The sequence below is a fragment of the Bradyrhizobium genomosp. III genome (assembly GCF_000261705.1).
GTDB lineage: Bacteria > Pseudomonadota > Alphaproteobacteria > Rhizobiales > Xanthobacteraceae > Bradyrhizobium > Bradyrhizobium ottawaense.
Window position 1 is genome coordinate 1 of record NZ_AJQF01000302.1, and the last position, 56,532, is coordinate 56,532.

A 56,532-nucleotide genomic window follows, 5' to 3' on the forward strand; every position below is an offset into this window, starting at 1 on the left:
GCGCCAGATTGAGCGCGGCCGACAAGGCGATGATGCTGACGCAGGGGACGATCTCGACGTTGAATTCCAACCCCTGCGCCACGATGAAGATCGCCGCGAGCTGGCCCAGCACCGCCAGCCAACGCAGCCGCAGGATCGTGTCCAGGCGGATATGCCGCTGCGCGTGGCGAAAGTCGGAAGCAGCAATTTCAGTCATATCGGCCAATGGGGGTGCCTTCCAGATCACAAACGCTGGGCTCGCGGAACCACCGGATTACAAGCCTTGCGCTATTCGCTGCAATAGCAGAAGAACGACCAGCATGACCGAGAATGACAAGGCTTCAAGTCGGCCGACTGTCGCGGAGCGCAGCTCGTCCGCGGCGATCGCGGTCGAGCACCTCGTCAAAATCTATAAGCAGACCCGAGCGGTCGACGACATCTCCTTTTCGTTGCCGCGTGGCAGCATCACCGGACTTCTGGGCGGCAACGGCGCCGGCAAGACCACGACCATCGCGATGATCATGGGCCTTGTGCTGCCGACCTCCGGCCGCGTGCAGGTGCTCGGACATCGGATGCCCGAGGAGAGTGCTTCCGTGCTGGGGCGGATGAATTTCGAGAGCCCCTATGTCGACATGCCGATGCGGCTCACGGTGCGGCAGAATCTCACCGTGTTCGGCAAGCTCTATGCGGTGAAGAACCTCGCCGGCCGCATCGCCGAGCTCGCGGACGATCTCGATCTCACCGAATTCATCGACCGCGCCAACGGCAAGCTGTCGGCCGGGCAGAAGACCCGCGTCGCGCTCGCCAAAGCGCTGGTCAACCGGCCCGAGCTGCTGCTGCTGGACGAGCCGACCGCCTCGCTCGATCCGGATACCGCCGACTGGGTGCGGGCGCACCTGGAGCGTTATCGCAAGGACAACAACGCCACCATCCTTTTGGCTTCGCACAACATGCTCGAGGTCGAGCGGCTCTGCGACCGCGTCATCATCATGAAGCGCGGTCGCATCGAGGACGACGATACGCCTGAGGCGATCATGGCGCGCTACAATCGCACCACGCTGGAGGAGGTGTTTCTGGACGTCGCGCGCGGCCGGGTGAACGGTGCGAAGGAGGCGGCGAGGTGAGCGGTCGTACCCGTATTCGTAGCCCGGATGGAGGTCTGTCATTCCGGGGCGCGCGGAGCGCGAGCCCGGAATCCATAATCACAGGCGGCGGTTGCGAGGCGAGACGGGTCACTCCGAGTCTTCGCCAAATTGAGTTTCGTGGTTATGGATCCCGGGCTCGCGACGATGTCGCGCCCCGGGATGACAGATCCCATCCGGGCCAGGTTATCGCGCGATGACCGACATCCCCCTCCACCGCGGCATCTCCGTCCATCGCATCGGCGCGATGATCCTGCGCTACTGGTACCTCCTGCTGTCGTCCTGGCCGCGGCTGCTCGAATTGCTGTACTGGCCGGCGCTGCAGGTCATCACCTGGGGTTTCATCCAGTATTACATCGCCGAGAATTCCAATTTCTTCGCGCGCGCCGGCGGCACGCTGATCGGCGCCGTCATCCTCTGGGATATCCTGTTCCGCGGGCAGCTCGGCTTCTCCATCTCGTTCCTGGAGGAGATGTGGGCGCGCAACATCGGCAACCTCATGATGAGCCCCTTGAGGCCGATCGAGTTTCTGCTGTCGCTGATGGTCATGAGCCTGATCCGGCTTGCGATCGGGATCATTCCGATGACCTTGCTCGCCCTGTTCATGTTTCACTTCAACGTCTATGCCCTGGGCCTGCCCTTGATCGCATTCTTCTGCAATCTGATCTTCACGAGCTGGTCGGTCGGCATCTTCGTGTCGGGTCTCGTGCTGCGAAACGGCCTCGGCGCCGAGAGTATCGTCTGGACCCTGATGTTCGCGATCCTGCCGCTCGCCTGCGTCTACTACCCCGTCAGCGTGTTGCCGGTCTGGCTGCAATACGTCGCTTGGGCGTTGCCGCCGACCTATGGCTTCGAGGGAATGCGCGCGCTGCTGATCGAAAACACCTTCCGCGCCGATCTGATGCTGGAGGCGCTGGCCATCAACGCCGTCTTTCTGGTTGCATCTTTTGCATCATTCCTTGCCCTTTTGCGCAGCGCCAAACGGCACGGCTCGCTGCTGTCGGGCGGTGAATAACGTCACTTTCCCGTGGATTCAGGCTGGTTTAGCCGCTTCGGCTCCGTAGATGTACGGAACCATGCATTGACGCAATATTGCGCATTCGGCAGTATGCTGCGATGCGAAGAGGGATATAGCGATGCCTATTGGTGAGTTTGGCGGCGCACCGCCCCTGGCTGCAGAAGGCAGTCCGGTCCTGACGACGCCGATGTACTGGATGTACGAGATGGCGCACGCCTCTCTCAATCCGGCACGTGCGGTCACTGACGCGACCAAGCTGCTGTTCCAGAATCCTCTCAATCCCTGGGCGCGCACCGAGGTCGGCAAGTCGGTCGCCGCGGCCTGCGAATTGTTCGAGCGCACCACGCGCCGCTACGGCAAGCCGGAATGGGGCCTCAACGACACCGAGGTCAACGGCATCCGCGTCCCCGTCGAGATCCGCTCGGTCTGGGAAAAGCCGTTCTGCCGGCTGCTCTACTTCGATCGCAAGTTCGCTCGTCCCCTGCGCAGCCCGCAGCCGCGCGTGCTGATCGTGGCGCCGATGTCCGGCCATTACGCGACGCTGCTGCGCGGCACGGTCGAGGCCTTCCTGCCCGCGCATGAGGTCTACATCACCGATTGGGCCGATGCCCGAATGGTGCCGCTCAGCGATGGCCGCTTCGATCTCGACGACTACATCGACTACGTCATCGAGATGCTGCACGTCCTCGGCGGCAACACCCATGTCATGGCGGTGTGCCAGCCCTCCGTGCCCGTGGTCGCCGCCGTCTCGATCATGGAAGCGCGGCGCGATCCCTTCGTGCCGACCTCTATGACGCTGATGGGCGGCCCGATCGACACCCGTCGCAACCCGACGGCGGTGAACAATCTCGCCCAGGAGCGCGGCATCGACTGGTTCCGCAACCACGTCATCACCAAGGTGCCGTTCCCGCATCCCGGCATGATGCGCGACGTCTATCCGGGATTTTTGCAGCTCAACGGCTTCATCAGCATGAATCTCGACCGCCACATGGACGCCCATAAGCAGCTCTTTGCCCATCTGGTGAAGGGCGACGGCGACCTCGTCGACAAGCATCGCGAGTTCTATGACGAATATCTCGCGGTGATGGACCTCTCCGCCGAGTATTACCTGCAGACGGTCGACACCGTGTTCGTGAAACACTCGCTGCCGAAGGGCGAGATGACCCATCGCGGAACACGCGTGGATCCCTCCAAGGTCACGCGCGTGGCGTTGATGACGGTCGAAGGCGAGAACGACGACATCTCGGGTCTCGGTCAGACCGAAGCGACGCACACATTGTGCAGCTCGATCCCCGATCATCGCCGCGTTCATTACGTCCAGAAGGGCGTTGGACATTACGGCGTGTTCAACGGCTCGCGCTTCAAATCGGAAATCGTTCCGCGAATCCATGACTTCATGGTCTCAGCTGCGAATCCGAGCTCATTGCAGGCTCTCGCGGCCGAATAACCTTCGTTTTCGGCTTTCCCGTCGAAAATCCAGGCCCCGCCGGAGGCTCCGGCCGGGCCTGGTTCTCTCCAGATTCGCGGTATTTAGGTAGCTTTATAGGAGTGAGTCCTCCCTCACCTCTTGGGGATGCCGCATGCGTCCAGCGGGGGCGAAAAAAGACGGTTCCAACCCCAGTCTGTAGGGTCTCCCGGACGTCAGACCGCTGTATATTGGGCAAATGATTTGTTTTTGCGCCGAGCGCTTTCCCTGGCGGCGGTTATGGCAAAATCCGGGCGCCCTCCTGCCCCCCGGACTGACAGACATGGCCACTCGCGCTCTCCTCTATCGGCGGCCCCACGAACCCAAGACCGTCCTGATCACCCATGGATCGCAATATTTTGCCATCCGATTGCGCCGGCACCGCCGCGCGCGCCGTTACACCCTGAGAATTCATCCGAGCGATCGCGAAGCCATCCTCACCATGCCGCCGCGCGGCACGCTGGCCGAGGCAAAAGACTTTGCGCAGCGCCACGGTGCGTGGATCGCGGCGCGCCTCGGTCGCTTGCCGAAGGCCGCGCCGTTCCAGCCGGGCACGGTGATACCGCTCCGCGGCACGTCGCATCGCATCGTTCATCGCGCTGGCACGCGCGGCACGGTGTGGACTGAGACGCGCGATAGCGGCGAACGCATTCTCTGCGTCGCCGGCGGGCTCGAGCATGTCGATCGCCGCGTCAGCGACTTCCTCAAGCGCGAGGCGCGCCGCGACCTCCAGCGTTCGGCGGAGGCTTACGCCGCCGAGCTCGGCGTCAGGGTCAAGCGCCTGTCGATCCGCGATCAGTCCAGCCGCTGGGGTTCCTGCACCTCGGCCGGCTCGCTGTCGTTCTCCTGGCGCCTGATCCTCGCGCCGCCCTTCGTGCTCGACTACCTCGCCGCGCACGAAGTCGCCCATCTCGTCGAGATGAACCACTCGGCGCGGTTCTGGCGCGTGTGCGGAAAAGTCTGCCCGTCGATGGAGCGCGCCAAGAAGTGGCTCGACACCTACGGCAATGATCTGCACCGGTATGGGGTCGAGGATTAGGGGCGCTGTCGCCTAACCGTCGCTGTCGTCGCCCGGCTCGACCGGGCGACCCAGTAAGCCGCGGCAGTCGTTATGAATCTCGATGTCTCTGGAATGCTGGACTCCCCGCCTTCGCGGGGAATGACAGTTGAGAATGAGCCGGCTTCAGACTCCGCTCACGCACTGAAATCCGCACTCGTCCCCGCTTGCGCGCCTGACGCCAGATAGGACGATTGCCGCTGCGCGCTGGCCTTCTGGCCCTCGGCCAGCATCGCCTGGAACGCAGCGTCGAGTTGCTCGCGGCTGTAGGTCGTGGAACTGCTTTCACGCGGTGTCCATTGCGATTGCGTGATCGCGGTGGGCGCCTTTTCGACGGTGCCGCCAAGCAGCCTGGCGTAATTGTCGGCGCGCCACTGCGCCAGGTCTGGTCCGCTCAAGCCGGGAGGATCTTCCAGCTTGCCGATCCTCGCGCCCGCCAGGTTGGTCATGGCCGAGGATCCGCCGTTGTACAGCGTGGCCACCACCTTGCCGTCCACTTTCACCTGCGCGTAGGTATTCTCCGGCGCATTGTCCGCGACGACCGACTGAGGTGCATTCGTCTCGTGCGCGATCAGCCAATGCGTTGCCATGAGGTCATGCAGGACGGGATCATCCGCGGCCGATATGACCTTGGCGCCTGACAGCGGCTTGACCTGCGAGAGGTCGATCCGGAAGCCGCTGGTTGCCGCGTCGGTCGCATCCGGTGCCACCGCCTGAAGACCAGACCTCGCATTTGAAGTGGATGCTGAAGCGGGCCGCAGATGCGGCAGCGCCGCGCTGGATAGATTTGAAATCATGGAACGCTCCCAGACACTCGTTCAACTTATGAGAGCAAATCCCGGGCCGCTGACGGGAGCTTGAAGGGATTGGAGTTTTTGCTTTAGGCGAGTTCCGGGGCGCGGCGAATTTTGCCGCGCTGGGCAGGACTTGCCGAAGCGATGCCGCTGATTTCCAGGCACGTGCTTCAGGCGTCTGGGCTGCCTCTGCAAGCCGTTGATTTCGTTATCTTCGGCTACTGTGCATGGGGTTGTTTTCGCAGTTTTTGTTTTGAGGTCATGGAGACCTCAGCCCGAGCCTATCGGTTTCCGCCGAACAGCCGGTCCATCAGCCAGCCGTCGAGCCCCGCCGCCGCTTCCGGCCGCGCATTGGCGCGCGTCGGCGGTGGACGATAGCCGCCATTGCTTGCGGGTGCCGGCCCGGGCGCTGCCGCTGTCGGCGGCGACACCTGCGAGGCCGCCTGCGCGAGGTTCGACAGGCCCCAGCCACCTTGTGTGCTTGGCAATGCCGCGACCGGCACGCCTTCGTGCGCCGCCTTCATGAAGCGCGACCACACTTCCACCGGCAGGCCGCCGCCGGTCGCCTTCTTGGTCGGCGAGTTGTCGTCATTGCCGAGCCAGACACCCGTGACGAGGCTCGCGGTGTAGCCGATGAACCAGGCGTCGCGGTAATCCTGGCTGGTGCCGGTCTTGCCGGCCGCGGGCCAGCCGGGGATCTCGGCCTTCTTGGCGGTGCCTGATATCAGCGTCTCGCGCATCATCGCGTTCATCATCCCGACATAGCGGGGGTCGATGACCTGATTGCGCTCCTCAGGCTGGCGCATGTAGAGCAGCTTGCCGCCCAGCGTCTTGATCCGCGTGACGACATGCGGTGCCACCGCGAGACCGCCATTGGCGAAGGGCGCATAGGCGCCGACCAGCTCGACCACCGAGACTTCGGAGGTGCCGAGCGCGATCGAGGCGTTGGGCTCGAGCTTGGAGGAGATGCCGAGCCGGTGCGCGGTGCGCACCACGTTCTTCGGTCCGACCTCGAGGCCGAGACGGATGGCGACGGTATTGAGCGACATCGCCAGCGCCTGCGTCAGCGTCACCGCGCCGAAATATTCATGGGTGTAGTTCTCGGGTCGCCAGCCCTTGACCTCGATCGGCGCGTCCTGTCGCATCGTATCAGGCGTCAGGCCCTGCTCGAGCGCGGTCAGGTACACGAACGGCTTGAACGAGGAGCCCGGCTGGCGTCTGGCGGTCACAGCGCGGTTGTACTGGCTCTCGGAATAGTTCCGCCCGCCCACCATGGCGCGCACCGCGCCATCAGGTGTCATCGCCACCAGCGCGCCCTGGCTGACATTGAACTTCACGCTCTTGGCCGCGAGCTCGTCGATGATGGCGGCTTCCGCCACGCTCTGCAGCTTCGGATCGATCGTGGTCTCGACTTTGATGCTCTCGTCGATCTGGCCAACCAGATCGTCCAGCACCTCGCCGATCCAGTCGGCAACGTAATTGACCGTGCCGGCGCCGACCGGCTTCACATTGTAGGAGGGATGACCGATCGAGGCCTGCGCCTGCGCGTCGGTGATGAACTTTGCGTCCGCCATCGCCGCGAGCACGATCTGCGCGCGGGCTTCGGCGCCTTCGGGGTTGCGGTTCGGCGCAAGGCGCGAGGGCGATTTGACGAGCCCGGCCAGCATTGCGGCCTCGGCGACCGTGACGTTCTTCGCCGACTTGCCGAAATATTTTTGCGCGGCAGCTTCGACGCCGTAGGCGCCGGAGCCGAAATAGACGCGGTTGAGATAGAGCTCCAGGATCTCGTTCTTGGAGTGCTTGCGCTCGAGCCAGATCGCGAGCTCCACCTCCTGCAGCTTGCGCTGCATGGTGCGCTCCTGGGTCAGGAACAGGTTCTTGGCGAGCTGCTGCGTCAGCGTCGAGCCGCCCTGCGAGACGCCGCGATGCATGACGTTGGTGACGAGGGCGCGCAGGATGCCGATCGGGTCGATGCCGAAATGCGAGTAGAAGCGGCGGTCCTCGATGGCGATGAAAGCCTTCGGCAAATACGGCGGCAAATCCTTCAGCGAGACATTGGCGCCGGCCATCTCGCCGCGTTGCGCCAGCATGCTGCCGTCGATGCCGACGATCTGGATCGTTGGCGGCCGCTTGGGAATCTCCAGCGACTGGATCGGCGGCAGATGGGCGCCGACATAGATCACGACGCCGATCAGAGCGATCGCGCCCCACAGGCCGAGCACCGCGCCCCAATAGACCAGGCGGCCGATGCTGGCGCCAATACGTGAGTTGGTGCGCCGCTTGGCGCCGCTGCGGCTGGCTGGCGCTTTCCGCTCGCGCGGCGGCTCGTCGCCGGAATCCTCGCCCTTGCGCTTGGCGGATGATTTCGTCGATTTCTTCGGCTTGTCGTCGCCGCCGGGAATGCGATCCGCCGCGGTCAGGCGCAGATCGGCGAGCGCCGCGGGCAAGCCGAACAGCGGCTCCTTCCGCCCACCCTTTTTCTTTCCCCACGCCATACGCAAAAACGCCCGGTCAGCCCGCCCCGCCGCACGCTAGCGGTCGCTGTTTAAGGCCCGGTTACCCAGACCTTAACGCCCGATTAGGAGGTGCGGCATTCCCCCGCCGCAGTTCCGCTGATTGGATGACGGAGCTAGGATCGCCGGCATAAAACACGAGGAAACACGCAGAGGAAACCCAAATGGGCCATATCGATCCGACCAAGGAGATCTTCGCGCAATTCCGGGACAATGACCGCCCGGGTCCGATCCACATGCTCAACCTGGTGCGCCTGCGCAAGGAGGCGGCCTACCCGGACGGCCGCAAGGCGAGCGGCGCCGAAGCCTACGCGGCCTATGGCCGCGAGAGCGGCCCGGTGTTCGAACGCCTCGGCGGCCGCATCATCTGGCAGGGCAAGTTCGAGCTGATGCTGATCGGTCCGCAGGAGGAGCGCTGGGACCATTGCTTCATCGCCGAATATCCTGATGTCGGAGCCTTCGTCGAGATGATCCGCGATCCCGTCTACCGCGAGGCTGTGAAGCACCGTCAGGCCGCCGTCGAGGACTCACGGCTGATCCGGCACGCCGTGCTGCGGATCGGGAAGAATTTTGGAGAGATACCGGAGTAGGCCGCCAAATCGGTGATCTCCGTCCGTCATCCTGAGGTGCGAGTGGCGCGATGCAAAGCATCGCGCCGGGAGCCTCGAAGGATGTGCGGCCACCAGCGGGCCGTCGCCCATCGAGGGCCGCTGAAGAAGCGGCCACCTCCTAAGGGGTGACGGGGATCGCTCCAAAAGATCGGCGGCCCGCAGGCCGCCGATTGCATTTCAGAACTCTTCGCCTAACCCGCCGGGCCCGCGTCCTCCAGGATCGGGCCGAACAGCTCCCAGCGCTCGCCGTTGAACTTCATCATCTGAAGCTGCTTGTTGACGCGGTAGTCGGTAGGCGACGTGTTGGCCTTGATGCCGGGCAGCGCAGTGTCGCTGGCGACGTCCTTCAGTGACGCCGCCTGCTTCATGACGTTCTCGCGCGTCAGGTTGTCGCCGCACTGCTGCAGCACGTGCACCAGCAGCTGCGCGGTGCTGTAGCCGTAGGTGTTGAAGTTCGAATCCTTGTCGCCATCCGGATAGTACTTCGCCATGAAGTCGAAATACTTCTTCATGCCGGGGTCATCCTTCCAGGTCGGATCGAGCGGTTCCTTACCGTAGTTGACGCTGATCAGGCCCTTGGCGGCGTCAAGGCCTGCGGGTTTCAGCACCGCGCCGACCGAGGTGGCGTTGATGTCGACGATCTGGACCGGATGCCAGCCCATTTCGGCGATCTTCTTGATGGCCTGCGCGGCCTGCTTCGGCGTCGTCGCACTGAAGAACAGGTCGGCGCCGGCATCCTTGATCTTGAGGACCTGCGAATCGACGGTGGGATCGGACACCTCGTAGGAGGCTTCCGTCACGATCATCTTGGCGGCCTTGTCACCGAGGCCGGCCTTGATGCCGTTCAGATAGTCCTTGCCGAGGTCGTCGTTCTGATAGAGCACGCCCACCTTGGCGTTCGGATGCTCCTTCAGAATGTACTGGCCGTAGATGCGGCCCTCGACGAAGTAATTGGGATTGAAGCCCATGGTCCACGGAAAGTTCTTGGGATCAGTGAACCTCGAGGCCCCGGTCGCCGCGAACAGCTGCGGCACCTTCTTGGCGTTGAGATATTTCTGCACGGCCGCGTTCACGGGCGTGCCGATGATCTGGAAGGTCAGCAACACCTCGTCGCTCTCGACCAGCTTGCGGATCTGCTCCACGGCTTTCGGTGGCGAATAGGCGTCGTCATACTGGATCAAATTGATCTTGCGGCCGTTCACGCCGCCCTGGTCGTTGATCATCTTGAAATAGGCGGCCTGCGTCTTGCCGATCGACGAATAGGCCGACGCCGGCCCCGAGAACGGCATGGTCTGTCCGACCTTGATCTCGGTGTCGCTGGCGCCCGGATCATATTTCTTCTGGGCATTGGCCGCTGAAATCGACAGCGCCAGAGCAAGCGCCGTGGCCAGATGCAGCTTTCCATTCCTCATTCGCAATTCCCTCAGTTTGTTTTTGCCGATGATCTGCCGGCCGCACTACGCGTCCGATGCCATCGCTGAGGGCAAGTGTGGAGGAACGATTGTTGCGACGCAAGGTGGGCGTTCGTAGGGTGGGATAGCCTTGCGGACTGCGCGAAGCGCAGTCCGCTGGGCGTAACCCACCTTACGAGATCGGGACTAGCCCGACGGTCCCGTGTCCTCGATGATCGGTCCGAACAGCTCCCAGCGTTCGCCGTTGAACTTCATCATCTGCATCTGCTTGTTGACGCGGAAGTCGTTCGGCCCGGTGTTGATCTTGATGCCGGGCAGCGCGAAGCTCGGCGTGAAGTCCTTGATGTTGGCGACCTGCTTCATGATGTTCTCACGCGTCAGATCGTCGCCGCATTGCTTCAGGACCTGCACCAGCAGCTCCGCCACCGAATAGGCGTAGGTGTTGACGGTGTTGAGCTTGTCGCCTTCCGGGAAATACTTGTCCATGAAGGCGAAGAAGGCCTTCACGCCGGGATCGTCCTTCCACCGCGGATCGCTGGGCTCCTTGCCGTACTGGGTCGAGATGATGCCCTTGGAGATGTCGAGGCCAGCCGGCTTCAGCGTCGCCGAGATCGGGCTCGCATTGATGTCGAGGATGTGCACCGGCGTCCAGCCGAGGTCGGCGAGCTTCTTGATCGCCTGTGCCGCGAATTTCGGCGTCGAGGCATCGAAGAACACGTCGACGCCCATCGACTTCAGCTTGACCACCTGGGAATCGACGGTCGGGTCGGTGACCTCGTAGGAGACCTCGCCGACGATCATGCTGGCGGCCTTGTCGCCGAGGCCGCTCTTGAGGCCCGCAAGATAGTCGCGGCCCATGTCGTCGTTCTGGTAGAGCACGCCGATCTTGGCGTTCGGATGCTCCTTGAGAATGTATTTGGCGTAGATGCGTCCCTCGGACACGTAGTTGGGATTGTAGGCGATGGTCCAGGGATAGTTCTGGGGATCGTTGAAGCGGGCCGCGCCGGTCGAGGCCAGCAACTGCGGCACCTTCTTGCCGTTGAGATATTTTTGCACGGCGGCGTTGGCCGCGGTGCCGATGAGCTGGAAGGTGAACAGCACCTCGTCGCCCTCGACGAGCTTGCGCACCTGCTCCACCGTCTTCGGCGGCGAATAGGCGTCGTCATACTGGATCAGATTGATCTTGCGGCCGTTGATGCCGCCCTGATCGTTGATCATCTTGAAGTAGGCGGCCTGGGTCTTGCCGATATTGGCGTAGACCGAGTAGGCGCCGGAGAACGGCACGGTCTGGCCGATCTTGATCTCGGTGTCGGTCGCCCCCGTGTCGTATTTCTTCTGGGCGAAGGCTTGGCTTACGAAGGCCTGGTTCGCGGAGAACGCGAAGGCGAGCGCTGTCGTGGCAGCTAAGAAAGCTCTGCGATTGGTCATATTGGTTGTTCCTCCTGACGGAATTTTCGGCCGATGGTCTTTTCCCGTTGATTGCAACGGTCGCCATCGCTGCCGAAGATTGTGGAGGAAGCTTCGCCGCCGCGCAAGGATCGCAGCGCTGCGCCGTAGCGTCTCAGGCCAGGGAGTCCCGGGTCAGGCGTCTCAGGCCAGGAACAACGCAACCAGCGCGACCGCCGCCGGAAGGGCCTGCACCATCAGGATGCGGGTGCTGACGGTCGCAGCGCCATAGGCGCCGGCCACGATCACGCAAAGCAGGAAGAACGCCTTGATCTGGAATGCGAAGGCCGGGTTGCCGTGGACGAGACCCCAGATCAGGCCGGCGGCGAGGAAGCCGTTATAGAGGCCCTGATTGGCGGCCAGCACCTTCGTGATCTCGGCCTTCTCCGGCGTGTTGCGAAACACCTTCAAGCCCTGCGGCTTGTCCCAGAGGAACATCTCCAGGATCAGGAAGAAGACGTGCAGTGTGGCGACCAGCGCCACCAGGACATTGGCGATCAGGATCAAGTTGAGCTCCCCCAGCGTCAGCTTTCGGGTGGACGATAGCACGGCCGGCGTGTCAAACGCGATGCATGTTTCGATGCAATGGTGCCACCATGCCCGGGCGATCAACCAAACCGTCTGCAAGCTTCGGCCTCGATCGCCTGACGACGCCGATCGGGATTGCCTTGCTCGTCATCGATGCCGAGGGTGCGCTACGTGCACTGGACTGGGAAGACTATGAGCATCGCATGCGCGAGCTCTTACGCTTGCACTACGGTGCAGTCGGTCTCAGTGATCGGCCTGCGCCTGCATCCATGCGGACGGCGCTGTCCGGTTACTTCGAAGGCGATCTCAGTCAGCTCTCGGCCATCGCATGGCGTATCGCCGGCACGCCGTTCCAGCAGAAGGTCTGGAACGCACTGGCTCACATCCCCGCCGGCACCACGATGAGCTACGGCGCACTCGCCGCAAAGATTGATTCGCCAAAAGCCATTCGTGCCGTCGGTCATGCCAACGGCTCCAATCCGATCAGCGTGGTGCTGCCCTGCCACCGCTTGATCGGCGCGGATGGTTCGCTGGTGAAATATGGCGGCGGGCTCGAGCGCAAGCGCTGGCTGCTGCGGCATGAGGGGGTGGAGGTTTAGTCACCTGTCATTCCGGGGCGCGCGAAGCGCGAGCCCGGAATCCATTTCTCCGCGTCACCGGTGGCTCGATGGATTCCGGGCTCGCCGCTGCGCGGCGCCCCGGAATGACAAGAGAACGGAGGTGCGCGAACGCTCTTCACGCCGCCGGCTGGACGGCCTTGTCGCCGGCCATCACATGGGTCAGCGCGCTCTTGATCGCGGCCTGCCGGGTCGGCGCGCTGATCTGCGCGCCCAGGAGGTCGGTGACGTAGAACACGTCGCGGGCGCGCTCGCCGAAGGTCGCGACATGGGCTGAGGCGATGTTGAGGTTGAGCTTCGAGATCGCGGTGGTCAGCTCGTAGAGCAGGCCGGGCCGGTCGAGGCCGGACACCTCGATCACGGTGTAGCGGTCGGACCATTGGTTGTTGATGGTGACTTCCGGCTCGATCACGAAGGGGCGCGCCTTGCTGCGCACCGTGCGCCGCGCCACCACTTCGGGCAGCCGCAGCTTGCCTTCCAGCACGTCCTCGATCATCTCGCCGATGCGGGTGGCGCGCCGTCCCTCGTCCTCGTCGCGGTCGTATTCGCGCGAGATCGAGATGGTGTCGAGTGCGCGCCCGTCGGTCGTAGTATAGATCTGGGCATCGACGATGTTGGCGCCGGCCGACGCGCAGGCGCCGGCGATGATCGACAGCAGCCAGGGATGGTCGGCCGCGAAGATCGTCAGCTCGGTGACGCCGCGCACCTCGTCGAAACCGACATTGATCGCGAGCTTGTGGCCGGCCTGTTCGCTGGAACGAACGAAGCGGGCGTGCCGAATTTTTCGCGGCAGTTCGACCTTGAGCCAGTAGGCCGGATAGTGCCGGCCGATATAGGCATCGAGTTCCTCCGCCGGCCATTCGGCGAAGGCATTTCGGAATTCGGCGTAGGCGGCGGTGAGGCGCTTGCCTCGGTCGACTTCCGAGAAGCCGCCGGTCAGCACCGGCTCGGTCTCGTAATACAGTGAACGCAAGAGCTGCGCCTTCCAGCCGTTCCACACGCCGGGACCGACGCCGCGGATGTCGGCGGTGGTCAGGATCGTCAGCAGCTTCATCTGCTCGACCGACTGCACCACGGCGGCGAAATTCTCGATGGTCTTGCGGTCGGAGAGGTCGCGCGACTGCGCGACCGTGGACATCGTCAGATGCTCCTCGATCAGCCAGGCGATGAGCTCGGTGTCGGCCGGGCTGAACCCTAGCCGCGGACACAGCCGCCGCGCTACCTTGGCGCCGGCGATCGAGTGGTCCTCCGGCCGGCCCTTGGCGACGTCGTGCAGCAGTGTTGCGATGTAGATCACCGACCGGTGCTCGGGCCGGGATTTGCGCATCAGGTCGCTGGCGAGGGTGAACTCCTCGATGCCACCGCGCTCGATGTCCTGGAGGAAGCCGATGCAGCGGATCAGGTGCTCGTCGACGGTGTAGTGATGATACATGTTGAACTGCATCATCGAGACGATCTTGCCGAAGGCACGGATGAACTGGCCGAGCACGCCGGTCTCGTTCATCCGCCGCAGCACGATCTCGGCGTTGTCGGAGGTCAGGATCTCCATGAACAGCCGGTTGGCCTCGGGATTCTCGCGCATCTGCGCGTTGATCAGGCCGAGCGACCGCGTCACGTCGCGCATCGCATCCGGATGGAAGGCGAGGTTGTTCTTCTGCGCGAGACGGAAGATCCGGATCAGATTGACCGGATCGTGCTTGAACACGTCGGGCGCGGCGACGTTGATACGGTTGTTGTCGACGATGAAGTCGTCGCTGTCGGGGACGCGCCGCTTCGCCGCGGTCGGCCGCAGCCGCGCCATCATCCGGCTCAAGACCGGCGCGGGCTTGGCCTGCTGGTCCTCGAGCTTGGCGCAGAGGATGGCGGTGAGGTTGCCGACTTCCTTGGCGACCAGGAAGTAGTGCTTCATGAAGCGCTCGACGTCCTGCATGCCGGGATGCGAGGTGTAGCCGAGCCGCACCGCGATCTCGCGCTGGAGGTCGAAGGAGAGACGCTCTTCGGCGCGGCCGGAGTAGAAGTGCAGATTGCAACGCACCGACCAGAGGAAATCGGCGCAGCGGCGGAAGCTGCGGTATTCCTGCGCATCGAACACGCCGCGCTCGACCAGCTCGCCGGTGTCGCGGACGCGGTAGACGTATTTGGCGATCCAGAACAGCGTGTGCAGGTCGCGAAGTGCGCCCTTGCCGTCCTTGACGTTGGGCTCGACCAGGTAGCGCGACTGACCGCCGCGGCGATGGCGCTCCTCGCGCTCGGCGAGCTTGGCGGTGACGAATTCGGACGCGGTGCCCTGCACGACTTCCTTGTCGAAGCGCTCGACCAGCTCCTCATAGAGCGGCTTGTCGCCGGTGAGGAAGCGCGTTTCCAGGATCGCGGTGCGGATGGTCATGTCGCCGCGCGCCTGCCGGATCGACTCGTCCACCGATCGCGTGGCGTGGCCGACCTTCAGCCCCATGTCCCAGAGGCAATAGAGAATGGCTTCGGCGACCTGCTCGCCCCAGGCGGTCTGCTTGTAGGGCAGGATGAACAACAGATCGATGTCGGATTCGGGCGCCATCAGGCCCCGGCCGTAGCCGCCGGTCGCGACCACCGCCATGCGCTCGGCGCCGCTCGGGATCGGCGAGCGGTAGAGATGGCGGGTCGCCGCCGAATACAGGATGCGGATGATCTCGTCCTGCACGTGACACAGCCGCTCGGCGCAGCGCCTCCCGTGGCGGTCCTTCAGGAGGATTTCCTGTGCCGCGGCGCGTGCCGCGATCAGCTCGGCCTTGAGCAATTGCGCCATGGCCGTGCGGAATGCGTCCTCGCGCCCCTGGTGCTTTTCGGCAAGCGCATCGACCGCGGCGGTGATCCGCGCAGTGTCGAAACGATCGTCCACCTCGGCCTTGTGCTCAGTCGCAACGCTGTCCATGTCTCACCGGATATAAGAGGTGACAGGCGCTGTCACCCGCCATTCTCTGGCAATAGTCGTTCCATGCTGGAAAGCTCCGGCTTTGGGCAAATCTGTTCTCGGCCGGCGCGCTTTCAAGGGGCGGATTTTCTCGTTGACCTCTAGATATAACTCATTGAAAAACAATGAAGTTTTGGAGGAGGCTGGGCATGACCGGAATTACACGACGCATTCTGTTGGCGGGAGCGGTTGCGCTCGCAATGACCCCCGCGGCCAAGGCGGCCGATCCGCTCAAGGAAATCCGCATCGACTGGGCGACTTACAATCCGGTGTCGATGGTTCTGAAGCAGAAGGGGCTCCTGGAGAAGGAGTTCGCCAAGGACGGCATCACCGTCACCTGGGTGCAGTCCGCCGGCTCCAACAAGGCGCTCGAATTCCTCAATGCCGGCTCGATCGATTTCGGCTCGACCGCGGGTTCGGCGGCGCTGGTCGCCCGCATCAACGGCAACCCGATCAAGTCGATCTATGTCTATTCGCGCCCTGAGTGGACGGCGCTGGTGACATCAAAGGATTCCAAGATTGCCGGCGTCGCAGACCTCAAGGGCAAGCGCGTCGCGGTGACGCGCGGCACCGATCCGCACATCTTCCTGGTGCGCGCGCTGTTAGGGGCGGGCCTCACCGAAAAGGACATCACCCCGGTGCTGCTCCAGCATGCCGACGGCAAGACCGCACTGATCCGCGGCGACGTCGATGCCTGGGCCGGCCTCGATCCGATGATGGCGCAGGCCGAGGTCGAGGAGGGCGCAAAGCTGTTCTACCGCAAGGCCGACGCCAACACTTGGGGCATCCTCAATGTGCGCGAGCAGTTTTTGAAGGACCATCCTGACGCTGCCCGCCGCGTCCTCGCGGTGTATGAGGAGGCGCGCAAATATTCGCTGGCCAATTACGACGAGCTGAAGAAGACCTTCATCGCGGTCACAAAACTCCCCGAGGCCGTCGTCGACAAGCAGCTCAAGGAGCGCACCGAGCTCACCCACAGCCGCATCGGCGCAGCCCAGCGCGAGTCGATCCTCGCCGCCGGCCTCGCTTTGCAGCAGGCGGGCGTCGTCGATGCAAAGGTCGACGTGAAGGCGACGCTCGACGCCCTGATCGACGACCAGGTCCCGCTGCCGACGAACTGATCGGCAGGGAAGAGGCAAGCGCGCACCACACCCCGCCGTCGTCCCGGGGCGCGAAGCGAGCCCGGGACCCATAACCACGGGGAGTGGCTGCCGCGCGCAGGCGGCCACTCCGAGTCCCCGTAACCATGCCTTCCTGTGGTTATGGACCCCGGATCTGCGCTTCGCTTGTCCGGGGCGACAATCGAGATTGCCGCGCGCCCTTGCAATCCCACACAAGACGCGCTTCCTACCGGCCATGATCTCAGACGCGCCAGCCTTGCAACAGACTTCGGAACCGGCCGAGAGCGCTGCTGCGCCCTCGCGCGCCGCGCGTTATGCACGGCCGGTGCTGGGGCTGCTGCTGCCGGTCGCGCTTGCGCTCGGCTGGGAGCTCGTGGTGTGGCTCGGCTGGTCGAACGGACGGCTGGTGCCGCCGCCTTCGCGCGTTTTTGCCACCCTCGCCGAGCTCGCCCGCTCCGGCGAGCTGGTCCGCCACATCACCGCAACGCTGTGGCGCGTCGGGCTCGGCTTCGCCTTCGGTGTGATCGCAGGCACGTTGCTGGGGGCCGTCTCCGGCTACTGGTCGCTGGCGCGCCGGCTGCTCGATCCGACCGTGCAGGCGCTGCGCGCGATTCCGTCGCTCGCCTGGGTGCCGCTGTTCATCCTCTGGCTCGGTATCTTCGAGACCTCGAAGGTCGCGCTGATCGCGGTCGGGGTGTTCTTTCCAGTCTATCTCGGCGTGATGGGCGCGATCCTCTCGGTGGATCGCAAGATCGTGGAGGTCGGCCGGACCTTTCGCCTCTCGGGCTTCGCCATGATCCGCCGCATCCTGCTGCCGGCGGTGCTGCCGGCCTATGTGGTTTCCCTGCGCGTCGGTCTCGGCCTCGGCTGGATGTTCGTGGTCGCGGCCGAGCTGATCGGTGCCTCCGAAGGGCTCGGCTATCTCCTGCTCGACGGCCAGCAGCTCGGCAAGCCCGCGCAGATCCTCGCCGCCATCGTGATCTTCGCCATCCTGGGAAAGCTCACCGATTGGCTGATCGAGGTTGCGGCCGCACCTTTCCTGCGCTGGCAGGATGCCTTCGGGCGCGCGAAGGGAGCTTGAGGCAATGCTGGCGCTCGACCGGGTCAGCAAGACCTATCCCAACGGCGTACAGGCGCTTTCGCGCTTCTCCGCCGACATCAGGCTGGGCGAGATCATCGCCATCATCGGCGGCTCCGGATGTGGCAAGTCCACGCTGCTGCGCGCCATCGCCGGCCTCGATCGCGCCAGCGCTGGCACGGTGACGCTCGACAATGAGGCGATCGTCTCGCCGCATGCCAAGATCGGCATCATCTTCCAGGAGCCGCGGCTGCTGCCCTGGCTCAGCGTCGCCGACAATATCGGCTTCGGCCTTGCCGATTTGTCCGCGGCGCAGCGGCGCGAGAAGGTCGCGCGTGCGCTCGAACGCGTCGGGCTGGCGGAAAAGGCGCAGGCCTGGCCGCGCGAGCTCTCCGGCGGACAGGCGCAGCGGGTTGCGATCGCACGGGCGCTGGTGCCGCAGCCGGAGGTGCTGTTGCTGGACGAGCCGTTCTCCGCGCTCGATGCCTTCACCCGCAGGGATCTCCAGGATCATCTGCTCGACCTCTGGGCGGACACGCGGCCGACGCTCATCCTCGTCACACACGACGTCGACGAGGCCGTGGTGCTGGCCGACCGCGTGCTGGTGATGCGGCCGCGGCCGGGCCGGTTGTTCGACCAGATCGAGATCAATCTCGGCCGCCCACGCGACCGCAATTCGCCGCTGTTCGAGAATTTCAAGCGAAGTGTGCTGACGTCACTCGACCGTTCGCTCGACCGCAATGTGCCCGACCGTGACGCAACCCAGGGTCCCGGTCAGGCCATGTGGTGGTGACAATTTCGCTCTGAACCGGTACATCGAGGGGCAATTTTCCGGGAGAGAACGAAAATGGACGCTGCAGAGCTGCGCCAGATGCAGGCTCCGATCAAGGAGCGCTACAAGACCGATCCCAAGACCGCGCTGATCACGCTGAAGGCCAAGGGCTCCACCGACAGCGAAGGCATCGCCTGCAAGGTCGAGACCGGCCGCGCCATCGCGCTTGCGGGCCTGCATCCGGCGACCGGCGGTTCCGGCCTCGAGCTCTGCTCCGGGGACATGTTGCTTGAGGCGCTCGTCGCCTGTGCCGGGGTCACGTTGAAGTCGGTCGCGACTGCGATCGAGGTGCCGCTCAAGACCGGCAACGTCTATGCCGAGGGCGATCTCGATTTCCGCGGCACGCTCGGCGTCGACAAGGAGACCCCGGTCGGCTTCGCCGAGATCCGTCTGCGCTTCGAGGTCGACACATCGGCGCCGCAGGACAAGCTAGATCTCCTGCTCAAGCTGACCGAGCGCTATTGCGTGGTCTACCAGACCATCAAGAACGGCCCGAAGGTTTCGGTGTCGATGCAGCGGATGTGAGGGGCGAAAGCCGCTACTCCACGGATGGTGTCGTTCCCGCGGAGGCGGGAACCCATAACCCCAGGCCGTCGTGATTTCGCACGGTCGTTGCTCCAGCTCTCAAACCAGTACGGCCTGTGGCTATGGATTCCGGGCTCGCGCTTCGCGCGCCCCGGAATGACAGACAGAATGTCCCCCGATCTCCACTTCCTCCTCTTTCTTCTCCTGCGCATGGCGATCGCGGCGGCGTTCGTCGTGACGGCCTCGATCATCACCGAGCGCGCGGGTCCGGTGATCGGTGCGCTGGTCGCGACCCTGCCGATCTCGGCCGGTCCCTCCTACGTCTTCCTCGCGCTCGACCACGATGCCGCCTTCATCGCGCAGGGCTCGCTGGCGAGCCTTCCGATCAATGCTGCGACGATCTTCATGTGCCTCATTTATGTCGTGCTGGCGCAGCGGCATGGTCTTGCGGCGAGTTGTGGAAGTGCGGTTGCCGTCTGGATCGTGCTTGCCTCGATCATCCGCCAGTTCGACTGGTCGCTCACCGCCGGGCTCGCCGCCAATCTGATCGCCTTCGGCATCTGCATTCCGCTGCTGGCGGGCTATCGCCATGTGAAGATGCCGCTGGTCACGCGGCGCTGGTACGACGTGCCGATGCGGGCTGCACTGGTCGCGACCCTGGTCGCCATCGTGGTCTCGACCTCGGGCTGGGTGGGCCCCCGCATCAGCGGCATCATCGCGCTGTATCCCGTGGTGTTCTCCAGCATCATGGTGATCCTGCATCCGCGCATCGGCGGCGCGCCAACCGCCGCCGTGCTCGCCAACTCCGCCTGGGGCCTGCTCGGATTCGGCACCGCAATCGCCGTCCTGCACGTTGCAGTGGTGTCGTTCGGCTCGGCCGTCGGTCTGTGTCTCGCGCTTGGCACCTGCGTCGCCTGGAATCTGACGCTGTGGGGAATCGGCCGACGCGCGATGCGCAACGCGCGGCAAGGGCCGTGAGACTACGGACACGCGCGACATCGCGTCGCGAAAGAACGTGTCGGAGACTGCGTCTCATGCCGATTGGCAGCGCAGCATCTTCCCAAGCCATTGAATGAGAAACGTCATTTCAAGTCGCAGGGCCGCGGATGGCTTCTCTCGACGCCCGCCGGATCGTTCCCGGTCCTGCTGGTTTCCGACACTTCTATTAGAACTTTGTTCGAGCTTTTACCGTAGGAATGATCCTGCATACCCGCTCCGCTGTCATCGGCGCGAACTCGTCCGAGCTGCATCCGAGTGCAGGGACTCGCGGGAATTGTTATTTGAGTACGGCTGTTTCGCCGCGACGGTCACTTCCCCTACGAGCTGTCTACGTAATTTCGAGATGGAGATTCTTTGATGTTCGGTCGCAAGTCCCAGATTGACGCACAAGCACGGCTCGATGCGATCGGCCGCTCCCAGGCCATGATCGAATTCAATCTGGATGGCACGATTCTCACGGCCAACAAGAACTTTCTCGACGCCCTCGGCTATCGGCTTGACGAGATCCAGGGCAAGCATCATTCCATGTTCTTGCCGGCCGACCAGCGCGACAGCGCCGAGTACAAGGCGTTCTGGGCTGCGTTGAACCGTGGCGAGTGTCAGGCCCGCGAGTTCAAGCGGATCGCGAAGGGCGGCCGCGAAGTCTGGATCGAAGCAGCCTACAATCCGGTGCTCGACGGCAATGGTAAGGCGGTGATGGTCGCCAAGATCGCGACCGACATCACCGCGAAGAAGATGCGGAGCATGACGGATGCGTCGAAGATCGCCGCCATCAGCCGTGCCCAGGCCGTCATCGAATTTAAGCTCGACGGCACCATCGTCACCGCCAACGAGAATTTCTGCAAGACGCTCGGCTATTCGTTGGCCGAGATCGAGGGCAAGCATCATAGCCTGTTCGTGGCCGAGGCCGACCGCAACGGCACGGCCTATCGCGAGTTCTGGGCCGCACTCAACCGCGGCGACTACCAGGCCGGGGAGTTCAAGCGTATCGGCAAGGGTGGCCGCGAGGTCTGGATTCTCGCTTCCTACAATCCGCTGCTCGACGAGACCGGCAAGCCGTACGGTGTCGTCAAGTTCGCGACCGACATCACCGCGGACAAGCTGAAGAACGCCGATCTTGCCGGTCAGATATCGGCGATCGACAAGGCCCAGGCCGTGATCGAATTCAACATGGACGGCACGATCATCGCCGCCAACGCCAACTTCCTCAGCGCGCTCGGCTACTCGATGGCCGAGATCAAGGGCAAGCACCACAGCATGTTCGTCGAGCCCACGGAGCGCGACGGCGCCGCCTATCGCGAGTTCTGGGCCGCGCTCAACCGCGGTCAGTACCAGGCGGCCGAATACAAGCGCATCGGCAAGGGCGGCAAGGCGGTTTACATCCAGGCCTCCTACAACCCGATCCTCGACCTCAACGGCAAGCCGTTCAAGGTCGTGAAATATGCCACCGACACCACGCGGCAGGTGCTGGTCCGCATGGGCAACGAGCGCGTCCGCGGCATGATGGAATCGGTCGCCGCCGGTTCGGAGGAACTGAACGCGTCGGTGCGGGAGATCTCCGAGGCGATGACCAAGTCCCGCGAGACCGCGATGAGCGCGGTGGAGCAGGTCGCCTCAGCCGACGCGCAGGCCCAGCGCCTCACCGAGGCGGCGCAGTCGATGAGCGGCATCGTCGAGATGATCAACAGCATCACCGGCCAGATCAACCTCTTGGCGCTGAACGCCACGATCGAATCGGCCCGGGCCGGCGAAGCCGGCCGCGGCTTTGCGGTGGTCGCCTCCGAAGTGAAGAGCCTCGCCAATCAGGCCAAGCAGGCCACCGACAAGATCGGCCAGGAGATCGGCAGCCTCAACGGCATCTCCGGCGACGTGGTCAGCGCGCTCGGCTCGATCAAGCAGGCGATCAACAATGTCAGCGAATACGTGACATCGACCGCCGCTGCCGTCGAGGAGCAGAGCACGGTGACGAACGAGATGTCGACCAGCATGCAGCGCGCGGCCGCGGAAGCCGCGGCGATCGCGGCGCGGGCGTAGCGCTCAGCGCACGGAAGCGTAGGGTGGGTTAGCGCAGCGTAACCCACCTCTTTAGTTTCTGCGGTGACGGACGTGATGGGTTACGCCTTCGGCTAACCCACCCTACTGCACCTTCACTGCTTCGGCAGCTTGGCCTTCAAGGCATACAGCGCATCCAGCGCCTCGCGTGGCGACATCTCGTCCGGATGCAGCGCCTTCACGGCTTCCATCAAGAGGTCCGCCTCGCTCGGCGGAGCGGCTTCGGCGGCCGCGCGCGAGGGCACGGCGAATAGCGGCAGGTCGTCCACCAGCGCGCGCGCGGTCTGGCCGCGGTCCTGCGCCTCCAGCTTGGAGAGCACCGACTTCGCGCGCGTGATCACGGCCGGCGGCAGGCCGGCGAGCTTGGCCACCTGAATGCCGTAGGAGCGGTCGGCCGAGCCCGGCAGCACCTCGTGCAGGAATACGACATTGCCCTGCCACTCCTTCACCCGCACCGTGGCGTTGAACATCCGCGGCAGCTTGGCCGAGAGCGCGGTCAGTTCGTGATAATGCGTGGCGAATAGCGTGCGGCAGCGATTGCTTTCGTGCAGATGCTCGATCGCGGCCCAGGCGATCGAGAGACCGTCGAAGGTCGCGGTGCCGCGGCCGATCTCGTCGAGGATCACGAGCGAGCGCTCGCCGGCCTGGTTCAGAATCGCCGCGGTCTCGACCATCTCCACCATGAAGGTGGAGCGGCCGCGGGCGAGATCGTCGGCGGCGCCGACGCGCGAGAACAGGCGGTCGATGATGCCGATCCGCGCCCGCGTGGCCGGCACGAAGCTGCCGATCTGGGCAAGAAGGGCGATCAGCGCGTTCTGGCGCAGGAAGGTCGATTTACCGGCCATGTTGGGGCCGGTGAGCAGCCAGAGCTGGCCGGACTTTTGCGCCGGGCTTGGTGAGAGGTCGCAGGCATTGGCGATGAACGGCTCGCCATTGCGCTTCAGGGCCTGCTCCACCACGGGATGGCGGCCGGCCTCGATCGCAAAGCCGAGCGAGTCGTCCACATCCGGTCGCACATAATTGTCGTCGACCGCGAGTTTTGCCAGCGAGGTCGCGACGTCGAGCAAGGCGAAGGCGTGGGCGGCGGCGCGTAGATCGTCGCTGATCGCCATGGCCTTGGCTGACAGCCGCTCGAAAATCTCGAGCTCGAGCCCGAGGGCGCGGTCGCCGGCATTGGCGATCTTGGCTTCGATCTCGCCGAGTTCCGAGGTGGTGAAGCGCACTTGGCCCGCCAGCGTCTGGCGATGGATGAAGGTGGCGTTCAGCGGCGCCGACATCAATTTGTCGCCGTGCTGCGCGGTGACCTCGACGAAATAGCCGAGCACGTTGTTGTGCCGGATCTTCAGGCCTTTCACGGATGTCGTGTCGGCGTAGCGCGCCTGCATCGAGGCCACCACGAGACGCGAGGCATCGCGCAGGTTTCGGGCTTCGTCGAGCGCGGGCTCATAGCCCTGTCGAACGAAGCCGCCGTCGCGCTTGATCAGCGGCAGCTGCTCGTCGAGCGCGCTGGCGAATTCGGATGCGAGCTCGCGCGACGGTCGCTGCAAGGCCGCCATCACCGCCGCGATCTCCTGCGGCGGCTGATCGAGTTCGCCAAGCCGCGCCAGCACCTGGTCGGCGGCGACGATGCCGTCGCGGATGCCTGCGAGGTCGCGTGGGCCGCCGCGTCCGACCGACAGACGCGCCAGTGCGCGCGACATGTCGGGCGCACCGCGCAGGATGCTGCGGATGTCTTCGCGCGCGGCTGAATCGGCGACAAAGGTGCTCACCGCATCGAGCCGGCGCGCGATCGCGGGAGCGTCCGTCAGCGGCGCGGCCAGGCGTTGGGCAAGCAGGCGCGAGCCCGCCGAGGTTACCGTGCAGTCGATCGCATCGAGCAGCGAGCCGCGGCGTTCGCCAGCGAGCGTTCGCGTCAGTTCCAGATTGGCGCGCGTGGCCGGGTCGATCGCCATCGTTGCGCCGGAAGCTTCGCGCGCGGGCGGCGACAGCGGCGGATGCTTGCCGACCTGGGTGCGGTCGACATAGGTGACGGCTGCTGCTGCTGCGGTAGCCTCCAGCCGCGTCAGCTGCGCCAGCCCGTCCATGGTCGCGACGGCAAAGTAGTCGCAGAGGCGCTTCTCGGCGGTGGCGCCGTCGAAGACGTCGCGCGTCAGGGGTGTCACGGCCGGCAGCTCACGCAAGGTCTGTCCGAGCTCGTTGTCGTTATAGAGCGCGTCGGTGACGATGGCCTCGTTCGGGTTGATGCGCGCCAGCGTTGCGGCGAGCTCGCCGCCCGAGCATTCCATCACTGTGAACTCGGCGGTCGAGATGTCGATCCAGGCGAGGCCGAAGCGGTCGCCGCCGGCAGAGGAGCGGGCGCGCGCGATCGCGAGCAGATAATTGTTGGCGCGGGCATCGAGCAGCGTGTCTTCGGTCAGCGTGCCCGGCGTGACCAGCCGCACCACGCCGCGGCGGACCACACTCTTGTTGCCACGCGCCTTCGCGGCAGCGGGATCCTCGGTCTGCTCGCAGACCGCGACGCGGTGCCCGGCCGAGATCAGGCGGTGCAGATAGTCCTCGGAGCGCTCGACCGGCACGCCGCACATCGGGATGTCGGCGCCCTGATGCTTGCCGCGCTTCGTCAGCACGATGCCGAGCGTCCTGGAGGCGATCTCGGCGTCCTCGAAGAACAGCTCGTAGAAGTCACCCATCCTGTAGAACAGCAGTAGGCCCTGATGCGCCGCCTTGATCTCCAGGTACTGTTCCATCATCGGCGTCACGCGCGCGATGGCTTCCGCTGGCGAGGTGGGCGCTTCGTCGGGGGGCGGCACAGGTATCGGCTGTTGTACTGTCATGGGCGGCGCAACCTACAAAATTTCGCCTGAGCGTCCTATTGGTTTGGCTTGGAAGGGCGGGTTTTCCACGCTGTCCGCATGGCGGGATATGGGCGCCACATTCCGGTCGTCATTCCGGGATGCGCCGTCAGGTGCAGGCCCGGAATCCATAACCCCGGCTCGTGGTTATGGATTCTCCGGTGCGCAATTGCGCACCATAGCTCGCGACTTCGTCGCGCCCCGGAATGACGACTGAGTTTCATGGTCATCGGTCGAATGCGCCACCCGCGAAACCGTCAATTGACCTGCTGCGGGCGCCCTCCTAAAACTCCGGCGTCATTGAAGAATTCTGGCCGAACCGCGGCATTCAGGGAGAACAACGATGCGTGACGTCTTTATCTGCGATGCCGTGCGGACCCCGATCGGCCGCTTCGGCGGCTCGCTCGCCAAGGTGCGTGCCGACGATCTTGCCGCTGCCCCGATCAAGGCGCTGATGGCCAAGCACCCCAATCTCGACTGGGCGCAGGTGGACGAAGTCTTCTTCGGCTGTGCCAACCAGGCCGGCGAGGACAACCGAAACGTCGCCCGCATGGCGCTCCTGCTCGCAGGCCTGCCGGATTCGGTTCCCGGCCAGACGCTCAACCGGCTCTGTGCCTCCGGCCTGGATGCGGTCGGTGCGGCCGGCCGCGCCATCCGCTCCGGCGAGATCGAGCTCGCCATTGCCGGCGGCGTCGAATCCATGACGCGTGCGCCGTTCGTGATGGGCAAGGCGCAGGAGGCCTTCTCGCGTTCGGCCGAAATCTTCGACACCACGATCGGCTGGCGTTTCATCAATCCGTTGCTCAAGGCTCAGTATGGCGTCGACGCCATGCCGGAGACCGGCGAGAACGTCGCCGAGGAATTCCAGGTCTCGCGCGCCGACCAGGACGCCTTCGCCATCCGCTCGCAGCAGCGCGCAGGCAAGGCGATCGCGGCGGGCTATTTCGCCGAGGAAATCGTCCCGATCACGATTCCCGGCGGCAAGGCGGGTCCCATCACCGTCGACAAGGATGAGCATCCGCGTCCGGAGACCACGCTCGAAGGTCTGGCAAAACTGAAGCCGATCGTGCGCAATCCGGGCACGGTGACCGCCGGCAATGCTTCCGGCGTCAATGACGGCGCGGCCGCGATGATCCTGGCCTCGGAAGCTGCGGTGAAGAAGCATGGCCTGACGCCGCGCGCGCGCATCCTCGGCCTTGCCTCGGCCGGCGTGCCGCCGCGCATCATGGGCATCGGTCCCGTGCCCGCGACCCGCAAGCTGATGGAGCGGCTCGGCAAGAAGATCAGCGATTTCGACCTGATCGAGCTCAACGAGGCCTTCGCCTCGCAGGGCATTGCCTGCATGCGCCAGCTCGGCGTCGCTGACGATGCGGATTTCGTCAATCCGCATGGCGGCGCCATCGCGCTCGGCCATCCCCTCGGCATGAGCGGCGCGCGCCTCGCGCTCACCGCCGTCCACGGCATGGAGAAGCGCGGCGGCAAGCTCGCGCTCGCCACCATGTGCGTGGGCGTCGGCCAGGGCGTCGCGATCGCGATCGAGAAGCTGAACTGACGGTCCACGCAGTGGACCGTCATCCCGGGGCAGCCCGAAAGGGCTGAACCCGGGATCTCGAGATTCCGGGCCTGGTCCTTCGGACCATCCCGGAATGACAGTGTTGGCGTTACGCGGGTCGCTTCAAGGACCGTCCCATGATCATCGAGCGCGAGCAGGACGTCACGGCCGCGGCACTGGCGGTGATGGAGCGGACTTGCGATCCGCGCATGCGCCAGATCATGATCTCCCTGGTCAAGCATTTGCACGGCTTCGTGCGCGACGTCCGCCTGACCGAGAAGGAGTTTCGCGATGCCACCGCTGTCATCGCCGAGCTCGGCAAGCTGACCACCGACACGCACAACGAAGTGGTCCTGATGGCGGGCTCGCTCGGCGTCTCCCCGCTGGTGTGCCTGCTCAACAATGGCGACCAGGGCAATACCGAAACCGATCAGTCGCTGCTCGGGCCGTTCTGGCGGCTGAACTCGCCGCGGGTCGAGAATGGCGGATCGATCGTCCGCTCCGAGACCCCGGGTGCGCCGCTATTCGTGAACGGCCGCGTCGTGGACAAGGACGGTCGTCCGGTCGTCGGCGCCGAGGTCGATGTCTGGCACGCCTCTCCGGTCGGCCTCTACGAGAACCAGGATCCCGACCAGGCCGACATGAACCTGCGTGGCAAGTTCACGACCGACCAGGATGGGCGCTTCTCCTTCCGTTCGGTGATGATGGTCGGCTATCCCATTCCGACGGGCGGCGTGGTCGGCCGCCTGCTGGAGGCGCAGAGCCGCCATCCTTATCGCCCCGCGCATCTGCATGCCCTGATCTTCAAGCCGGGCTTCAAGGTTCTGATCTCGCAGGTCTACGATCCCAACGATCCCCATATCGACAGCGACGTGCAGTTCGGCGTGACGCAGGCGCTGATCGGCAAGTTCCTGCGCCATGACGCGCCACATCCGACCGAACGCGAGGTTGCGACGCCCTGGTATTCGCTCGACCATGTCTACCGGCTCGAAGTCGGGGAAGCCGTACTGCCGCGTCCGCCGATCAAATAGGGCTCAAACCCGCTTCCCCCAATTAGTTATATCCTATAATGATTGGCGGAAGCGTTGTCCGGCCGGACCACATGGCCGGGGAGGAGTCTGCCCATGACATTCATCTATCCCACTGACAGCAACAAGGCGCATCCGCTGTCGCTGTCGCCCGATTACAAGAGCTCGATCAAGCGTGCGCCGAACAAGCCCTTGATCCCGATGCGCCATACGTTGTCGGAGCTGACAGGCCCGGTCTACGGCCACGAGACCGTCCGCGAAGGCGACAACGACCTCACCACCCAGCACAAGGGCGAGCCGATCGGCGAGCGCATCATCGTGCACGGCCATGTGCGCGACGAGGACGGTCGCGGCGTGCCGAACTCGCTGGTCGAGATCTGGCAGGCTAATTCGTGCGGCCGTTACGTCCATGTCCGCGACCAGCATCCGGCGCCGCTCGATCCGAATTTCACGGGGGCCGGCCGCACCGTGAGCGATGCTGCCGGCTACTACCGCTTCGTCAGCATCAAGCCGGGCGCCTATCCCTGGGGCAATCACCACAATGCCTGGCGTCCCGCGCATATCCATCTGTCGGTGTTCGGCCATTCCTTCGTCACGCGCCTCGTGACGCAGATGTATTTTCCGAACGATCCGCTGTTCCCGTTCGATCCGATCTTCAACTCGGTGCCGGACGAGAAGGCGCGGGCGCGGATGGTCTCCTCGTTCGATCTCGAGAACACCCAGCCCGAATGGGCGCTGTGCTACCGCTTTGACGTCGTGCTGCGCGGCAAGAACGCCACCCCCATGGAGAATCACTAAGTGCAGGATTCTGTGACGCCAGACGGGATCACCCCATCGCAGACGGTCGGCCCGTTCTTCAAATACGGCCTGACGCCGAACGGCGAATACGCCTGGAACGACGCGTTCACCAACTCGACGCTCACGCCAGACGTCACCGGCGAGCGCATCCGCATCGAGGGGCGTGTGTTCGACGGTGACGGAGTTGCCGTGCCAGATTGCATGCTGGAGATCTGGCAGGCGGACGCGCAGGGTCGCTTTGCCGACCCGCAGGACAAGCGTGCGCTGCCGAATGCGAGCTTCCGCGGCTTTGCCCGTTGCGGCACCGACAAGGACGGCAATTACGCGTTCGAGACCATCAAGCCGGGCACGGTGCCGGATCCCGATGGCAAGCCACAGGCGCCGCACATCCTCCTTGCGGTGTTCGGCCGCGGCATGCTGCGGCATCTCTACACCCGGATCTATTTCAGCGACGAGGCCGGCAACGCCGCCGACCCCGTGCTGGCGCTGGTGCCCACCGGGCGCCGCGCCACGCTGACTGCGGTGCGCGAAGCCGGCAAGCCGGTCTACCGGCTGGACCTGCGGCTCCAGGGCGACAACGAGACGGTGTTCTTCGACGTGTGAGGCAATGCGTGCCGGGGAGGCTTGATCCTCGGCACGCATGTCTCATCTGGCGCATCGAAGCCGAGGTTGCCTCCGGCCGAAACGATTCGCACGTGTGTGCGTCAGCCTCGCTGACTCAAATACCGATGGCTTGACGGCAAATTCCCGTAGTTATGCGGAGTTCGCGCGATACAATTTCGGCGCGAAGCAATCCCGTATTTACCGTATTCGTCTAGGGTGGCTGCAGTTTCGACGCCGCCCCGGATTGTTTCATGAAATTTCGTCTGTCCTTGTCCTCTGCGATCATTGCGTTCGGCATCGTTCTCGCCATCGGTTTTGCCGCCGTGGTTTCGACCAGCCTCTATGCCTTGAAAGAGCTCAAGGTCGGCGGTCCGCTCTACTCCGACATCAAGCTCGGCAACGACCTCATCGCGGACATTCTGCCGCCGCCGGAATATGTCATCGAGGCCTATCTCGAGGCGACGCTGGCCATGCGCGAGCCGGACCAGCTGGCGGCCCACGGCGAACGTCTGGTCCAGCTCCGCAAGGACTACGACGAGCGCAAGGCGTTCTGGGTCACCTCCAGCCTCTCGGCCGACCTGAAAACGGCGCTGGTGTCCAAGTCCGACGCCGAGGTGCAGAAGTTCTGGAAGGCGTCCGACCAGCTCCTGCCGGCGCTCAAGGCCAAGGACGCCGCTGCGTCCGAGCGCATCTATGCGCAGCTGAAGGACGCCTACACCGCGCATCGCGCCGTGATCGACAGCATCGTCGAGAACGCCAACAAGCAGAATGCCGCCATGGAAAAGCTGGCGGCGGACCGCGACAGCTCGATGCTTTATATCCTCCTCGGCGTCTCCGCCGCTGTCCTGGCTTTCGTTGCTGCGGGCCTGCTCGGCGTCGCCCTCGGCGTGGTGCGCCCGATCGTGCGCATGACTGATACGATGCAGAAGCTTGCGACCGGCGATCTCGCCGCCGACATTCCTTTCGCTGACCGAAAGGACGAGGTCGGCTCGATGGCGGGGGCGCTTGTGGTGTTCAAGCAGGCGGCGGTCGAGAATTCCCGCCTGCGCGAGGAGCAGTTGCGGCAGGAGCAGGAGGCGGCGCTCGCCAAGCGCTCCGCCCTGCACCAGATGGCCGAGACCGTCGAGCGCGAGACCGGCCGATCGGTCGACACCGCCGGCGCAGCGACGCAAGGCGTCGAGCGGGCGGCGTCCAGCCTGTCGGAGATCGCGAAGTCGCTCTCCGCACAGTCGCAGGCGGTCGCGGCGGCCTCCACCCAGGCCCTCGGCAGCTCGCAGACCGTCTCGGCCGCGGCCGAAGAGCTCAGCGCCTCGATCCGCGAGATCGCAAGCCAGGTCGTGCGGACCAGCACCGTCACAAAATCGGCTGTCGCCGGCCGCGAGCAGGCGCGTTCGACCATCCAGGCACTGGCCGGATCGGTGAAGAAGATCGCCGAGGTCTCCGACCTCATCGGCGGCATCGCCGGCCAGACCAACCTTCTGGCGCTCAACGCCACGATCGAGGCCGCCCGTGCGGGCGAGGCCGGCCGCGGCTTCGCCGTGGTCGCCGCCGAAGTGAAGTCCCTGTCCGACCAGACCGCCAAATCCACCGAGGAGATCACGCGGCTGATCACCGAGATTCAGGCCTCGACGCAGGCCGCGGTCGATGCGGTCGAGACCATGGGAGGCCACATCGTCGAGATCGACGGCGTGGCGACCTCGGTTGCCGCCGCAATGGAGGAGCAGGACGCCGCGACGCGGGAGATCACGCGGTCGATTTCCGAATCGGCGTCGGCGGCGAAGGAGGTCTCGGCCAAGATCGGCAATGTCAGCCGCGACGCCGCTTCCGTGAACGAGCGCGCCGCCGAGGTCAGGCAGGCGATCGCCGGCATGGCTGCCAATCTCGAACAGCTCCGGTCGGTCGTGGTGCGGACCGTGCGCGACTCGACCGAGGCGGCTTGAGCGCGGCATCGGACCGGCGGCTGGTGCGTGGGGTCATGATCGTGCAGTATGGCGCGGGACAGGGGCATCGTGAATTTCATGACACCTCCACAACTGCCTGATGTCGTTGAGCCCGCCCGACTGACGGCGGCACTGCGCAGGGGCGGCGTGCTGGATGCCGGCGCCGTGCGCGAGGTGAAGGTGCTGCATCAGCGCGACACCGTCGTGTCACATATCGTGCGTCTCGGCCTGCGCTATGTCGGCGAATCCGGCGGCGCGCCGCAGACACTGATCCTGAAGACGCCGCATGCCGATTTTGCCAAGACGCTCGCGCATGGTGGCCGGCACGAAGTGGCCTTCTATGCGAAACTTGCACCGAATATGCCGCCGGGGCTGGTGCCGCGTTGCTTTGACGGACAGTTCGATGAGGAAAATGTCAGTTGGCATCTGCTGCTCGAGGATCTCACCGATAGCCATGATGTCGCGGCCCAGTGGCCCCTGCCGCCGTCTCGCGAACAGGCGCTGGCGATCGTCACGACGCTCGCGAGCTGGCACGCGGCATGGTGGGACCACCCAAGTCTCGGCGACACCGTCGGCAGTTGGATGAGCGCCGATGATACGTCAAGGTTGATGGAGACCTTTGCTGGCCACTATGATCGTTTTGCCGATCTTCTCGGCGACCGCCTGAGCGAAGAACGACGCATCCTCTATCGACGGTTCATTGAGCAGTCGGATCGTTTGCTTGAGCGCTATCATTCCCATCGACATCTCTCTATTGCCCACGGCGATGCCCATACTTGGAATTTCCTCCTGCCGCGCGCGGACATCGCCGACACCGTGCGCATTTTCGACTTCGACCAGTGGCGCATCAACGTGCCGACCCACGATCTCGCCTACATGATGGCGACGCAATGGTATCCGGAGCGTAGGCAGACGCTCGAGCGCCTGCTGCTCAACCGTTATCATGAGACCCTGATCTCGCACGGCGTCAGCGGCTACACGCGCGGCGCACTTGACCAGGACTATCGCCGATCGGTGCTCTGGCACATCACCAAGCCGGTCTGGCAATGGAGCATCAACCTTCCGCCGCTGATCTGGTGGAACAATCTGGAGCGGATATTTGCGGCCGTGGATGATCTGGGCTGCGAGGAGTTGTTGTAGGGGTCGCGCCGCATATTCAGTGTCGTCCCTGCGAACGCAGGGACCCATAACCACAGGGAGACGTTTGGCGCGAGACTGGTAATTCAGAGTCTTCGCCAAACTACTCCCTGTGATTATGGATCCCGGATCTGCGCTCCGCTTCGCTGCGCTTGTCCGGGATGACAGTGGAGATTGGTGGTCGACCGCGTCCTACTCCAACACCGCATGTTCCGGTCCGGCCGCCTGCTTGCGCAGCGTGGCCTTGGTCGAGCCGATCAGCAAGGCGAGCGGGATGGTGCAGAGGATGAAGAACATCACCAGCTGATAGTCGTAGGCGAAGGCGATGATCTGCGCCTGCACGCTGACCATCCTGTCGGCCATGGCGCGGCCGGCGTCGGTGGACAGGTTGATCATGCCGCTGACGCTGGGCATCTGGAGCGCGTGGTTGAACGGGTTGATGTGCTCGGACAGGATCGCATAGGTCCGCCGCGTCCCCTGCGTCAATTGGGCGATGACGACGGAAATGCCGACCGAGCTCGCGACGTTGCGCATCAGGGTCAGCATCGCGGTGCCGTCAGTGCGCAGATCGTTCGACAGCGTCAGGAACGCCACGGTCGAGAGCGGCACGAAGACGAGGCCGAAGCCGAAGCCCTGGACGACGCTGACGGTGACGATCTCCGGCACCTGGGTCAAATCGGTCCAGCCGGTCATCTGGAACAGCGAGCCCGCGGTCAGCGTCAGGCCGGCGATGATCAGCGTGCGCGCCTCGAAATAGCGCATCATGCGGCCGACCAGCATCATCGCGAAGAAGGTGCCGAAGCCGCGGCTCGCCAGCAAGAGGCCGGCGGTGATGATGGGATAGCCGATCACGTTCTGCATATAGGGTGAAGCCAGCGCCATGGTCGAGAACAGCACGAGCCCCATCACGATCATGAACACGCAACCGGTGACGAAGTTGCGATCCCGAAACAGCGCGAACCGGATGAACGGCGTTGAGGTCGTGAAGGAGTGCGCGAGGAAGAAATAGAAGGCGACGGCCGAAACGATGAACTCCGCGAGGATCTCATTGGATTCCAGCCAGCCCAGCTGCTCGCCGCGGTCGAGCGCGAGCTGAAGCGAGCCGATCGCGACCGCCAGCGCGGCGAAGCCGAACCAGTCGAATCTGAGGCTGAGATTCTTGTCCGTCTCGTCCATGAAGACGATCAGCCCGAGCACGGTGATGAAGCCGAACGGCAGGTTGACGAAGAACACCCAGTGCCAGGAATAAGTCTCGGTCAGCCAGGCGCCAAGTGATGGACCCATGATCGGACCCATCATCACGCCCATGCCCCAGATCGACATCGCCTTGGCGCGTTCCTGGAGCGTGTAATAGTCGAGCATCACCGATTGCGACAGTGGCACCAGGGCGGCGCCGAACACACCTTGCAGCAGGCGGAACAGCACCATCTGGTTGATGTCCTGGGCGAGGCCGCACAGCACCGAGGCCATGGTGAAGCCGGCCGAGCAGATGATGAAGATGCGCTTGCGGCCGAAGCGGTTGGCGATCCAGCCGACCGGCGCCGTCATGATCGCAGCGGCGACGATGTAGGAGGTCAGCACCCAGTTGATCTGGTCCTGCGAGGCCGACAGCGTGCCCTGCATGTAGGGCAGGGCGACGTTGGCGATGGTGGTGTCCAGCGCCTGCATGATGGTCGCGGTCATGGCGCAGATCGTCACCATGTTCCGGCGCAGGCCGGGGACCATCAGGCTGGCATTGGGACCGGACATCGGATCAGTCCTTGCGTTCAGTCTTTATCCTGGCTCGCTGTCGCCGACAGGCCGAGCAGGCCGGCGAGCGAGCGCTGATGGCCGGTGTCGATGGTGGCGTAGACGCTCATGCCGGCCTTCAGCTTCCGCACATATTTGTCGGTCTCGTCGAAATAGATGCGGATCGGCACGCGCTGCACCACCTTGACGAAATTGCCGGTAGCGTTCTGCGGCGGCAGGATCGCGAATTGCGCGCCGGTGCCGGGCGAAAGCGAGCCGATCTTGCCCTTGAAGACGTGGTTCGGGAACGCGTCGACCTCGAGCGTGACGGGCTGTCCTTCGGTGACGTGGGTGAGGTCGCTCTCCTTCGGATTGGCGTCGACCCAGGGGTGGGCGACGTCGATGATGGAAAACACCGGCGTGCCGGCGGCGACATAGCGGCCGAGCTGGATTTGCTCGACCTGCGTCGCCACGCCGTCCATCGGCGCGCGCAGCACGGTGTGGTCGAGGTTCCGCTGGGCATCGTCCAGCTTGGCCTTCGCCTGGGCGTAGGATGGGAATTGCTCCAGCGGCAATTCGGGGTCGCCGAGCAGCTGCGTCTTGGCGTTGGAGAGCTGTTGCTTGATGTATTGCGCCTGCGCGCCGGCGGTGACCAGCGCATTCGAGGCATTGTCGAGATCGAGCTGCGAGCCGTAATTGTTCTTCACCAGCGCCTGCTTGCGCTCGACGTCGCGCTGCTTCAAATCGATGCCTTGCTGGGCAAGGCCCAGCATGTCGCCATAGATCTTGATGTTGGCGACGAGGTTGTCGTAAGTCGTGCGGGCCTGCGCGAGCTGCGCCTTGGCTTCGTCCACCGCGTGGCGAAACGGAGCGGGGTCGATCTCGAACAGCTCGTCGCCCTGCTTGACGGACTGGCCTTCCTTCACGACGACCTTCTGGATCTTGCCGGAGATGTCGGGCGTCACCAGCACCTTCTGCGCGCCGACATAGGCGTCGTCGGTGCCGACATAGCGGCCGCCATGCAGGTAGAAAGTGATGCCGCCGATGGCGGCGATGACAGGCAGCACGACCAGGAGCAGGAAGCGGCGGTAACGCCGCAGGCCGGCTACCAGGCGGCGGCGCGGATCGGTGCCGGCCTTCTTGGTGGGCTTGCCGCTGTCGGTCTTCTGCTCGGGCTGGAACTTGAGGACTTGGTCAGCCATAGCGCTGCTCCTTACGCGCCTGTTCCGCGCCGCTGGTCTGGATCGCGGTACGCACGTTTTCCTTGATGGTTTCGAGCTGGGCCAGGAGGCGATGGGCGTCCGCCGGCGTGATGCCGTCGAGCGCGTTGGCGGTGAGCTCGGACTTCAGCCCGCTCATCCGGCCCAGCAATTGCCGGCCAGCCTTCTTCAGATACAGGCGCTTGACGCGGCGGTCTGAAGGATCGTTGCGGCGCTCGATCCAGTCGCTGTCGCAGAGCTTGTCGATCAGGCGGGTCAGCGTGATCGGCTGCATCTCGAGCAGTTCCGCGAGTTCCGACTGCTTCATGCCCTCGCTGCGCTCGACCTTGGCCAGCACCGCCCATTGCGCCCGGGTGATGCCGAACCGCGATGCCTCCTTGTCGGCATAGACGCGCAAGAGGCGATAAAGCTCACCGAGCGTGAACAGGAAGTTCTGGTCGACGGACCCGCGGGTCATAAGCTTGGTCTCCAATAAGCTTGGAATATAATAAGCAAGCTTATGATTATTCCATGGCGGATTATCAGGATGCTGTCCCGCAGCGCGAGCATGGCTGGCAGCCGGTCGCAGGGTCGTGCTTTGGGTTCCCGGGCTCAAATGCTAGAACGTGGCCGCATGACCCTCGCAAAGCCGGCATTTCCCGCGCCTGACCACGATCACGGCCGCTGCACCGCGGATGCTCTGGCGCATGCCGAGGAGGTCTGCAAGCAGCGCGCTCAGAAATTAACGCCGATACGCCGTCAGGTGCTGGGGGCCTTGCTCTCCAGCCACCGCCCGCTCGGCGCCTATGAGGTGATCGACGAGCTTGCCAAATCGATATCGCGGCCGGCGCCGATCACGGTCTATCGCGCGCTCGATTTCCTGATGGCCAACGGCCTCGTGCACCGCATTGAAAGCCGCAATGCCTACCTCGCCTGTGCCGCCCACGACCACGACGCGACCTCGGCGGTGGCGTTCCTGATCTGCGAGCGCTGCGGCCTGGTCGGAGAGATCCCGTCGGCATCCTTCGCCGGGGATCTCAATGCTGCGGCGCGCAGCTCGGGCTTTGCGCCTAAATTGTCCGTGGTGGAGATCACGGGCGTCTGCACCCATTGTCAAAAAGCTGCATAGAGCAACAACGGCGCAAAGCCGGTAATCGGGAAGAGATGTCCTCGCCACAAGCCAACTATTCCGCCGCACGTCCCCTCAGTGCCGGCGCCATCGCCCTGATGCTCATGCTGTGCCTGACCTGGGGGTTCAACCAGATCGCGGTGAAGCTGGTGCTGCCTGACATTCCGCCGATGCTGCAGGCCACGATCCGCTCGGCGGGCGCGCTGCCGGTGCTGTTCCTCATCGGCACGCTTCGCGGCGTCAAATTCTTCGAGAACGATGGCACGTGGAAGCCGGGCCTGATTGCCGGGCTGATGTTCGGCATCGAATTCGTGCTGATCTTCCAGGGGCTGCGTCTCACCTCAGCCTCGCGCGCGGTGGTGTTCCTCTACACCGCGCCGTTCTTCGTCGCGCTCGGCTCTTATCAGGTGCTCGGCGAACGGCTTGGCGCCTCGCAATGGCTGGGCCTCGCCATCAGCTTTGCCGGCGTCGCCCTCGCGATTGGCGTGCCGCAGCCCAATGTCGATTCGCATGTCCTGCTCGGCGACCTCATGATCGTCGGTGGCGCCGCGCTGTGGGCGGCGACGACACTGGTCGCCAAGGGCACAAGGTTGCGGTTCGCCGCGCCCGAGAAGGCGCTGGGTTATCAGGTGGCGATCTCGATCCCGATCCTGGGACTGGCGGCATGGCTGTTCGGCGAGACCATCACGCATACCCCGGCGCCGCTGTCGCTCGGCCTGATGGCCTTTCAGGCGATCTGGGTGGTTGGAACCACGTTCACGCTTTGGTTCGCGCTGGTGAAGGCCTATTCGGCCAGCAAATTGTCGGCTTTTACCTTCATCACCCCTTTGTTTGGCGTCGTCGGTAGCTATTTCATCATGCACGACACGCTAAGCTTGGCGTTCGGGGCGGCTGCCGTCCTTGTAATTGCTGGGCTTTTTCTGGTTAACCGTCCCAGCCAAGTCGCTGCGGCGCCGCGCGATGCATTGCTGAACGTCACCAAAACCTGATATTTGGACCCCATGAACAAGCCCGAAACCACCATCGATTCCGACATCGCGGGGCCAGCGCCGCGCCATCACACCACCCAGGTCAAGGTCGGCGACGTCGCCGTCGGCGGCGGTGCGCCGATCGTCGTGCAGTCGATGACCAACACCGACACCGCCGACATCGACGGTACCATTGCCCAGGTCGCGGCGCTCGCGCGCGCCGGCTCCGAAATGGTCCGCATCACCGTGGACCGGGAGGAAGCCGCGGCCGCCGTGCCGCACATTCGCGACGGCCTCGCCAAGCGCGGCATCACCACGCCGTTGATCGGCGACTTCCACTATATCGGCCACAAGCTGCTCGCGGCCTATCCGGCCTGCGCCGAGGCGCTCGCCAAGTACCGCATCAATCCCGGCAATGTCGGCTTCAAGGACAAGCGCGACACCCAGTTCGCCGACATCATCGAGATCGCCAACAAGAACAGCAAGCCGGTGCGCATCGGCGCCAATTGGGGCTCGCTCGATCAGGAGCTGCTGACCAAGCTGATGGACGAGAACGCCGCCTCGGCCAATCCGCGCGACGTGCGCGCGGTGACGCGCGAAGCCATGGTGCAGTCCGCGCTGCTCTCGGCCGCGCGCGCCGAAGAGCTCGGCATGCCCAAGAACCGCATCATCCTCTCCGCAAAGGTCTCGGCGGTGCAGGATCTGATCGCGGTCTATCAGGACCTCGCCAGCCGCTCCGATTATGCCATCCATCTCGGCCTCACCGAAGCCGGCATGGGCTCGAAGGGCATCGTGGCGTCCTCGGCCGCGCTCGGCATCCTCTTGCAGCAGGGCATCGGCGACACCATCCGCATCTCGCTGACGCCGGAGCCCGGCGGCGATCGCACCCGCGAGGTGCAGGTCGGCCAGGAGCTGCTGCAGACCATGGGCTTCCGCACCTTCGTGCCGCTGGTCGCGGCGTGCCCCGGCTGCGGCCGCACCACCTCGACCACGTTCCAGGAACTGGCGCGCTCGATCCAGGATTTCATCCGCGACGAGATGCCGACCTGGAAGACGAAATATCCCGGCGTCGAAGAACTCAACGTCGCGGTGATGGGCTGCATCGTCAACGGCCCCGGCGAATCCAAGCACGCGAATATCGGCATCTCGCTGCCGGGCACCGGCGAAGCGCCCGCCGCGCCGGTTTTCGTCGACGGCAAGAAGTTCCGCACCCTGCGCGGGCCGACCATCTCCGCCGACTTCAAGGCGCTGGTGATCGACTACATCGAGCAGCGTTACGGCCAGGGCGCCAAGGTGCCGGTGACCGCGGCGGAGTGATTTCACTCCGCTAGCGCTCCACACTCCGCTGTCGTCCCTGCGAAAGCAGGGACCCATAACCACAGGGAGTGGTTTGGCGAAGACTCGGAGTTACCAATTTCGCGTCAAACCCCTCCCTGTGGCTATGGGTCCCGGATCTGCGCTTGCGCTTGTCCGGGACGACGAACTGAGTGTGCGGTGCAGATTGCACATCCCTCACCGCGCGCTACGATGGCTCCCAATCAAGAATGATCGGGAGACACGCCATGAGCTCACTCGCCGGCAAGCAGGGCCCGCGCTATCGCCACACGGCCGATGACGGCGCGCCCTATGAGACCATCGCGGTCGAGAAGCTCACCCCCATCATCGGCGCGGAAATATCGGGCGTGGACATCGGCAGGCTCGTCTCCGACGACGCGCGCTCCAACCAGCAGATGGACGAGATCCACCGCGCGCTCGCCGAAAACCTCGTCATCTTCTTCCGTGACCAGCAAATCACGCCGAAGCAGCATCTCGCCTTCGGCCGCAAGTTCGGCGAGCTGCATTTCCATCCCGCCGCGCCGCATGAGGACGAAGACCCGGCGCTGATGAAGATCTACGCCGACAAGAACTCGCCGCGCGCCAACGGCGAGGGCTGGCACTCCGACGTGTCCTGCGATCTCGAACCGCCGATGGGTTCGATCCTCTACATCAAGCAGTGCCCGCCGCGCGGCGGCGACACGCTGTTCGCCAACATGTACGCCGCCTATGAGGCGCTGTCCGACCGCATGAAGGCCTATCTCGATGGCCTCACCGCGCTGCATGACGGCGAGCCGATCTATCGCGGGCTCTATGCGAACTATGGCGTCGCCGACCGTCCGTCCTATCCGAGCGCCGAGCATCCCGTTGTGCGGACGCATCCCGTCACGGCCAAGAAGGCGCTTTACGTCAACCGCGGCTTCACCCGCCACATCAACGGTATCCCGCGGGACGAGAGCGACGCGATGCTCGCCTATCTCTACCAGCACGCCGAGAACCCGCTGTTCCAGTGCCGCTTCCGCTGGACCGAGAACGCCATCGCCTTCTGGGACAACCGCTGCACCCAGCACCGCGCGATGTGGGACTACTGGCCCCACACGCGCTCGGGTACGCGGGTGACGGTGAAGGGGGAGCGGCCGGTTTAAGGAGACGGTGCCGTAGGGTGGGCAAAGCGAAGCGTGCCCACCATCTCGCCGCACACGTGACAGGATGGTGGGCACGGCGCGCGAAGAGCGCGCCTTTGCCCACCCTACGAGAGCCCGTTCTTGCGTTGACGTCCTCCCGTGTCCGCGCCAATCTTCCTAAAAACAAATCGGGAGGATCTTCCATGCTTCGCGCAGAGGACAATAAATTCCTGACCGAGGCCGGCCCCGGAACGGGCATGGGCGAATTGCTGCGCCGCTTCTGGATTCCCGTCTTGCTGTCAGAAGAGCTTCCCGAGCCCGATGGCGAGCCGAAGAAGATCGTCGTCCTCGGCGAGGAACTGCTCGCCTTCCGCGACACGCGCGGCGTCGTCGGTGTCATCGACCAGTATTGCCCGCATCGCGGCGCCAATCTCTGGCTCGGGCGCAACGAAGAGTGCGGCATCCGCTGCGTCTATCACGGCTGGAAATTCGACACCGACGGCCGCTGCCTGGACATGCCGACCTCCTACCCCGACCTCAACGCCAAGGACCTGATCCGCATCAAATCCTATCCGGTGCGTGAATGGGGCGAGATGGTCTGGGCCTATATGGGGCCGCTCGAGGCCACACCCGAATTGCCTGATCTCGAAATGGCACTGCTGCCGGCCTCGCACCGCTACGTCAGCAAGAAATGGCAGGACTGCAACTGGGTGCAGGCGCTGGAAGGCTCGATCGACACTGCGCATTTCACCTTTGCCCATCTCTCCTTCGACAAGGAGGAGAACGAGATCCTGGACATCAAGAAGCACTTTGTGAATCCGATCGCGCGGATGGCGAGCGATCACATGCGCTGGATCGCGGAAGACCCGCGTCCGGTGATCAAGATCAGCCCGCACGACGCCGGACTGACCATTGCCGGCGGCCGGCTCACCGGCGGCGACAGCATCTACTGGCGCATTGCGCAATTCCTGATGCCGTTCCACGCCTACGCGCCGAGCGCGATGCCGGGCGAGAGCATTTTTGGCCAGACCTTCGTGCCTGTCACCGACACCAATTGCTGGATCTACACCTATGCCTGGAATCCGGAGCGCCCCCTGACGCAAGCAGAGCGCGACGCCTACGACCGCGGCAACGGCGTGATCGCGGAGGTCGACGACCATTACGTGCCGCTGCGCCATAAGGGGAACGACTATCTGATTGACCGCAAGCTCCAGAAGACCCGGAGCTACACCGGCATCAAGGGTGTCTCCGAGCAGGACGCCGCCGTGCAGGACAGCCAAGGGCCGATCGCCGACCGGACCCGCGAGCATCTCGGGCCGACCGATCTCGGCATCATGCATTTTCGCAAGACCGTGATGGATCTGGCGCGGGCGCTGCAGCAGGGTGAGCCGCCTCCGCAGGCGGCGCATCAGGATCGCTATGCGGTGCGCTCGGGCGCCTGCGTCACCAGCAAGTCGAAGGATCTGCCCGCGGTCATGCTCGAACGATTCGGCGATGTCGCGGGCTTCGTCGGCCGGCCACGCATCGCGGCAGCGGAGTAGGATTTGTCGTCAGGGCGGGACATCGTCGCAATTCTCCTGGTGTCGCTGGTCGCGCTATTGCTTCCATCGATCGATGCGGGTCTGGCCGCCCCGGCCCGAAAGGTCGCGAAAGCGAGGCCCAGGCCTTCGCCCGCGCCAGCCAAATGTGAGATGCCGAAATTCCGGATCGTCGTGGATGTCGGGCATACGCCGGACTCCTACGGCGCACTGAGCGCGCGCAACGATCCGGAGTTCGGCTTCAACTTCCGTCTCGCAAGACTCATCACGGCGAAACTCAAGTCCGAAGGCTTTGCCGCAACACGCCTGCTCGTCACGGACGGCAAGGCTCGGCCCAGCCTGTTCAAACGTGTCGGCAGCGCCAATGGGTCGCGCGCCGATCTTTTCCTGTCGATCCATCACGATTCGGTGCCGGACAAGCTGCTCGAGACCTGGGAATTCGATGGCGCGAAGAGCTATTTCAGCGATCGCTTTTCGGGCCACTCGCTGTTCGTGTCGCAGCAGAATTCGCACTTCGCCACCAGCCTGGTGCTGGCCCGGATGATCGGCAGACAGTTGAAGGAGCAAGGCCTGCACTATGCCAGCCAATACACTTTGCCGCTGATGGGCCGTTACCGGCGCCAGTTGCTCGACAAGGATTTCGGCGTCTACCGCTATGACGGGCTCGTCGTCCTCTCGCGGACCAGCAGTGCCGCAGTGCTGCTCGAGGCCGGCTCCATCATCAACCGCGACGAGGAAATGGCGATGAACGCACCCGAGCGGCATGAGACGATTGCGGCGGCCGTGGCGTCGGCCATAGTGGAGTTTTGCGCGAGGCGGTAGTTGCTCCCGCCGTCATTGCGAGCGCAGCGAAGCAATCCAGAGTCTTTCCGTGGAGGCAGTCTGGATTGCTTCGTCGCAACGGCTCCTCGCAATGACTGGCCGCGCCTACAGCGGCGTCCGCCGATACTCCCGGTTCGCCAGGCTGGCTTCCTCCAGATCCAGATCGCGCTCGATCCGCCGCCGCGTCTCGTCGGTGATCTGGCCGTCGCGCAGGAGATCGTGGATGAATTTTCGTTCGGCGGCGATCAGGTCGCGGGTCAGCGCGGTGCCGGCGGCGGAGACGTCGTGGTGGGTGGGATCGAGTGAATCAGGCAGCTGGTTGACACGGATGTCGTGGCGGGCGCGCAGCAGCCGCATGACCTCGTCGGAAACGTCCTTCTGCTCGGTGAGCGCGTCGAGTGATTTCAGTGCTGCATCGAGCGCCTGGCGGCGTGCGGCGATCTCGGCCTCGTGCTCGGCGGCATGCTCGTTGCGGCCGGCCTCGGCGACGCCGAGCCACCGCACTACTGGTGGCAGCGTCAGCCCGACGCCGATCAGTGTGACGAAGATGACGCCGAAGGCCACGAACAGGATCAGGTCGCGATACGGAAATGCATCGCCATCAGGCAGCGTGAACGGCAGTGCCAGCGCGGCCGCCAGCGACACCGCGCCGCGCACGCCGGTGAAGGCGAGCACGAACGGCCATTGCCAGGGCGGCGACGGATCGCGCTCGCGCAACGATCTGCTGAGCATCCGCGGCAGATAGGTTGCGGGATAGAGCCAGGCGAAGCGCGCGACGACGACGATCACGAGGACCACGGCAGTCGCGATCAGGATGTCGTCGAGCGGGAACGCCTTCGATTTCTCGTAGAGCGCGCGCATCTGGAATCCGGTGAGCAGGAACAGCACGCCCTCGATCAGGTAGATCACGAGGTCCCAGAAGAAGATGCCCTGCAGGCGCGTTGCCGACGAGATCAGCAGCGGGCCGTTCCAGCTCACATAGAGACCGCAGGCCACCGTCGCGATCACCCCGGAGCCGCCGATATGCTCGGGCAGCCAGTAGGACACGTAGGGGGTGATCAGCGACAGCGTCAGCTCGACCTGCGGATCCCCGGACCATTTGCGGAAGCGAAGGGAGAGCCAGCCGACGCCGATGCCGAAGGCGATCTCGCTGGCGACGATGAGGAGGAATTCGCCGGCGGCGAGCGGCAGCGAGAAATGCCCGACCATGATGGCGGCCAGCGCGAAGCGGTAGAGGATCAGCGCTGTGGCATCATTGGCAAGCCCCTCACCCTCGAGGATGACCAGGAGCCGCCGCGGCATGTTGAGCCGGCGCGCGATCGCGAGCGGCGCCACCACGTCGGGCGGCGCGACGATGGCGCCGAGCAGGAAGCCGATGGTCCAGGGCAGGCCGATCATATAGTGCGTGGCGGCCGCCACCATCGCTGCGGTGAAGATCACGGCTCCGACCGCGAGCAGCACGATGGGACGCAAATTGTTCTTGAACTCACGCCAGCTCATGGCAACGCTCGCCGAGTAGATCAGCGGCGGCAGCACCATCAGCAGCACCAATTCCGGCGGCAATTCCACCGGGGGCATGCCCGGCACGAAGGCGAGGCCGACGCCCGCCAGCATCAGCAGGATGGCGGGGGCGACGTTGAAGCGGCGTGCGGCCAGCGCCACGCCGGCCAGTACGGCGAGCAGGATGAGAAAGGTCTGAAACTTCGCTTCCATGATGGTCTGTCTTGACCCGGAAGCGGCTGCAACGTCAATGCGCGTGGCTTACGCCGAGCCGCTCGGCCACCATCCGCCCGATGCGTGCAAAGGCGGCTTCGATCTGCGCCGCATTCGGTGTGCCGCCCTGGGTATAGGCCGCGATCAGGATCGGCGTCCCGGGCTTATTGTCGAACTTGGGCCAGACCACCGCGATATCGCCCGAGGCGTCCTTGCCGTTGTTGCCGGTCTTGTCGCCGATGGTCCAGCCCGCGGGCAGGCCGCCGCGCAACCGGTTCGCGCCGGTCTTGCAGTTCACCATCCAGTCGGTGAGCAGGGCACGCGAGGCCGGCGACAGCGCCTCGCCCACCACCAGGCGCCGCAAATTTCCCGCCATCGCTGCCGGCGTCGTGGTGTCGTGGGGATCGCCCGGCGGCGAGCGGTTGAGCTCGGGTTCGTTGTGGTCGAGCCGGGAGGTGGTATCGCCGAGCGATCGCCAGAAGGCGGTGAGGGTGGCGGGGCCGCCGATCCGCGCCAGCAGCAGATTTGCGCAGGTATTGTCGCTGAGCTCGACGATCGCCTTGCACATGTCGCTGACCGACATCGCGCCGGCCGCAAGATTCTGTTTGGCGGCCGGCGCGTAGTCCAAGAGGTCAGGCTTGCCGTAAGCGATCATGGCCGCAAGCTGCTCCTCGCCGCGGTCGACCCGGGCCAGCACGCAAGCCGCAAGCGAGGCCTTGAAGGTCGAGCACATGACGAAGCGCTCGTCGGCGCGCCATGCGAGTTTTTTTCCGGTCGCAAGGTTCTCTGCATAGACCCCGATCCGTCCACCGCTGTCGCGCTCATAGGTTTCGAGCTCAGGCAGGGCCTCAGCGGCCAACGCGGGAGAGGCGGCGATCCAGCACAGCGAGGCGAGCAGGGAACGACGATCGAGATGCATGGGGAGCTTTCGGGAGAAGAGATGGAAGAGATTACGCACGCTTCATCCGCGCCGTCATTGCAAGCGCAGCGAAGCAATCCAGAATCCCTCCGCGGAGAGATTCTGGATTGCTTCGTCGCAAGAGCTCCTCGCAATGACGCGGCGAGAGTTATGCTTGCAATGATGCAGAATGGAGGGCGAGCGCGTCCGAATTCAGGCAGCGGAACGTCAGGCCCTCCTCATTCCCTCAGGTCATACCGATACGACTTCGACACGATCTGCCAGCCGTCGGCGAGCTTCATCGCCACCAGATAATCGGTGAAGAAGCGCGGAGGCAGCTGGCAACGGACCTTGATGAAGGCGGTCTTGTCGTCCGAACGGTCGATCGTGACGATGAAATCCTCGCGCGGCTTGCCTTCGGCCTTGGCGGAGGCGCGCTTGCGGACGCGGTCGAGCCAGTCGGGCACGGTCAGGACCTGAAGCTCGCCCTTCTCGACCCAGCGCAAGTCAGCGGAGGGATGGAAAATGGTGCCGAGCTTCTCGGCGTCACCCTCGTAAAGCCCGTCGAAATAGGATTGCACGACGGCTTCGATACTCGAACGGTTCTGGCTCATGGGTCATCCTTTTGCATGATGGCTTGGGCGGAACTTAGTCGTACACTTCGAAATGCGCTATGGGTGTCTCTCGCTAATCGCGCGAGGGTGTTGGAATGACCGGATCAGAAACTTCGAACGCTCGTATGCTGATCGGCGAATGCTACTGCCGCGCCGTGCGCTTTGAGGTGGCCGATGCGTTCTCCTATGCGATGAACTGCCACTGCTCGAACTGCCGTCGCACCACCGGCTCCGCCTTCAAGCCGTTCGCCGGCATCGCGCAGGACAAGCTCCGCATTGTCCGGGGAGGGGATCAGCGGATGATTTTCGGCGACGACACTACCCATGACGCCCATTGTGGGCGATGCGGCTCGCTGCTTTATTCCCGGGTACGGGAAGGACAATGGGTCCATGTCGCCATGGGAACCCTCGTTGATGCCCCCTCGATCCGGCCAAGCGCCCACATTTTCGTAGCCTCCAAGGCGCCTTGGCACGAGATTACGGACAATCTGCCGCAATATCGGGGGCATATTGGCGATGGCTAGGGGAGTTCGGTCTGCCCGCCGGTTTGGCAGCGAACCCCGACCGCGCTGGCGCGACAAACAAAGGGGGTCCTTGGGGCTGTCGCCGGCCCGGCCTTGGTGACCTCCATCACAAGCGCCGGCACCGGATCCTGCTAAAGCGGTCCCAAGGGGGACCGAAACGTCCCGAACTTCGGAAGTCGTGTCATGCGCAACCTGCTCAGACTCTGCCCGCTTCTCCTCGCCGCCGTGCTGCTGTCCGGCACGGCCCCCGCTTTTGCCGGCAATCGCGTCGCGCTGGTGATTGCCAATTCGGCCTATCAGCACGCGCCGTCGCTCACCAATCCCGTCAATGACGGTGCGGTGATGGCGAAGACGCTGAAGGAGGCCGGTTTCAACAGCGTCGATTTCCGGCACGATCTATCGGCCCTCGATACGCGGCGCGTGCTGCGCGATTTTGCCGATGCGACCCGCAATGCCGACATCGCCGTGGTTTACTATGCCGGCCACGGCATCGAGGTCGAGGGCTCGAATTATCTGATCCCCGTCGACGCCAAGCTCGAGCGCGACACCGACGTCTACGACGAGGCGCTCTCGCTCGACCGCGTCCTGGTCGCCGTCGAACCGGCAAAACAGCTTCGGCTGGTGATCCTGGATGCCTGCCGCGACAATCCGTTCGGCAAGACCATGAAGCGCACGGTGGCCGCGCGCGGTATCGGCCGGGGGCTTGCCCAGGTCGAGCCGACCAGCCCCAACACGCTGATCGCCTATTCGGCGAAGGCCGGCTTCACCGCCCAGGACGGCGACGGGGCCAACAGTCCCTTTACGGTCGCGCTGTCGAAGCATCTGACGACGCCGGGCCTCGACGTCCGCCGCGCCTTCGGCTTCGTGCGCGACGACGTGCTCAAGTCGACCGGTAACAAACAGGAGCCGTTCGTCTACGGCTCGCTCGGTGGTGAGGACGTGCCGCTGGTTCCGGTCAAGGTGACGGCCGCAGCAACAGTTGCGCCTGCACCGAACCCGCAGGCCGACATCCGCCGCGATTACGAGCTCGCGCTCCAGGTCGGTAACAAGGCGGCGTGGGCCGCCTTCCTCGCCCAGCATCCCGATGGCTTCTATGCCAGCCTCGCCAAGCTTCAGGTCGAGAAGATTGGTGCCGAGCAGGCCCATGCGGCTGCCACCGAGAAGGCGAAACAGGCCGAGGCGGAACGTGATCGTCTCGCCGCGCTTGGCGCGCAGAAGGATGCACAGGCCAAGGCCGCGGCCGATGCGAAGGTCGCCGAGCAGGCGCAGCTCGCCGCGCAGAAGGCCAAGGAGCAGGCGCAGCAGCAGGCAGCTGCCGCCGAGCAGCAGCGCGTCAATCTCGCCGCTGCGGCCCCGAGCGCGGCGCCGGCCAGCACGGCGAGCCCCGCCGGCACCAACGTTGCCTCCCTGACACCGGCGACCGCGCCGGCCGATCTCAGCCGTTCGGTGCAGACCGAGCTCGGCCGCGTCGGCTGCTTCTCGGGCACTGCCGACGGCAATTGGAGCACGTCCTCGCAGCGCTCGCTGTCGCAGTTCAACCGCTATGCCGGCACCAAGCTCGACGTGAAGGTGGCGAGCACGGATGCACTGGATGCGGTCAAGGCCAAGCCGTCACGCGTCTGCCCGGTGGTCTGCGACCACGGCTTCAAGGCCGATGGCGACAAGTGCACGAAGATCGTCTGCCGTGAGGGCTATGCGGTCAACGACGACAATGAGTGCGAGAAGAAGCGCGCCGCCAAGCCGGCCAAGCCTGCAACGGCGAAGCGCGACGACGGTGATGAACGTCCCGCCCGGCAGCGTCCTCAGGCCGGCGGCGCGGCGGGCGGCTATGGTGCCGCGGCCGGCATTGCTGCCGCTGCCGGCGCCGGTCGCGCCGCAGGTGGCGGGCAAGTCATCTGCAATAGCACTGGCTGCCGTCCGGTCAGCCGCGGTTGCCACCTCGAATATCGCGGCGGCGGCGGTCCCGGCAACGATGCCAATGCCGAAGTGTGTCGTTAGGGTGTGCATGATCCAGATCGTCGTCCCGAAAGGCCGGGACGACGTCAGGTCGCAATCGCGCTCGCCGCGATGTTGACCGTCAGTGCCAGCAAGGCCGTGTTGTAGATGAACGACACGATCCCGTGCGCCGCGGCCGTGCGGCGGATCGTCTTGTCGGTGATGCCAACGTCGGAGACCTGCGCGGTCATGCCGATCACGAACGAGAAATAGACGAAGTCCCAGTAGTCGGCGTGGTCTTCCTTGTCGCCGCTCGGAAACTGAAGGCCGCCCGGCTTGGCGTTCCGATAATAATCATGCGCGTAATGCAGCGCGAAGGTCGTGTGCACGGCGGCCCATGACAGCGCGATGGTGCTGATGGCGATGGTCAGCTCCAATACGCCCCGATGCGATGTGCCGAGCTCCGAGACGATCGCGGCGATGCTGGCGAAGGCGCCGATCGCCGTCACCAGCAGGATCACGAAACGGCCGTCGTCCTGCATCGCGGCGGCGCGCCGGATGTGCTGGTGGTCGTTGCAAAGCATCATTGCGTAGACCAGCACGAGATAGACCGCGATCAGCGCATCCCAGCCGAACAGGAGCCGTGTCACCAGCCGGTGTGAGCCCGGCAAGAGCAGACAGACCAGGACGCCAGCCGCGAGCGCGATGAATGTCCGCGGCCGCGCATAGAGCAGCCGCATCGGCCGCGACATCTGGCGGAAGCGGGCGAGGACGGGGTCTTCTTTGCCCTCGGCCGCCATCGATGCGTGTCAGCTCTTCCGCTCGGCGACGAAGCGCGCAGCGGCCTGCAGCACGGCGGCGCGATCGCCGAAGATCGAGACCGCGCTGTCGGCCCGCGCGAGCAGGTCGCGCACGCGCTGCTTGGCGCCTTCGATGCCGAGCTGGGTGACGAAGGTGGTCTTGCCGAGTGCGGCGTCGGCGCCGGCCGGCTTGCCGAGGGCCGCCGCATCGCCTTCGACGTCGAGCAGATCGTCGGCGATCTGGAAGGCTTCGCCGAGCGCGCGGCCGTAATCGTCGAGCGCCTGATATTCTTTCTGCGAGGCCTGGCCGAGGATCGCGCCGGCGATGCAGCCGTAACGCAAGAGCGCGCCGGTCTTCATCTGCTGAATGCGGGCGACATCGATCGGCTCGTTGCCGCCAAAGCGGCCTTCGCCGGCGAGGTCGAGGATCTGGCCGCCGACCATGCCGCCGATGCCGGCGCAGCGCGCCAGCGCGCGCGTCAGCAGCAGCCGCACGTTGGCGTCGCGATGGATCTCGTCGCGGGTGACGATGTCAAAGGCGAGCGTCAACAGACCGTCGCCGGCGAGGATCGCGGTCGCATCATCGGTCTTCTTGTGCAGGGTCGGGCGGCCGCGGCGCAGGTCGGAATTGTCCATCGCCGGCAGATCGTCGTGGATCAGCGAATAGCAGTGGATGCATTCGAGCGCGGCGCCGACGAGCAACGCGGCTTCACGGGGAATACCGAACACAGCCGCGCTCTCGACCACCAGGAACGGGCGCAGACGCTTGCCGCCGTTCAGGCTCGAATAGCGCATTGCGTCCATCAGTCGCTTGGGCCGGGCGATCTCATCGTGCAGGATGTCGTCCGACAACAGGCGCCCGAGCAGGGCCTCGGTGTCATCAGCGGTCTTGTCCAGACGCTTGGCGAAATCGGACGGGGACGTGCCGGTCATCAAGAAGGGCTCCAGAACTAAAATTCGGCGGGACAATCCTTTATGCGCCCGCCCCAGTCAATCGTTTGGAAGGCCTAAAAAGTGCTGGAAAAGGCCCGGATTATCACAGACTTAATGGGGAGAGCCGTGGCCGCGTTTCGTTCCGTGCCGGAAAGGTCGATTTGCGCATCGTCAAAATCCTGCTGGTAGCGCTCGCGGTCGTCATTCTCGCGCCCTATGTGATCGCGCCGTTCTACCGCACCGGCCATCCGGTTTCGACGCTGATGGCGTGGCGCTCGCTTCGCGGCGCGCCGATGCAGCGGGAATGGATCGATCTGGCGGCGATGTCGCCCTCGCTGCCGCGATCGGTGGTTGCAGCCGAGGATGCCCATTTCTGCAAGCATCACGGCATCGATTGGGGCGCGCTGCGCGAGGCAATCGACGACGCGCAGGAGGATGGTACGCCGTTCCGGGGCGCCTCCACGATCACCCAGCAGGTCGCGAAGAATTTGTTCCTCTGGCAGGGCCGGGATTTCGTCCGCAAGGCGCTCGAATTCCCGCTGGCGCTCTGGATCGATCTCGTCCTGCCCAAGCCGCGGATCCTGGAGATTTACCTCAACATCGCCGAACTCGGCCCGCAGGGCCAGTTCGGGGTGGGGGCGGCCAGCGCCTATGCCTTCGGCAAATCGGCCGGCGCCCTCTCCCCGCGCGAGGCGGCCCTTCTGGCCTCGATCCTGCCGAATCCGGTCAAACGCAGCGCTAAAACCCCCGGTCCGGGCGTCCGGCGGCTGGCCGGGACCTATGTGGCAAGGGCGCAGGCCTCTTCGCTTACGACCTGCTGGCGGGAAAATCGCTGATTTTGGGCCCTTTCCGGGCGTATTTTCCGGCCCAAAAGCCTAGCTTTGCGGCCAGCCTTCCTCTATAAGCGCGGCCTTGATCGGCATTCAGCTCGCCTCGGATTGCGGGTGCTGAGCCGTCCCTCGCGGACGATGCCCTGATAACACCAATCCCTAGAGGATATTGAAATGGCCGTTCCGAGAAGAAAAACCTCGCCGTCGCGCCGTGGCATGCGCCGCTCGGCAGACGCCATCAAGAAGCCGACCTATGTGGAAGACAAGGACTCTGGCGAGCTCCGTCGTCCGCACCATCTCGACCTCAAGACCGGCATGTACAAGGGCCGTCAGGTCCTGAAGAAGAAAGAGTCCTGAGTTAAGGACCTTTCTCCAGGCAGGATAATCGGGCCTGCCTGATTTCGGCCAACCCATGAGATATGACAGTGACGGCGGCGGAGCTAATGCTTCGCCGCCGCATTGTCCTGTCTGGATATCTTGATCGAGAAGGCATTTCGCCGATGGTCGGTTTCCCGCTGCTTCTGATTCCGCTCGCGGTCTACAACATCATCGCCTTCCTGATGCCGAGCGTGTCCTTCACGGATGTGCTGTTCAAGGTGCCGATGGTGTCAGGCGAGACCTGGCCGGTCACGCTCGCCGACGTGATGCTGGCGCTCGGTATCGTGCTGCTGCTGCTCGAAGTTATTAAGGGCGCGCGGCCCGGCTCGAAATTCCTGATGGATCATCTGCTGTCACTGATCCTGTTCGGTGCGGCCGCTGCCGAATTCGTGATGTGGCCCAAATTCGGCAACTCGACCTATTTCCTGCTGGTGCTGCTCGCGATGGCCGATTTCCTCGGCGGCATTGCCCAGCGCACGCGCCGCCGCGTCACCTATGTCGCCGAGACAACGGTGCCGGCGCCACGCAAGGCCAAGCGCCAGGTGGAAGCTCCGGCGGGGGATGCCGCGGCCGAGCCCAAGTTCGAGCCGGTGACCGCGCCGATCGCAGCACCGGCGGCACCGCCCGCGCCCTCGGCACAGTCGGTCGCCGAATCCGTGTTGATGGATCCTCCCGCACCGAAGCCGGTGCAGAGCACGCCATCGCCGGAAGTCCCCTCGCCGCATTTGCAGCCGGGCGACGGCACGTCTCCGTCCCCCGACACGCCGCCGCGCTGATCGATCTCAAGCCACCTGCCGCGTGCGCGCGCTGACGCTTTGCAGCGGGCGCTTGCTGCCATAGGCCGTCTGCGCATCTTCGGAAGAGGCGCGGCGCAGCCTGCTTGCCTGGGGCAGATGTTCGGCATTGGCGATCAGCTGGGCGACGAAGCTCGGATCGGGACGCGGCAACGGCGTCTTGTGGACCCATTGCAAAACCGGCAGTAGCGGCACCAGGGCCGTGCCCGTGCCGTTATCCGCCGCGTCCGTTCGATCGGTACTCAACATCGCTATCACCGTTGATCCGGCAGAGCCTGTCGCGTTTCGGGACGCTGGCGCCGGGTGCGTGTCAGTACTCGCAAGGCCTATGCCGGACGGGCCGGTTTGGTTCCCCCGGCGTGTAGAAACGTGGTTTCCAAATTGTTTATCAACTTTGCCTAGGGTTGGGGACGAATCTGGCTCTATCCTGTGTCAGCTCAGGACTTTCCCCTGTCCCGAAACGAGGCGATTTTGATCCCCGCATTACCGCAAGCCTCCGACATCCTGGCCGCCCTCGGCCAGGCCGTGTTTGCCTGGGACATCGGCAGTGATGCGATCGTCTGGGGTGACCAGGTCGCCAGCGTCTTTCCCGGCATTCCCGCCGAGCGGCTGGCGACGGGCGCCGAATTCGCCAAGCTGATCGAGCCCGCGCCATCGCTGCGGACCGCGGCGCTGGCACAAGCCTACGCCGTGCATGGTGCCGACGGCACGCCCTACCGGGTCGAGTACGGCGTGCGCATGAGCGCCGCCGATCCCGTGATCTGGATCGAGGAGACCGGCCGCTGGTTCGCCGGCCCCGACGGCCGCCCGGTGCGCGCGATCGGCTCGGTCCGAATCAACAATGAGCGCCACGCCCGCGACGAGGAGCTGACCAAGCTGGCCCGGCTCGATCCGCTGACCGGCGAGCTCAACCGCTCTCATCTGATTGCCGCGCTGGCCGAGGCGATCGAGGAGACGACCCGCTTCCGCTCGACCGCGGCCTTCATGCTGGTCGGCATCGACCATCTCGCCCGCGTCAACGACGCCTTCGGCTTCGACGTCGCCGACGCCGTGATCCTCGACGTCGCCAAGCGCATCCGCTCCCGCCTGCGCGGCGGCGACGTGCTCGGCCGCTTTTCCGGCAACAAGTTCGGCCTGATCCTGAAGAACTGCACCGTCGACGACATGAATGTCGCCGCCGAGCGTTTCCTTGCCGGCATCCGCGACGAGGTGGTGCCGACCAAATCCGGTCCGGTCTCGGTCACCGCCTCGATCGGCGCGGTCAGCGTACCGCGCTATGCCCGCAACACCGACGAGGCCGTCAACCGCGCCCATGAGACGCTGGATGCCGCCAAGCGCCGCCGCGTCGGCTCGTTCGCGGTATGGCGTCCGGATGCCACACGCGATGCGCAGCGCCGCGTCAACATCCGCGTCACCGACGAAATCGTCACCGCACTGAACGAGCGCCGCATCAAGCTCGCCTATGAGCCGGTGGTGTCGGCCGGCTCGCGCGAGCGCGCTTTCCATGAATGCCTGGTGCGGATGGACCAGGGCGACGGCCAGGTGCTGCTCGCGCCCGACATTGTGCCGGTCGCCGAACGGCTCGGCCTGATCCGCCTGGTCGATCACCGCGTGCTCGAGCTCGTGGTGGCCGAGCTCGCCGCCGCGCCCGACATCTGCCTCAGCCTCAACATCTCGCCGGATACGACCATGGATCCGGACTGGTGGGCGGGAATCGAATCGCTGATGCAGGCCCATCCCGGCGTTGCCGAGCGGCTGATCGTCGAGATCACCGAGACGGTCGCGATCCAGGACATCGATGACGTCCGTGCCTTCGTTGGCCGCCTCAAGCATTTCGGCAGCCGCATCGCAATCGACGATTTCGGCGCCGGCTACACCTCATTCCGAAACTTGCGCAAGCTCGGCGTGGATATCGTCAAGATCGACGGCGCGTTCGTGCAGAACATCACCCATTCCGCCGACGATCGCGCCTTCGTGCAGACCCTGATCGATCTCGCCCGCCGCCTCGACATCAAGACGGTGGCCGAATGGGTGCAGGACGAGGAGGCCGCCAACATGCTGCGCGACTGGGGCTGCGACTACATCCAGGGCAGGTTGATCGGGCTGGCATCAGCGGAACGCCCGTGGGGCGCCCCGCCGGATAACGCGCTGCCTGCAGCGAGCTGAGATCTCGTAGGGTGGGCAAAGGCGCACTTGCGCCGTGCCCACCATCTCTCCAACAATTCGGCGCGAATGGTGGGCACGCTTCGCTTTTCCCACCCTACGAAAGGTCACGCCCCCTCATCCAGCGCCACCAGCTCGCGCTTCTTGCGCAGCGACGGCAATAGTGGCGCGATCAGCAGCACCAGGGCAAACACGAGACACACCCCCGAGATCGGCCGCTGCACGAAGGTCCAGAGGTCGCCCTGCGACAGGATCAGCGACTTGCGCAGATTGTTCTCCATCATCGGCCCCAGCACGAAGGCCAGCACCAGCGGTGCCGGCTCGTAGCCGAGCTTGCGCATGAAATAGCCGATGATGCCGAACGCGATCATCACATAGACGTCGAACACGTTGTTGCTGGAGCAGTAGACGCCCAGGATCGTGAACAGGATGATCAGGGGGAACAGGATGTTGTAGGGCAGCTTGAGCAGTTGCACCCACATGCCGATCATCGGCAGGTTCAGGATCAGCAGCATGACGTTGCCGATATACATGCTGGCGACGATGCCCCAGAACAGGCCCGGGTTCTGCGTGATCAGCAGCGGACCCGGCTGCAGGCCGTGAATGACGAACGCGCCGAGCAGCAGCGCCATCACCACATTCGGCGGAATGCCGAGCGTCATCAGCGGAATGAAGGCGCCGCCCGCCGCGGCGTTGTTCGCCGATTCCGGCCCGGCGACGCCTTCGATCGCGCCATGGCCGAAACGCTCGGGCGTCTTCGATAGCCGCTTCTCCAGCGCGTAGGAGGCAAAGGACGCCACGACCGCGCCGCCGCCCGGCAGGATGCCGAGGAAGAAGCCGAGGATGGTGCCGCGGCCGACCGGACCTGCACTCGCCTTCCAGTCCTCCCTGGTGGGCAGCAGATGGGTGATCCTGGTGTTGATGATGTCGCGCTTGATCGCCTGCTCGGTGTTGAGCAGTACCTCGGCAACGCCGAACAGGCCCATCACGACAGGCACGAGCCCGATGCCGTCGATCAGCTCCATGCGGCCGAAGGTCAGACGCGGCTGTGCCGTGATGCTGTCGAGCCCGATCAGTCCGAGCACGACGCCGATGCACGCCATCAGCAATGCCTTCGGCATCGAACCCTGGGTGAGGAAGGTGAGCACCACGAGGCCGAGCACCATCAGGCTGAAATATTCGGCCGGGCCGAACGCGATGGCGACGCTGGCAAGCTTCGGCGCGACCAGCATCAAGGCGATCAGCGCGAATGTGCCGGCAATGAAGGAGCCGAAGGCGGAAATGCCGAGCGCAGGGCCAGCGCGTCCCTGCTTCGCCATCTGGTGGCCGTCGATGCAGGTGACGACGGAAGCTGCTTCGCCGGGGATGTTGACCAGGATCGAGGTGGTCGAGCCGCCATACATCGAGCCGTAATAGATGCCAGCCATCATGATGATGCCGGATTCCGGCGTGCCCGACAGCGTCACGGGCAGCAGGAGCGACATCGCCGAGATCGGCCCGATGCCCGGCAGCACGCCGACCAGCGTGCCGATGAAGACACCGATGAAGCAGTAGAGCAGGTTGACCGGCAGCAGCGCGACGCCGAAGCCATGGGCGACGTTGACAATCGTATCCATAGGGTCAGCCGATCCCGAACAGGCCCGAGGGCAGCTGGATCAACAGCAGCCGCTTGAGCACCCACCACATGCCTGATGGCACCAGCACGGCGATCGGGATCGCCAGCGTCCAGCGAACGGGATCAATCAGCCGCAACAGCAGCAGCACCAACGGGATCGACGACAGCAGGAAGCCGAGTGGTTCCAGCGCAATGGAGAATGCCACGAGACAGCCAATCAACAGGAGCGGCTTGCTCCAGCGCACATTCTCCCAGCGCGAGGCCAATGTCGGTGCACCCTCGGTGACCGCCGAGACGATGATGGCGCCTGCGAACACGCACATCAGGATGCCCGTGTAGAACAGCACGTAGCCGGAGCCGGGGTCGTTGATGGTGCCGAGCTTGAGCTTCATACCGGACCAGATCACGAAGCCGCCGAGCCCAAGCCCGATCAGCCCGCCCCAGAGCTCGGAGTTGCTGAGGCGGAGTTTGACGTTGGTTTGACTGTTCATCGGCGCTCTCTCGGCCGTTCCCCGGACGCTGCGCAGCGCGAAGCGGTGCGCTGCAGAGCCGGGGCCCATAGGCCCGTGGCAAAGGTGGGTTCCGGCTCTGCGATGCACTGCTGAAGAAGCGTTGCACCGCGTCCGGGACACGGAACTGGCTCAGCCCTACTTCTTCGCGAGCCCGAGGGTCTCGATCACCTTGCGCTCGGACTCCGTGACCTCGACCACGAACTTCTTGTAGTCCTCGGTGTTCTTGTAGTTCGGCACCATGTCGTATTTGGCAAGCGTAGCCACGACCGCCGGATCCTCGACCGCCTTCTTGAAGGCATCGTGCAGCTTGGCGACGATCTTTGGATCCATGCCTTTCGGGCCGGCGATGCCGAAGGGGGAATCATAGACCATGGGATAGCCGAGCTCCTTCAGCGTCGGCGCGTCGGGATAGTTCGGCGAGCGTGCGCCGGTCCACACCATCAGCAGCCGCAACTTGCCGGCGTCGACCAGCGGCCGCCATCCCGTGGAGTCCGCCTGAAGCATCGTGTGCTGCCCCAGCACCGCGGCATTGGTCTCCGCGCCGCCCTTGAAAGGGACTTGCGTCAACTTGATGCCGGACATCGCGGCGATCTGCTCCATGCCGATATGCAGCGAGGTGCCGGCGCCCGGCGTGGCATAGGTCACCTTGCCCGGATTCGCCTTGGCGAACTCCACGACGTCCTTCCAGCTCTTGAACTGCGACTCCGCGCTGGTGGTCACGCCGAAGGTGTAGCCGGTGAGATGGATGATGTAGGTGAAGTCCTTTGCCGGATCCCACGACACTTCCTGCATCAAGGGCAGGCGGAACACGGTGATCGGAATCTGCGAGATGGTGTAGCCGTCCGGCTTCGCGGCCGCCGCCATGGTCGCCGGGCCCACCGTGCCGCCGCCGCCGGCCTTGTTGTCGATCACGATCGGCTGCCCCAGCACCTTCGAGGCGCTGTCGGCGATGGCG

49 protein-coding genes and 1 pseudogene (1 of these 50 only partly in view) are annotated in these 56,532 nt (G+C 64.6%); 30 read left to right on the forward strand and 20 right to left on the reverse strand.

Features of this window, described 5'->3' with window-relative positions; all coding sequences use genetic code 11:
• Positions 1 to 196, reverse strand: a pseudogene (locus IC66_RS42660) (sensor histidine kinase); the annotation flags it as partial.
• A 103-nt stretch (positions 197 to 299) separates the two neighbouring features.
• Here IC66_RS42660 and IC66_RS0124990 point away from each other — a divergent pair.
• The 4 genes from IC66_RS0124990 to IC66_RS0125005 all read left to right on the forward strand — a co-directional run bounded on the left by IC66_RS0124990 (position 300) and on the right by IC66_RS0125005 (position 4,643).
• Positions 300 to 1,103 (forward strand): ABC transporter ATP-binding protein, encoded by an 804-nt coding sequence (locus IC66_RS0124990; RefSeq protein WP_038949479.1) that lies wholly within the window; start codon positions 300 to 302, stop codon positions 1,101 to 1,103.
• 214 nt (positions 1,104 to 1,317) lie between these two features.
• Entirely contained in the window at positions 1,318 to 2,136 is an 819-nt protein-coding gene (locus IC66_RS0124995) for an ABC transporter permease (RefSeq protein WP_038949480.1), read from the forward strand.
• A 121-nt stretch (positions 2,137 to 2,257) separates the two neighbouring features.
• Positions 2,258 to 3,586 (forward strand): polyhydroxyalkanoate depolymerase, encoded by a 1,329-nt coding sequence (locus IC66_RS0125000; protein ID WP_028139603.1) that lies wholly within the window; start codon positions 2,258 to 2,260, stop codon positions 3,584 to 3,586.
• 217 nt (positions 3,587 to 3,803) lie between these two features.
• Positions 3,804 to 4,643, forward strand: a complete 840-nt coding sequence (locus tag IC66_RS0125005; RefSeq protein WP_028139604.1) for a M48 family metallopeptidase — start codon at positions 3,804 to 3,806, stop codon at positions 4,641 to 4,643.
• Positions 4,644 to 4,798: 155 nt separating this feature from the next.
• Here IC66_RS0125005 and IC66_RS0125010 read toward each other — a convergent pair whose 3' ends face one another.
• A complete protein-coding gene (locus IC66_RS0125010; RefSeq protein ID WP_038949481.1) occupies positions 4,799 to 5,458 on the reverse strand; it encodes a hypothetical protein in 660 nt (219 codons plus the stop codon).
• Between the two features lie 278 nt (positions 5,459 to 5,736).
• On the reverse strand, positions 5,737 to 7,950 hold the full coding sequence (locus IC66_RS0125015; RefSeq protein ID WP_038949482.1) for a transglycosylase domain-containing protein: 2,214 nt from the start codon (positions 7,948 to 7,950) through the stop codon (positions 5,737 to 5,739).
• Positions 7,951 to 8,132: 182 nt separating this feature from the next.
• On the opposite strand from IC66_RS0125015, the gene IC66_RS0125020 reads away from it, so the two are divergent.
• Complete coding sequence (locus tag IC66_RS0125020) at positions 8,133 to 8,558, forward strand: DUF1330 domain-containing protein (RefSeq protein WP_028139607.1); 426 nt, start codon at positions 8,133 to 8,135, stop codon at positions 8,556 to 8,558.
• 212 nt (positions 8,559 to 8,770) lie between these two features.
• On the opposite strand, the gene IC66_RS0125025 is transcribed toward IC66_RS0125020, so the two are convergent.
• From IC66_RS0125025 to IC66_RS0125035, 3 genes are all read right to left on the reverse strand, one after another.
• On the reverse strand, positions 8,771 to 9,991 hold the full coding sequence (locus IC66_RS0125025; protein WP_028139608.1) for an ABC transporter substrate-binding protein: 1,221 nt from the start codon (positions 9,989 to 9,991) through the stop codon (positions 8,771 to 8,773).
• 186 nt (positions 9,992 to 10,177) lie between these two features.
• On the reverse strand, positions 10,178 to 11,419 hold the full coding sequence (locus tag IC66_RS0125030; protein ID WP_038949483.1) for an ABC transporter substrate-binding protein: 1,242 nt from the start codon (positions 11,417 to 11,419) through the stop codon (positions 10,178 to 10,180).
• 162 nt (positions 11,420 to 11,581) lie between these two features.
• Entirely contained in the window at positions 11,582 to 11,938 is a 357-nt protein-coding gene (locus IC66_RS0125035) for a DUF1304 domain-containing protein (protein ID WP_193374880.1), read from the reverse strand.
• A 95-nt stretch (positions 11,939 to 12,033) separates the two neighbouring features.
• On the opposite strand from IC66_RS0125035, the gene IC66_RS0125040 reads away from it, so the two are divergent.
• Positions 12,034 to 12,564, forward strand: a complete 531-nt coding sequence (locus IC66_RS0125040) for a methylated-DNA--[protein]-cysteine S-methyltransferase (protein ID WP_038949485.1) — start codon at positions 12,034 to 12,036, stop codon at positions 12,562 to 12,564.
• A gap of 136 nt (positions 12,565 to 12,700) precedes the next feature.
• On the opposite strand, the gene IC66_RS0125045 is transcribed toward IC66_RS0125040, so the two are convergent.
• Positions 12,701 to 15,490: a [protein-PII] uridylyltransferase gene (locus IC66_RS0125045; protein ID WP_038949487.1), complete on the reverse strand. Its 2,790-nt coding sequence runs from the start codon at positions 15,488 to 15,490 to the stop codon at positions 12,701 to 12,703.
• A gap of 188 nt (positions 15,491 to 15,678) precedes the next feature.
• Here IC66_RS0125045 and IC66_RS0125050 point away from each other — a divergent pair, with 188 nt between their 5' ends.
• The 6 genes from IC66_RS0125050 to IC66_RS0125075 all read left to right on the forward strand — a co-directional run bounded on the left by IC66_RS0125050 (position 15,679) and on the right by IC66_RS0125075 (position 22,118).
• A complete protein-coding gene (locus IC66_RS0125050; RefSeq protein WP_038949488.1) occupies positions 15,679 to 16,650 on the forward strand; it encodes an aliphatic sulfonate ABC transporter substrate-binding protein in 972 nt (323 codons plus the stop codon).
• Between the two features lie 235 nt (positions 16,651 to 16,885).
• The gene (locus IC66_RS0125055; protein WP_028139614.1) at positions 16,886 to 17,731 is read left to right on the forward strand and encodes an ABC transporter permease; all 846 of its coding nucleotides are present in this window, start codon (positions 16,886 to 16,888) and stop codon (positions 17,729 to 17,731) included.
• 4 nt (positions 17,732 to 17,735) lie between these two features.
• Positions 17,736 to 18,521, forward strand: a complete 786-nt coding sequence (locus tag IC66_RS0125060) for an ABC transporter ATP-binding protein (protein WP_028139615.1) — start codon at positions 17,736 to 17,738, stop codon at positions 18,519 to 18,521.
• A gap of 54 nt (positions 18,522 to 18,575) precedes the next feature.
• Positions 18,576 to 19,085 carry an OsmC family protein gene (locus IC66_RS0125065; protein WP_028139616.1) on the forward strand — a complete coding sequence of 170 codons (510 nt, stop codon included), beginning with the start codon at positions 18,576 to 18,578 and terminating at the stop codon, positions 19,083 to 19,085.
• 168 nt (positions 19,086 to 19,253) lie between these two features.
• A complete protein-coding gene (locus IC66_RS0125070) occupies positions 19,254 to 20,063 on the forward strand; it encodes a hypothetical protein (RefSeq protein ID WP_038949489.1) in 810 nt (269 codons plus the stop codon).
• A 378-nt stretch (positions 20,064 to 20,441) separates the two neighbouring features.
• A complete protein-coding gene (locus IC66_RS0125075) occupies positions 20,442 to 22,118 on the forward strand; it encodes a methyl-accepting chemotaxis protein (protein WP_038949490.1) in 1,677 nt (558 codons plus the stop codon).
• A gap of 113 nt (positions 22,119 to 22,231) precedes the next feature.
• Here the strand turns inward: IC66_RS0125075 and mutS are convergent, their stop codons facing one another.
• On the reverse strand, positions 22,232 to 24,970 hold the full coding sequence (gene mutS / locus IC66_RS0125080; RefSeq protein ID WP_038949491.1) for a DNA mismatch repair protein MutS: 2,739 nt from the start codon (positions 24,968 to 24,970) through the stop codon (positions 22,232 to 22,234).
• A 361-nt stretch (positions 24,971 to 25,331) separates the two neighbouring features.
• Between mutS and pcaF the strand changes: the two genes are divergently transcribed.
• The 6 genes from pcaF (at position 25,332) to IC66_RS0125110 (ending at position 32,049) form a co-directional block, all read left to right on the forward strand.
• A complete protein-coding gene (pcaF, locus tag IC66_RS0125085) occupies positions 25,332 to 26,540 on the forward strand; it encodes a 3-oxoadipyl-CoA thiolase (protein WP_038949492.1) in 1,209 nt (402 codons plus the stop codon).
• A 137-nt stretch (positions 26,541 to 26,677) separates the two neighbouring features.
• Positions 26,678 to 27,571, forward strand: a complete 894-nt coding sequence (locus IC66_RS0125090) for a dioxygenase family protein (protein ID WP_038949493.1) — start codon at positions 26,678 to 26,680, stop codon at positions 27,569 to 27,571.
• 93 nt (positions 27,572 to 27,664) lie between these two features.
• On the forward strand, positions 27,665 to 28,366 hold the full coding sequence (gene pcaH, locus IC66_RS0125095) for a protocatechuate 3,4-dioxygenase subunit beta (RefSeq protein ID WP_038949495.1): 702 nt from the start codon (positions 27,665 to 27,667) through the stop codon (positions 28,364 to 28,366).
• A complete protein-coding gene (pcaG, locus tag IC66_RS0125100; protein WP_038949496.1) occupies positions 28,367 to 28,969 on the forward strand; it encodes a protocatechuate 3,4-dioxygenase subunit alpha in 603 nt (200 codons plus the stop codon).
• A gap of 251 nt (positions 28,970 to 29,220) precedes the next feature.
• On the forward strand, positions 29,221 to 30,909 hold the full coding sequence (locus tag IC66_RS0125105; protein WP_038949497.1) for a methyl-accepting chemotaxis protein: 1,689 nt from the start codon (positions 29,221 to 29,223) through the stop codon (positions 30,907 to 30,909).
• A 48-nt stretch (positions 30,910 to 30,957) separates the two neighbouring features.
• Positions 30,958 to 32,049 (forward strand): phosphotransferase, encoded by a 1,092-nt coding sequence (locus IC66_RS0125110; protein ID WP_028139625.1) that lies wholly within the window; start codon positions 30,958 to 30,960, stop codon positions 32,047 to 32,049.
• A gap of 189 nt (positions 32,050 to 32,238) precedes the next feature.
• Here the strand turns inward: IC66_RS0125110 and IC66_RS0125115 are convergent, their stop codons facing one another.
• Genes IC66_RS0125115 through IC66_RS0125125 form a run of 3 tightly spaced genes read right to left on the reverse strand, consistent with a single transcriptional unit; the run spans position 32,239 to position 35,451 of the window.
• Positions 32,239 to 33,795: an MDR family MFS transporter gene (locus IC66_RS0125115; RefSeq protein WP_038949498.1), complete on the reverse strand. Its 1,557-nt coding sequence runs from the start codon at positions 33,793 to 33,795 to the stop codon at positions 32,239 to 32,241.
• A 17-nt stretch (positions 33,796 to 33,812) separates the two neighbouring features.
• Positions 33,813 to 34,976, reverse strand: a complete 1,164-nt coding sequence (locus IC66_RS0125120) for an HlyD family secretion protein (protein ID WP_028139627.1) — start codon at positions 34,974 to 34,976, stop codon at positions 33,813 to 33,815.
• Positions 34,969 to 35,451, reverse strand: a complete 483-nt coding sequence (locus IC66_RS0125125; RefSeq protein ID WP_038949499.1) for a MarR family winged helix-turn-helix transcriptional regulator — start codon at positions 35,449 to 35,451, stop codon at positions 34,969 to 34,971. Before IC66_RS0125125 ends, IC66_RS0125120 begins: the two co-directional genes overlap by 8 nt.
• A 156-nt stretch (positions 35,452 to 35,607) precedes the next feature.
• Here IC66_RS0125125 and IC66_RS0125130 point away from each other — a divergent pair, with 156 nt between their 5' ends.
• The 6 genes from IC66_RS0125130 to IC66_RS0125155 all read left to right on the forward strand — a co-directional run bounded on the left by IC66_RS0125130 (position 35,608) and on the right by IC66_RS0125155 (position 41,868).
• On the forward strand, positions 35,608 to 36,102 hold the full coding sequence (locus tag IC66_RS0125130; protein WP_038949500.1) for a Fur family transcriptional regulator: 495 nt from the start codon (positions 35,608 to 35,610) through the stop codon (positions 36,100 to 36,102).
• A 35-nt stretch (positions 36,103 to 36,137) separates the two neighbouring features.
• Positions 36,138 to 37,091: a DMT family transporter gene (locus IC66_RS0125135; RefSeq protein ID WP_028139630.1), complete on the forward strand. Its 954-nt coding sequence runs from the start codon at positions 36,138 to 36,140 to the stop codon at positions 37,089 to 37,091.
• A gap of 12 nt (positions 37,092 to 37,103) precedes the next feature.
• Positions 37,104 to 38,387 carry a flavodoxin-dependent (E)-4-hydroxy-3-methylbut-2-enyl-diphosphate synthase gene (gene ispG / locus IC66_RS0125140; RefSeq protein ID WP_028139631.1) on the forward strand — a complete coding sequence of 428 codons (1,284 nt, stop codon included), beginning with the start codon at positions 37,104 to 37,106 and terminating at the stop codon, positions 38,385 to 38,387.
• 245 nt (positions 38,388 to 38,632) lie between these two features.
• On the forward strand, positions 38,633 to 39,529 hold the full coding sequence (locus IC66_RS0125145; RefSeq protein WP_038949501.1) for a TauD/TfdA dioxygenase family protein: 897 nt from the start codon (positions 38,633 to 38,635) through the stop codon (positions 39,527 to 39,529).
• Between the two features lie 182 nt (positions 39,530 to 39,711).
• The gene (locus tag IC66_RS0125150; RefSeq protein WP_028139632.1) at positions 39,712 to 41,049 is read left to right on the forward strand and encodes a Rieske 2Fe-2S domain-containing protein; all 1,338 of its coding nucleotides are present in this window, start codon (positions 39,712 to 39,714) and stop codon (positions 41,047 to 41,049) included.
• A 3-nt stretch (positions 41,050 to 41,052) separates the two neighbouring features.
• Entirely contained in the window at positions 41,053 to 41,868 is an 816-nt protein-coding gene (locus IC66_RS0125155; RefSeq protein ID WP_038949502.1) for an N-acetylmuramoyl-L-alanine amidase, read from the forward strand.
• Between the two features lie 105 nt (positions 41,869 to 41,973).
• On the opposite strand, the gene IC66_RS0125160 is transcribed toward IC66_RS0125155, so the two are convergent.
• From IC66_RS0125160 to IC66_RS0125170, 3 genes are all read right to left on the reverse strand, one after another.
• Positions 41,974 to 43,581, reverse strand: coding sequence for a Na+/H+ antiporter (locus IC66_RS0125160; RefSeq protein WP_028139634.1), 1,608 nt, complete (start codon positions 43,579 to 43,581; stop codon positions 41,974 to 41,976).
• 34 nt (positions 43,582 to 43,615) lie between these two features.
• Entirely contained in the window at positions 43,616 to 44,500 is an 885-nt protein-coding gene (gene bla, locus IC66_RS0125165) for a class A beta-lactamase (RefSeq protein WP_038949503.1), read from the reverse strand.
• Positions 44,501 to 44,718: 218 nt separating this feature from the next.
• Complete coding sequence (locus IC66_RS0125170) at positions 44,719 to 45,093, reverse strand: nuclear transport factor 2 family protein (RefSeq protein ID WP_038949504.1); 375 nt, start codon at positions 45,091 to 45,093, stop codon at positions 44,719 to 44,721.
• Positions 45,094 to 45,188: 95 nt separating this feature from the next.
• On the opposite strand from IC66_RS0125170, the gene IC66_RS0125175 reads away from it, so the two are divergent.
• Both IC66_RS0125175 and IC66_RS0125180 read left to right on the forward strand, forming a co-directional pair.
• The gene (locus tag IC66_RS0125175; protein ID WP_038949505.1) at positions 45,189 to 45,617 is read left to right on the forward strand and encodes a GFA family protein; all 429 of its coding nucleotides are present in this window, start codon (positions 45,189 to 45,191) and stop codon (positions 45,615 to 45,617) included.
• Positions 45,618 to 45,800: 183 nt separating this feature from the next.
• The gene (locus IC66_RS0125180; protein ID WP_038949506.1) at positions 45,801 to 47,615 is read left to right on the forward strand and encodes a caspase family protein; all 1,815 of its coding nucleotides are present in this window, start codon (positions 45,801 to 45,803) and stop codon (positions 47,613 to 47,615) included.
• Positions 47,616 to 47,659: 44 nt separating this feature from the next.
• On the opposite strand, the gene IC66_RS0125185 is transcribed toward IC66_RS0125180, so the two are convergent.
• A complete protein-coding gene (locus IC66_RS0125185) occupies positions 47,660 to 48,352 on the reverse strand; it encodes a DUF1345 domain-containing protein (RefSeq protein ID WP_038949507.1) in 693 nt (230 codons plus the stop codon).
• Positions 48,353 to 48,361: 9 nt separating this feature from the next.
• On the reverse strand, positions 48,362 to 49,285 hold the full coding sequence (locus tag IC66_RS0125190; RefSeq protein ID WP_038949508.1) for a polyprenyl synthetase family protein: 924 nt from the start codon (positions 49,283 to 49,285) through the stop codon (positions 48,362 to 48,364).
• Positions 49,286 to 49,446: 161 nt separating this feature from the next.
• Here IC66_RS0125190 and mtgA point away from each other — a divergent pair, with 161 nt between their 5' ends.
• The 3 genes from mtgA to IC66_RS0125205 all read left to right on the forward strand — a co-directional run bounded on the left by mtgA (position 49,447) and on the right by IC66_RS0125205 (position 51,269).
• The gene (mtgA, locus tag IC66_RS0125195; protein ID WP_038949509.1) at positions 49,447 to 50,121 is read left to right on the forward strand and encodes a monofunctional biosynthetic peptidoglycan transglycosylase; all 675 of its coding nucleotides are present in this window, start codon (positions 49,447 to 49,449) and stop codon (positions 50,119 to 50,121) included.
• Between the two features lie 168 nt (positions 50,122 to 50,289).
• Positions 50,290 to 50,472 carry a 50S ribosomal protein L32 gene (rpmF, locus tag IC66_RS0125200; protein WP_007598106.1) on the forward strand — a complete coding sequence of 61 codons (183 nt, stop codon included), beginning with the start codon at positions 50,290 to 50,292 and terminating at the stop codon, positions 50,470 to 50,472.
• A gap of 143 nt (positions 50,473 to 50,615) precedes the next feature.
• On the forward strand, positions 50,616 to 51,269 hold the full coding sequence (locus IC66_RS0125205) for a hypothetical protein (RefSeq protein WP_038949510.1): 654 nt from the start codon (positions 50,616 to 50,618) through the stop codon (positions 51,267 to 51,269).
• Between the two features lie 6 nt (positions 51,270 to 51,275).
• On the opposite strand, the gene IC66_RS0125210 is transcribed toward IC66_RS0125205, so the two are convergent.
• Positions 51,276 to 51,536 (reverse strand): hypothetical protein, encoded by a 261-nt coding sequence (locus tag IC66_RS0125210; protein ID WP_028139643.1) that lies wholly within the window; start codon positions 51,534 to 51,536, stop codon positions 51,276 to 51,278.
• A gap of 222 nt (positions 51,537 to 51,758) precedes the next feature.
• Here IC66_RS0125210 and IC66_RS0125215 point away from each other — a divergent pair, with 222 nt between their 5' ends.
• Complete coding sequence (locus IC66_RS0125215; protein WP_028139644.1) at positions 51,759 to 53,453, forward strand: putative bifunctional diguanylate cyclase/phosphodiesterase; 1,695 nt, start codon at positions 51,759 to 51,761, stop codon at positions 53,451 to 53,453.
• Between the two features lie 104 nt (positions 53,454 to 53,557).
• Here the strand turns inward: IC66_RS0125215 and IC66_RS0125220 are convergent, their stop codons facing one another.
• The 3 genes from IC66_RS0125220 to IC66_RS0125230 form a co-directional block, all read right to left on the reverse strand.
• The gene (locus tag IC66_RS0125220; protein WP_028139645.1) at positions 53,558 to 55,066 is read right to left on the reverse strand and encodes a tripartite tricarboxylate transporter permease; all 1,509 of its coding nucleotides are present in this window, start codon (positions 55,064 to 55,066) and stop codon (positions 53,558 to 53,560) included.
• A gap of 4 nt (positions 55,067 to 55,070) precedes the next feature.
• Positions 55,071 to 55,556 (reverse strand): tripartite tricarboxylate transporter TctB family protein, encoded by a 486-nt coding sequence (locus tag IC66_RS0125225; protein ID WP_028139646.1) that lies wholly within the window; start codon positions 55,554 to 55,556, stop codon positions 55,071 to 55,073.
• A gap of 156 nt (positions 55,557 to 55,712) precedes the next feature.
• Positions 55,713 to 56,532: the 3' portion of a tripartite tricarboxylate transporter substrate binding protein gene (locus IC66_RS0125230; protein WP_028139647.1), read on the reverse strand. It continues 158 nt past the right edge of the window; the window shows 820 of its 978 coding nt (coding positions 159-978); its start codon lies off the right edge, out of view; its stop codon occupies positions 55,713 to 55,715.

What these genes read in the sequence shown, in the direction of transcription:
- IC66_RS0125075 (WP_038949490.1), top strand. Translation starts at nt 20,442, where the DNA reads ATGTTCGGTCGCAAGTCCCAGATTGACGCACAAGCACGGCTCGATGCG.
- IC66_RS0125050 (WP_038949488.1), top strand. Translation starts at nt 15,679, where the DNA reads ATGACCGGAATTACACGACGCATTCTGTTGGCGGGAGCGGTTGCGCTC.
- IC66_RS0125010 (WP_038949481.1), bottom strand. Translation starts at nt 5,458, where the DNA reads ATGATTTCAAATCTATCCAGCGCGGCGCTGCCGCATCTGCGGCCCGCT.
- IC66_RS0125105 (WP_038949497.1), top strand. Translation starts at nt 29,221, where the DNA reads ATGAAATTTCGTCTGTCCTTGTCCTCTGCGATCATTGCGTTCGGCATC.
- IC66_RS0125090 (WP_038949493.1), top strand. Translation starts at nt 26,678, where the DNA reads ATGATCATCGAGCGCGAGCAGGACGTCACGGCCGCGGCACTGGCGGTG.
- IC66_RS0125020 (WP_028139607.1), top strand. Translation starts at nt 8,133, where the DNA reads ATGGGCCATATCGATCCGACCAAGGAGATCTTCGCGCAATTCCGGGAC.
- bla (WP_038949503.1), bottom strand. Translation starts at nt 44,500, where the DNA reads ATGCATCTCGATCGTCGTTCCCTGCTCGCCTCGCTGTGCTGGATCGCC.
- IC66_RS0125120 (WP_028139627.1), bottom strand. Translation starts at nt 34,976, where the DNA reads ATGGCTGACCAAGTCCTCAAGTTCCAGCCCGAGCAGAAGACCGACAGC.
- IC66_RS0125115 (WP_038949498.1), bottom strand. Translation starts at nt 33,795, where the DNA reads ATGTCCGGTCCCAATGCCAGCCTGATGGTCCCCGGCCTGCGCCGGAAC.
- IC66_RS0125180 (WP_038949506.1), top strand. Translation starts at nt 45,801, where the DNA reads ATGCGCAACCTGCTCAGACTCTGCCCGCTTCTCCTCGCCGCCGTGCTG.
- IC66_RS0125210 (WP_028139643.1), bottom strand. Translation starts at nt 51,536, where the DNA reads ATGTTGAGTACCGATCGAACGGACGCGGCGGATAACGGCACGGGCACG.
- IC66_RS0125040 (WP_038949485.1), top strand. Translation starts at nt 12,034, where the DNA reads ATGCCCGGGCGATCAACCAAACCGTCTGCAAGCTTCGGCCTCGATCGC.
- IC66_RS0125125 (WP_038949499.1), bottom strand. Translation starts at nt 35,451, where the DNA reads ATGACCCGCGGGTCCGTCGACCAGAACTTCCTGTTCACGCTCGGTGAG.
- rpmF (WP_007598106.1), top strand. Translation starts at nt 50,290, where the DNA reads ATGGCCGTTCCGAGAAGAAAAACCTCGCCGTCGCGCCGTGGCATGCGC.
- IC66_RS0125225 (WP_028139646.1), bottom strand. Translation starts at nt 55,556, where the DNA reads ATGAACAGTCAAACCAACGTCAAACTCCGCCTCAGCAACTCCGAGCTC.
- IC66_RS0124990 (WP_038949479.1), top strand. Translation starts at nt 300, where the DNA reads ATGACCGAGAATGACAAGGCTTCAAGTCGGCCGACTGTCGCGGAGCGC.
- IC66_RS0125220 (WP_028139645.1), bottom strand. Translation starts at nt 55,066, where the DNA reads ATGGATACGATTGTCAACGTCGCCCATGGCTTCGGCGTCGCGCTGCTG.
- mutS (WP_038949491.1), bottom strand. Translation starts at nt 24,970, where the DNA reads ATGACAGTACAACAGCCGATACCTGTGCCGCCCCCCGACGAAGCGCCC.
- IC66_RS0125175 (WP_038949505.1), top strand. Translation starts at nt 45,189, where the DNA reads ATGACCGGATCAGAAACTTCGAACGCTCGTATGCTGATCGGCGAATGC.
- IC66_RS0125135 (WP_028139630.1), top strand. Translation starts at nt 36,138, where the DNA reads ATGTCCTCGCCACAAGCCAACTATTCCGCCGCACGTCCCCTCAGTGCC.
- IC66_RS0125185 (WP_038949507.1), bottom strand. Translation starts at nt 48,352, where the DNA reads ATGGCGGCCGAGGGCAAAGAAGACCCCGTCCTCGCCCGCTTCCGCCAG.
- IC66_RS0125015 (WP_038949482.1), bottom strand. Translation starts at nt 7,950, where the DNA reads ATGGCGTGGGGAAAGAAAAAGGGTGGGCGGAAGGAGCCGCTGTTCGGC.
- IC66_RS0125130 (WP_038949500.1), top strand. Translation starts at nt 35,608, where the DNA reads ATGACCCTCGCAAAGCCGGCATTTCCCGCGCCTGACCACGATCACGGC.
- IC66_RS0125000 (WP_028139603.1), top strand. Translation starts at nt 2,258, where the DNA reads ATGCCTATTGGTGAGTTTGGCGGCGCACCGCCCCTGGCTGCAGAAGGC.
- IC66_RS0125070 (WP_038949489.1), top strand. Translation starts at nt 19,254, where the DNA reads ATGTCCCCCGATCTCCACTTCCTCCTCTTTCTTCTCCTGCGCATGGCG.
- IC66_RS0125065 (WP_028139616.1), top strand. Translation starts at nt 18,576, where the DNA reads ATGGACGCTGCAGAGCTGCGCCAGATGCAGGCTCCGATCAAGGAGCGC.
- IC66_RS0125060 (WP_028139615.1), top strand. Translation starts at nt 17,736, where the DNA reads ATGCTGGCGCTCGACCGGGTCAGCAAGACCTATCCCAACGGCGTACAG.
- IC66_RS0125055 (WP_028139614.1), top strand. Translation starts at nt 16,886, where the DNA reads ATGATCTCAGACGCGCCAGCCTTGCAACAGACTTCGGAACCGGCCGAG.
- IC66_RS0125110 (WP_028139625.1), top strand. Translation starts at nt 30,958, where the DNA reads ATGGCGCGGGACAGGGGCATCGTGAATTTCATGACACCTCCACAACTG.
- IC66_RS0125150 (WP_028139632.1), top strand. Translation starts at nt 39,712, where the DNA reads ATGCTTCGCGCAGAGGACAATAAATTCCTGACCGAGGCCGGCCCCGGA.
- IC66_RS0125005 (WP_028139604.1), top strand. Translation starts at nt 3,804, where the DNA reads ATGATTTGTTTTTGCGCCGAGCGCTTTCCCTGGCGGCGGTTATGGCAA.
- IC66_RS0125045 (WP_038949487.1), bottom strand. Translation starts at nt 15,490, where the DNA reads ATGGACAGCGTTGCGACTGAGCACAAGGCCGAGGTGGACGATCGTTTC.
- IC66_RS0125145 (WP_038949501.1), top strand. Translation starts at nt 38,633, where the DNA reads ATGAGCTCACTCGCCGGCAAGCAGGGCCCGCGCTATCGCCACACGGCC.
- IC66_RS0125160 (WP_028139634.1), bottom strand. Translation starts at nt 43,581, where the DNA reads ATGGAAGCGAAGTTTCAGACCTTTCTCATCCTGCTCGCCGTACTGGCC.
- IC66_RS0125025 (WP_028139608.1), bottom strand. Translation starts at nt 9,991, where the DNA reads ATGAGGAATGGAAAGCTGCATCTGGCCACGGCGCTTGCTCTGGCGCTG.
- IC66_RS0125205 (WP_038949510.1), top strand. Translation starts at nt 50,616, where the DNA reads ATGGTCGGTTTCCCGCTGCTTCTGATTCCGCTCGCGGTCTACAACATC.
- pcaH (WP_038949495.1), top strand. Translation starts at nt 27,665, where the DNA reads ATGACATTCATCTATCCCACTGACAGCAACAAGGCGCATCCGCTGTCG.
- IC66_RS0125030 (WP_038949483.1), bottom strand. Translation starts at nt 11,419, where the DNA reads ATGACCAATCGCAGAGCTTTCTTAGCTGCCACGACAGCGCTCGCCTTC.
- IC66_RS0125170 (WP_038949504.1), bottom strand. Translation starts at nt 45,093, where the DNA reads ATGAGCCAGAACCGTTCGAGTATCGAAGCCGTCGTGCAATCCTATTTC.
- IC66_RS0124995 (WP_038949480.1), top strand. Translation starts at nt 1,318, where the DNA reads ATGACCGACATCCCCCTCCACCGCGGCATCTCCGTCCATCGCATCGGC.
- ispG (WP_028139631.1), top strand. Translation starts at nt 37,104, where the DNA reads ATGAACAAGCCCGAAACCACCATCGATTCCGACATCGCGGGGCCAGCG.
- pcaF (WP_038949492.1), top strand. Translation starts at nt 25,332, where the DNA reads ATGCGTGACGTCTTTATCTGCGATGCCGTGCGGACCCCGATCGGCCGC.
- IC66_RS0125190 (WP_038949508.1), bottom strand. Translation starts at nt 49,285, where the DNA reads ATGACCGGCACGTCCCCGTCCGATTTCGCCAAGCGTCTGGACAAGACC.